Below are 57,671 nucleotides of genomic sequence, written 5' to 3'. Positions count from 1 at the left end.
TTATGCTTGGTGCTAGAAACCCTATCGCAATGACACCTTGTTTTCGAAATAAATGTAGAGGTTTCATACCTGTCCTCTATTACTGAAATAGGCTGTAATTCCTTCGACAATCGCGGTTGCTACTTTGCTTTGGAAATCGTTAGATTGGATACGTTGTTCATCTTCTTTATTTGAAATAAAACCTAACTCTAGTAAAAGGGATGGACTGGAGTTTTCGCGCAGTACATAGTAGTTACCCTGAGCTACTCCTCGATCTTTGGTATCCATACTTTGCTTGAATAACTGATCATGTACAATCGTTGCTAATTGTTGATCATCCGCCTGGTGGTAATAAGTCGTTATACCTGAAACATTACTGCTTTTAAATCCATCATAATGAATACTGATAAATAGATCGGCCGAATGACTTTCCGCAATATCCACTCGCTCCTGTAGGGTTAGAAATTCATCACTATCTCGGGTCAAGACGACGTTCGCTCTCGTTTTCTCTTCTAACTCTCGCTGAATTTTAATGGCTGTTGTAAGTGCAGGATCTTTTTCGTAAATGCCCATTTGGCCTATTGCACCTACATCTTTTCCACCATGACCTGCATCAATCACAATCGTTTTCCCTGCTGGTATGCGACTTTCTTGCTTCATAGACTCGCTATGTTCAGAAGTCATAGTTACATTATTCTTAGGGGTATTCGTCTGTACAATAAATGCAAATGATGCCGAAATTAAAAATAAGGATGCAGATATAGTAAGGATCTTTTTACCTTTCATAAAACCATTCTCCTCTAGTTATGAAATATCTAGCTGGAAGTACGTATCATTCCATATCGTTATTCTAGTAGAGGCTAATCAAGATAATGAGTGGATGAAATAAAGATTAGATAAATATGCCGTAGATAAAAAAACCACTTACATGTCGGTTTGATGATCTCCGTCATGAAAGTGGCTATGATAAACTTACAAATTTTTATTCAAATAGAAGAAAAACATAACGCTATCTTCTGTGTTCGCGGCGCCGTATGGAACACCATGCAACTCCAGAATATTTTTGGATATCGCAAGTCCTAGACCCGTTCCACCTTGTGCACGATTTCGTGCACTATCTCCTCGATAGAAGCGTTCCCATATTTTACTTAATTGTTCCGAGGATATATGAGCTCCTTTATTTTCTACACATACCTGAACTCGTTCTTGTTCTTCCATAACTGAAATGATAATTTGTTCTTGTTCTGGTGTATATTGAATCGCATTAGCAAGAAAATTAGTAATGACTTGCTCGATTCGGTGCTGATTGGCTATAACTTCTACAGCAGCAAGCTCAGTATGCAAATGAAGGTTTTTCTTGCTGAACTGGGGAGACAAATTTTCACATATCTCTTCAATGAGCTTATCGATGTAGAATGCATCCATCTTCATCGTATACGTACCAGACTCAAACTTAGCTAGCTCCAGCATATCCACAATCAGGAGATCCATCTTATCGACTTCTTTCTCCATAGCTTCAAAATAATGATCTTTCTTATGCGAAGCAACGCCATCCTTCAGAATCGAAATGCAGCTTTTCATAACACTTAGCGGTGTTTTTAGTTCATGGGATACCCCTGAAATAAATTCTTTCCTTGTACTTTCTAGTTGCTTTTCTTTCTCAATGTCCTTCTGTAGCTGTTCGATATAGGAATGTAAGGTTTCTGACAGAGAATTGATACTACGAGACAAGTCACCGATCTCATCATTGGATTTAATCGAGATGGTTTCCGAAAAATCTAAGCTGGCTATCTGTTTGGTCGTCCGATTAATTTGTAGTAATGGTCTGGCGATCTTTCTCGAGTAATACAATGCTGCAAGAATCACAAGTAACATCACAAGAGCAATCATGTATACATAGTAATCTTTAAGCATTTGAACGGCTTCATCAACAGGTTGTAGAGAAGCCATCGAGAAGATATAGTTGGTTGCTCCCTCTGAATCTTTGATCGGCTCAATGAAAAGTTTATACTTCACCTCATGTTGAGTAAAGTCGAGGATCGTTGATTGTTCATATGTGTTATTATCCTCATCAAATAATAAGCTGGCTTGAAACTCTTGTATTCTCTCCATAAACAAGCTATTCGTATAAATGAAACTGGAGGATTCATTCCCATTCGGCAGTTGAACCTTGGTTATTGTCCCAAAAAGATCAACACCAGGGAATTCTGTTTTAGTCTGTGAATTTTTAATTTTTAGAGTGAGTTCATCCATCTTTTTGTTTATTTTCTCATTCACCCATGTTATACCACTTTTATCTAATTTAACTTCATAAGGAATTAAAGCTGAATCCTTCTTAACCTCACCTATATGAACGCGCATCTTGGATGTCAGCAAGGATTCCAGCTGGTTTGTCTCTGTGTTCAAAACCTCATCAATGTTCATCATATTATAAAGAGGAATCGTAATGGTTTTACCAGAGAACTCACTAATATATTCATTTTTAGAGTCATCTAATTTTACTTCCAAATAAAAATCATTCACATTTTTTAAGTTTCCATGGCTATCTAAAGTAGTAATCCATGTGTTGTTTTCTCGATAAAAGTCCTGCTCCATCTTCTGGATGGCTAATACATTCCCATCGTTGTTTAAGTAATCATTCTTAAATGCTTGGATATTGGTCTGAATATCGTTTACTTTCCTATTGGCGTAGTATTGTTTAAAAAATATGGTTTGTCCAATATATACTGTAGCTAAGATGAACATACATAACATCGTCGTCAAAGTAAACAGTTTAAATACAATACTGGTTCTCATTGGTTGTCCTCGAATTTATAACCCACTCTTACGATAGTTGTAATGAGTTTGGACTTATCCCCTAGCTTATGTCTTAAATTACGGATATGCGTATTCACGGTACGATCATCGCCATCGTATTCATATCCCCAAATTTTCGTAATGAGCTGTTCTCTCGTAATGACAATGCCTTTATTTTGTATTAAATAAGCCAAGATTTGAAACTCTGTATACGTCAGGTTGATTTTCTCACCATTTACAGATAGAGTTCGGGAGGGGAAATGAATACAAACCCCATTTATAGTTAAAGAATCGTTATCATTTTTCTTATGAGACAACAAAGCATCAGATTGTAGATTTTCACGATACCTGCTATCGATCAGTCGTTTAGCTCTAGCTAATAGCACAGGTGGACTATATGGTTTGGTCACATAATCATCCGCACCTAGCTCAAACCCAAGCAATGTATCATCTTCGTCCATTCTCGCAGTCAACATAATGATAGGAACGTTAGATGCCTTCCGAATTCGTCTACAGACAGACCACCCATCTAATTCTGGCAGCATAATATCGAGAATAATTAAATGAATTTCATGTTCTTGAAATAAGGATAAGGCCACTTTCCCGTCTGCTGCTTCTATAACAAGATAACCTGCACTAAGAAGATAATCTTTAATAATTTCACGCAAAATATCTTCGTCTTCAACGATTAAAATTGTTTTTTTCATATAAATTCTCCTAGGTTAGGTCAAAACCTCGACTTTGTGCAAATGTAACATAGCCAGATAAAGATTATGTAAAGAATGTAAGTAAATAATCTCCGCCATTCTCTTCAATGATTATCAAAAGGAGCTACCCTTGCGGCAGCTCCCCACTATCGTACTCCATTAGCTTAACACTTTCTTGGTTGAAAGCCCTGATGTAAATACCTATTCCAATCTCTACTTCATCTGTGTTGATCTATAAGAATGGGATTACCATCAGGATCTTCAATTGTAAAACTTGCAGGGCCTTCACTTGTTTCATCTGCTTCAGACAGTATTTTAATACCTTTTGCTTTAAACTGTTTTTGAATATCTCGAATGTCCGTAAACGAATTAAGATTTTCGGCATTTTCATTCCATCCTGGATTAAAGGTCAGAATATTCTTTTCAAACATTCCTTGGAATAGACCAATTATACAACTTTCATTCTTCATAATGAGCCAATTTTGGGTAATATCGCCTCCAAAGACTTGAAATCCTAGATTTTCGTAAAATAATTTTGATTTGTAAATGTCTTTTACACTTAAACTTACAGAGAATGCGCCCAGTTTCATATTTCCTCCAATAAAAAATTATTTGGTTTATTGCATAAAGTATACAACATTACTTTGATGAACACATGTTTCACCCAGTATTGTAACCACGGAAGCAATTATTATTATACAAACAATGACACTCAAAAGTTATTGCACTATCGTTACCCGGATACAGTGGGCATACTTCCTGAGATAGAAATTTTCAAATTACTACTGTCAGTTTTGATAGAACCCGATCCATTTCATCAAAGTGTTCTTTGTCGCTTGAAGCATAAATCAAATCAAAACTATCGTCATTTTTCAACACAGTTATTATGCTGTCATCGTAATACCCATAAAATTCGATGCCAATCCAATGCCGAAAGGAAACACCTTTATTTTTAAAATTTTCACGAATAAAATCCAAGTCGGTTTGTTCTATGGAATAGAACGATTCACAGCCGTATTCAAGAGCGAATACGGTTTGCAAATAGGCCATTGCATAAAAAAATTCGATCAATGTTCCAAATTCCTTTTTCCATTCCTTTTCATCATAACTCATATAGACAGGGGGATTAGACCTGGATAAATCATCCTTATGGATTCCCCAAACACAGACACGCTGATTCTCGCAATAAAAAATTAAATATTCGCTATGTTTGAAGTATTGAAATTGCTGGGGATTGTTTAAATTATCTTGCGTATGATTCAGCCGCTCGTCTTTACCGATTTCCAAATAATAATCTAAAAGCACCTGGGGCAATTCACCAAAAATATTTTTAATGGTTTGTATCTCGTCATGACTAAACCCGTTTCGTTTCGTAATTTGAAACAGCTTTTTAATCATTGTAAAATCACTCATCCGCATCACACCTAATCTTTTAAAAATTTCCATCTATCATTTCTTACTTACGTTCACTATGCTGACTTATAACTTATCAAATTCCACTCCGTATTTATTGAAGATGGCCTTGTATTTATTTTCGAATATGGTCCATCGTTTTTCTGTTCCGTACTTTTCCTGCATAGCCTTCAAATAATGTTTAGCCGCTGCTACATCATTGGATTGTAATAGCAAATGAAAACTCTCTTCGCCCAGATGTAAAAATGGTCCTGAAGTGTAATAATCAACAAGGGATCTGGCACTGGTCTTAGTATCATAGAAATGAATAACCTCTTCTAATCCACTTAGCAGTGTTTTTATTAAATCATCCATATTCGTATCAGGAGTGATTGAAAATCGATCTGGAACAGACTGAGCAATTTCCCCAATTCTTGCTCTGAAGTGACACTCCGCTTCGATTTTTGGAAATTGAACATGTAGATGAGGTTTTCTGTTATCTTATTGAAATTCAAACTCTTCTTTGCGAAGCCAAGCTTGGAAAGGACCGGCTTTACGTCTTGCTTAATCATATCGTTAAAGTGCTGCTGCAACATGATCCCTCCTAGAAGATTACTACAGATTTTTTGTTTCAAACACATATTATTCTTTGTCAAAAAAATTATCTGGCAAATTTAATTCTTTCAAACAATCTATAAATTTTTCCCTGAAATTATCTTTGCTTTTATATTCCGGCCATGCAGCCTTATAATAACGCAATAACTTATCATGAGGGATAACGCCCCAATATAAAATGGTGTTTTTCACAACCTCCTTGTCGCCACCCATAAACATCTGTTCAATGATTTCCCAACTTTCCGATTTGTCATTGCAATTACGTGTGGCATAGATTGCGGCATTTTGTATATTTGAGTCGGTTTGACACAAAAAGGGCGCAAAGTTTTGGAGAGTAATCATGCCGGAAGATTCCAAAACATACCCCACATGACGTAACGTTTCCGGGTCGTGAACCCTGTCAAGACTTTGCAATATCAATTTTATAAATTCCGTTAAATCATAAGATTTACCGTACCAGTTCAGAATCATTAAAGCTTGTAAAAAATCCTCATTTCTTTCAGAATGCAACAGCTCCAGAAGATAGTCTCTTCCCGCGTCAACAGAGGTTTTGCAGATTAGCTGAATGGCTGTTGTGCGATCATTTTGTCTTTGCTCAGCAACGTCTTTTAAAAAATCAATGGTTGGCTGCGAGATTTTCTTAAACTTGAACATTCCATCAAGCGCTTTTGAATTGATTTCTTCGTTTGGGGCGTTTTGATAAACCTGTATCAAGGTATTTTCATCGCCCGGCATTCTACTGCCAAACCATGCGATATCATAATCCAGAATAATTTCGTCCAGCCAGCGCTCATACCAGTCCAGAAAGTTGTCTTCATAGACAAAGAAAAAGGGATGATCAGGATGAAAATCTGAAGTGTAAACGATTTTTCCCCTGTGATTCCCTTCAAGTACGAGATACATATCGAATTCGCAGCCTTGTGTGCCAATGCACAACATGCCGCCCATAACCATATCACGGGCGGCGTCGTATTCCGGGTCGGAGATGTCTTCATCACTGATCAGTGGCTCGATCAGATGGTTCCATTTTTCTTTTGTCATTCTCGGGTGAAGAACACACTTTGAAGTGAGTGCATTTCTTTCGGAAAAGGAAGTTGCCTTTTCAAGCGAATAAATCCCGTAATACGGCCCGGCACCTCCATTTCCGACTTTCATTAAAAACTGCGTATACGGCTCAGGGAGTGTGAACTGATTTTTTACTTGCCAGTCCGCAAGCTCTTTTGCTGTAAGCTTTTCATAAACCCTGTATTTGTGTGAGGAAGCTCCAAACACCAAAAAAGCCATATCTTTGCGCATGGCCTTTTCGAGTTTGTTTTTTATTCGATCAAGTTGCGTTTCTTTCTTCCAAAACAACATATTGAATCCCCCCTGTTGGTTATAGCTGGGCTTCCTTCGTTAGCTTATCCAGCAATTTCAGCAGATGTGGAAATCGGTATTCTCCGTACATACTCTGTATGTGCTCGGCAGCGACTGCTAGCTCCATGCCGACAGAAGTTATATACAAAGGCTTGGAGCTGTTACCTCGGTAAAGCTTTTTGACAAAGGCTTCGTTGTCGTGAAAGGCATTTTTTGTAACTCCGATCACTGGAATTTTCCCTGAAAAATTTGTGTAAACATAATGTCCGAGCCCGGGCTTTTTATCATTGTTTAAGTAAACATAGCCATCCACAACAATGGTTTGTATTTGGTTTATATCAGTAAGTTTCAACAGTTCCTGTATGCATGGGAGCTCTCGTTTATAGAAAAAACCTGGTTCGTATTCGTGAGGGTTTTCCGTATAAGACACGATTACTTCGAGTGGTTTAGAATCTTCCCAACATTGAAAAATAACCCCCACTGATTTCGCTTTATTTTCCTCATAATACACATCGACAGCGATAATCATTGATAGCGATTCCTTCCTTTAAGCTCATTTAAAGATAAAGATTATAGCCAATACATCACATTTCCGTGCCATTTCACCGCCGACAACGGGGAACAGGATTTCATCCTGCCCCCGCCGTCGTCCGCTTCATTTTACGGCAAAACCGGCTCCGCTGTCTATGCGTCTGCCGTCAGCTTTAGCAGTGGCTCCGCCCCCGCGCCCCCGGCCTCCTCCAAAGAACAGGATAGGGAAACGTCCGGATTATTCAGTGTGATTGTCTGGTTTCACAAGTCCACCTTTTCAACGTCATTGACGGTCTTGGAGGTGACATTCTAGTGGGCGGTCATAGGCCGGATACCAGACCTTGTCAAATTACCGCTTACAGCGAACGCCGGAGATGGACACAAGCACGGTTCCTGTATTGTCGGCCGATATGCTGTCCGGGACGTTGTAATAAAAAACGCATTCCTGTCCGCGGACAAGAACTTGATCCCATAAAATGAAAAAGCCGCATTATATGCGACTTTTAATGAGATATTGTTATTGTCATTCGACACTAATAGTATTTGATCGTTGCATTCCGGAATCCAATGTTATTGCATAATCCCCCATTAAATCAATTGTGATTGCATTAACTTATCAAATCAAAGTCCGCCGATGCGTGAATATTATCGTTCCTCGCTAACTTAAAACTTAGATCGAACTGAATAAAATGTCTCCTTGTCATGCTAAGCAATTACGAATCCCATACATGTTTAAAGTGGATTTAATGCATTACATCAAGTATTTTCCCGTGATCGACTGCTCCGAATGGATGATCTGCTGAGGTGTGCCCTCAAACACCAACTGGCCGCCCCTGCTGCCTCCGTCCGGTCCCATATCGATGATCCAATCCGCTTGGCTGATCACATCGAGGTTATGCTCAATGACGATCACCGTATTGCCGGCTTCCACGAGGCGGTTCATGATCTCCAGAAGGTGACCGATATCTGACATATGTAGGCCAGTCGTAGGCTCGTCCATCACGTATATGCTGCCCTTCTTATGCAGCTCGCTTGCTAGCTTGATGCGCTGGCATTCCCCGCCCGAGAGCGTGCTGAGCGGCTGACCGAGTGTAATATAGTTCAGCCCCACATCACTCATCGCCTGGAGCTTGCGCACAACCTCTTTTAGCTGGAAAAAATCCAATGCCTGCTCCACAGTCATCTCCAGAACTTCTGCAATTGACTTGCCGTTTAGCTTGTACGCAAGCACCTCTTCCTTGAACCGTCTACCTCCGCATACTTCGCATGGCAGCTTCACGCTGTCGAGGAATGCAAGGTCTGTATACACAACACCCAGCCCTTGGCAGTTCTCGCAAGCCCCCTTGGAGTTGAAGCTGAATAAGCCTTGACCCACCTTGTTCGCGGAAGCAAACGCCTTGCGCACATCATCCATAATGCCCGTGTAGGTCGCGGGATTCGATCGTGTTGACACGCCTACTGCTGATTGATCGATGACGATCGCATCCGGATGCTGGCTGAGGAATTCTTCGTTAATCAGCGTACTCTTGCCCGATCCGGCGACACCCGTAACTACTGTCAGCACTCCAGTTGGAATATCTACACTCACGTTCCGGAGGTTGTGCAGTGTGGCATCCTTGATGGACAGCTTGCCTGATGGCTGCCTGCAATCGTGCTTCAGCATGAGCGGCCGCTTCATATGGGTGCCTGTCAGTGTACCTGCCTCCAGTAGGCCTTGGAAGTTTCCTTCATACACGATGGTTCCGCCGCGGCTGCCGGCGTGAGGTCCGACGTCGACGATATGATCCGCCAACTTGATCACATCGGGGTCATGCTCGACGACAATCACGGTATTGCCCTTGTCGCGCAGCTTCTGAAGCAATTCATTTAATCGATGTACATCACGGGGGTGCAAGCCAACGCTGGGCTCATCGAAGATGTAAGTGACATCCACCAGACTGCCACTCAGGTGCTTCACCATCTTGACGCGCTGCGACTCGCCGCCGGACAATGTATCCGTCTCACGGTTCAGCGTCAAGTAATCAAGTCCGATATCCACTAGATGCTGCAGCCGCTCTGTCAGTGATTTGACGATCGGCGCGGCTACTGGATCGTCAATCTCCCGAATAACGCGAATTAGCTGTCCGACCTCCATGGAGGACATCTCCGCAATGTTGAGTCCATTGATCTTGCAACTGAGCGTGGCCTGACTAAGCCTCGCGCCGCGGCAGCTGGAGCATGGACCTTCGGAAATGAATGGCATAACCGATTTTTGCGTTCGCTCGGACTTCGTCTTCACATCCTGCTTGATATATTTGTTGGTGAACTTCTCTAGTACGCCTTCCACTGTAATATTCATTGCCTTACCGCCAAAATCCACCTGGACCTTCTTAGCCTTGGCGTATAGCAATTGTTCCAATTCCTCATCTGTATAATCGCACAGTTTCTTGGCTGGATCGAAATCCCCCGACTGCATGATCATGTTCCATTCCCAATCGTTCACCGCATAGCCCGGAAGCATAATGGCCCCTTCATTCAACGACATTGAAAGGTCCAGAGCCTTACTCATATCGACGCCCAGCTTGCGGCCGATCCCATTGCACTCAGGACACATGCCGTTCGGATCGTTAAACGAGAACATATGCGCTTGCCCAGCATAGGGCTGACCCACTCGGGAGAAGAGAAGACGGAGAATGGGAGAGATATCGGTAATCGTGCCCATCGTGGAATGGGAACCGCCGCCCAGCCTCTTCTGGTCCACAATAACAGCCATGCTCAGGTTCTCAATTGCGTCCGTATCCGGCTGCGGAACGCGGGGCAAGAAATTGCGTACGAACATGCTGAAGTTCTCATTCAGCAATCGCGTTGATTCTGCGGCGATCGTATCAAAGACGATCGATGACTTGCCAGATCCGGATACACCGGTGAAAATCGTGATCTTCCGCTTGGGAATGCGCAAGGATACGTTATTAAGATTGTTTTCCCTCGCACCTGAAATGACGATATACTCCTGATTAGAATCGCTCATTCTTAACATCCTTCCGATCGTGTTAATTTCTACTTATATTCACATTTTACCATTCATTGTGCATAGAAAGTCGGGGACCCCGAACTTTCGATGCGATAGCTTTTTCTCAAATATTCAGGGTGAATACGCACTTAGTACGACTTGACCCAAAACGAAATGAACTGGTCAGATTGTCAGAAGTAGACATAAACCGGCTGCAAACTACATGCAGCCGGTTTATGTTGATTCGGGTCAAGCAGGGTTCAACTATCGTACCCATTAATTTAGCATTGAGAAGAAGATTTTTTGGTACCGAATGCGGTTATTGTGCCAACAGCTTTTCAAGCTCGCCGCACCATGCACTCCATCCATATCTAGCGCCTTCGAGTCCTTGAACATTTGAGAATCCAGTTTGTTCGAGATGAAGGTTAACCTTTCCATCCCCTAAATCCTGCAGCGTCCAGTTGACCGTGTGCTTCTCCTCTCCGACGGCCCAAGTATAGGTCAGCCGGTTTGGCGGGTCCACGATAAGCACTTCACCGTCAATAATTCCATCCCAGTATTCATTCGGCTGAGCGCGAAACTGAAAAAGGTGTCCTACGATGGGCTCAAAATCATTTTCCAAGACCCACTTGGCAAGCTTGTTTGAATCGGTTATGGCGGACCACAGCTTCACGATCGTTGTCGTGTACTGAAAATCCAAGGATAATGATAAACTCATTCTTCTACCTCCTCTAATAGTTGGTTCAAGCGCAACATATTCATACTCCAGAACTTGCTGTAGAAAGCCACCCAATCTTGAATTTCTCTGAGTGGAGAGGCGTTTAGCCTAAATCGCGTTTCTCTGCCGACTTTTCGGTCAAGTACCAGTCCGGCCTCTTTGAGGATTCTCAAATGTTTGGATACCGCTGTACGGCCCATTTGAAACTGTGCCGTTAACTCATGAAGCGGCACCTCTTGCGCTTCCGCCAACAGACCGATCAGTCGGCGCCTAGTTGGATCTGCAATCGCGTCAAACACATCCCGCAACTGATTGTTCTCACTCACATCACCGTCTCCAAAATATTATTTTCTGTAATAGATATCTATTGGTGGTGCAAAGGGAAAGCCGTTAATTTCGCTACCTCCTCATAATTGTTTCAAGTGAAACTTATTCATGTTCAAAACTTTCCAAATGACTAACTCCTAATTGGACACCATTTAGTGACACTTTTATTATAGGTCACCATTTGGTGTCGTGTCAACTACATAATATACCTATCGAGGAATACGAAAAATTTTGGCCAAATATTCGGAGGAAGCCGGTCTTGTGCAAAATCTGTCGCCTCACAAGCTGCGACATTTCCTGTTAACCTGGCTTAAAAAACAGGGTATCGATGACGCGCACATACAGCCTTATTCCGGCCACGAAAAAAGCATGTCGTTGGAAGTCTATTCAAAGCTTGCCATTACCGATGCCCAGCAGGAATATAACGAGGTTATCAATAAATTCCCCATTTAATAACATCTACTTTGTGGGTGGTGTCAGTTTCGCTGGTACTACCCTAATTGCTGGACATTTTAGATTGATGATAATACAAAAAAGAGCCACTCAGCGTTAGAGTGGCTCATTCAATCTGGTTGTTTCTCACAAACAACAAGCCCTAATGATATCCATCATTAATATCAGACCTGTTCAGGTACGTTAAAGTCGCTTCTGTATAATTGCTATCTTGTTGCAAAGGCTACTTTCATCATGTTAGTATATCAATTAATGGAATGCCCTGAAATATCCTTAAATCAACAATTTGAACAATCCATATTTCAAAGTACACTCGGAGGTGAAACGATTGCTAAAGGTTAACCGTGACGACGAACGCCCAATATGGCAACAATTGCTGGACCAAGCTATACATAATATCACAACCGGAAATTGGCCTCCGGGCGAATTGCTGCTGCCATCTCGCGAACTCGCTCTATTGGTTGGTGTCTCTCGCTCAACTATACAGATTGTTTATGAAGAGTTATTCAGTCGGGGTTACACCGTTACATCTCGGCGCGGCGGAACAAGGGTAAGTGATTGGACCTACATGACTAGTTTTACGAAGGATGTTAACCTTCAAGGCCCTGTCACCCCCGAGTTACCTTTATTAGACGATGCAGTCGGCCATTTGCATAGCTGGTTTAGAGGAAAAGATTACCGAAGTGTGGAAATCGATTTTAGTCCGCACGAGCCTTATTTGGATGAACATTTTCAAAAAAATTGGAGGCAATCGTTTCTACAAGCTTCCACAGAAACAAACCTGGCCAGTTGGGCTTACGGTAACGCCTACGGTTTCGTACCGCTGCGAGAACAGATTCAACGTTATTTGTCACTTGAGCGAGGCGTTCACGTGCATATCGATCAAATTATATTAACTTCGGGCGCACAGCATAGCATAGATTTGATCGCCCAAGCACTTTTAAGTGAAGGAGAAACGGTTTCTGTTGAGGATCCCGGATTCCCCGCTGCCTGGATGGCGATGAAGTATCGGCGGATGAATGTTGTTCCCGTCCCTGTTGACGAATACGGACTACGAGTAGAGCATATTCATCCTCAATCCAAACTTACCTTTGTTACGCCTTCGCACCAGTGCGCAGTTGGAGTGATCATGTCGGAACCCCGTAGGCAACAATTACTGCACATGGCCGCTCAACATCAATTTTGGATTGTTGAGGACGACTATGATAGCGAGTTTCGTTATCGCGGCAACCCGCTCCCAACTTTGTTCAGCCAGCAACCTCAGAATACATTGTATATGATGAGTTTTTCCAAAATGGTTGCTCCTGGTATTCGTATATCAGCGATCATTGGCCCAAAAGAGGCCATTCATCAGCTTGCCAAAGTCCACGAGTTAACTTATCGCCATCTTCCGATCATGGAGCAATTAACGCTTGCTCATTTTATCGAACACGGTCATTTCATGCGCCATATGAGAAGAGTCAGAAATGTATATCGGCGCAGGCACGAAGCCATGACGAAGGCCATCCTTGCGACCGGTCTAGGTGAACGCTTCAAACTAAGCGGCGTAGAAACGGGATTGCATATGCTTCTTGAAGCCGAAGACTCGTTTGACGAAGAAGCCGTGACGAACCAAGCGCTCGAAAAAGGAATCCGTGTTTATCCACTCAGCACTTATTGTTTGGAAAGCGATCGAAAAGGATGGGTACTGGGCTTTGCTAAAGTAGATGAGGCAGCAATTAAAGAAGGCATTTATCGTCTTGCGGAGATGCTTTTATAATACAAGCATCCCCGCCTATTTATCTTTATTGTCGGTCTCCCTATTGAATTAATAAACTTGTGCTGCTTTCCATTTGCTCAGCACATGACATAGGCTTTATCCATTTCATCATGGGTTACGTATAAGCTTGGCATGGCGCAACAGGCTCATCAAACTCAATTCCAATGAGTAGTCCTAACCCCCGAACAGCTCGAATGACGGGCTACTTATTTCTCCCCAGTTGGTTGAACGACACTCGCACTGTCTTGCTTTTTATCAAATTTACCATGCATCAATAGATGTGCCGCCAAGCCTGCGACAAGCCCCCAGAATGCACCCCCGACTCCAAGTAAGGTTACATTTGCTGCTGTTGCCAAAAACGTAATCAGTGCTGTTTCGCGGCCCTTCGGATCTGTTAATGCATTGGCGAGGCTTCCGCCAATTGTGCCGAGTAACGCTAGTCCCGCTAACGTGGCGATGAAGGTAGCAGGGAGGATCAGGAAAAGCGCAGCCAATGTCACACCAAATATGCCAACAGTAATGTAAAAGATGCCACAGGCAATGCCTGCAATATAACGTTTTTTCGAATCCTCGTGTGCGTCTTTTCCTGTACAAATCGCCGCTGTAATGGCTGCTACATTAAAGGGAGATGAGCCGAAGGGTGCTGTTAGGAGCGAGCCTAAACCCGTTACGGTCAAAATCGGATTCGCGCTTGTCTTAAATCCGTCATTTCGCAACACAAGCATTCCAGGCATATATTGTCCCGTCAATGTTATAATAAACAGCGGCAATGCAACGCCCAATAAAGCATGAAAAGAAAACTCCGGATAGACAAATACCGGTGAAGCGAACGCCAATTTCATATTGCTGAAATCTGTTTTCCCTGTGCTAATCAAATAAATAAGTCCGATTAACAAAATGCCGACGATCGCATACCGGGAGGTAAACCTTCTTAAAATGATATAGGCAGCAAACAGAACCACTACAAGTAATGGGTCAACTTTCGCGCCACCAAAGGCTGAGATGCCAAACTGCAATAAAATTCCAGCCAGAAGCCCAGAAGCAATGCCTGGGGGAATAAGCCGAACGAAACGCTCGAACATTCCTGATAACCCCAAAATAATAAATCCTAAAGCAGAGATGATATAGGCGCCAATCGCTTCCGGATAGGGGGTTACCGCTAGCGCGGAAACGAGAAACGCCACACCTGGCGTCGACCAAGCGGTAATGATCGGTTCACGGTACCGGTAGCTTAGCCATATACCGGTTACGCCCACACCAATGGATATCGACCATATCCATGAAGCGGTCGTTTCGGGACTCAAACCAGCTACTTTTGCTGCCTGAAACACGAGAATAAAGGTACCCCCATAGTTGACAATGACAGATATTAAAGCTGCGATGGTGGGTGATATCAAATCGCGGCCACGAAGTGATGATGATGTTGTGTTCATAAATACTCTCCTGCCTCTCCCCTAATCATCCTGACGGGCGTGTTCGTTCCAGTAATACTCGTCCGGTAAATGACGTTGACCAAATACGCTTGTCCCAACTCTTATGATGTTAGCTCCTTCCTCGATGGCCACCTTGAAATCTCCGGACATGCCTATCGAAAGAATATCCATTTCTACACGCGGAAATTTTTCCACCATAATTCGTGCTTGAATTTGTTTTAATAATCGGAAGCAATGCCGAGTCTCTTCGTTCGTGGCATCCAGTTTCCCAATCGTCATCAAGCCTTTAACGTTCAACGCTTCATACTGAGACAATTGTTCTACCAACGTCAATGCCGATTCTGGAGAAGCACCGAATTTGCTTTCTTCGTAGGAAATATTGATTTGCACCAAAATATCCATGGTCTTGTTCTCTTTGACGAGATGATGATGCAACGCCTGCCCCAATTTCAAACGGTCTACAGAATGAATGAGCGTAACATATTTGACAACGTCCTTCACTTTATTCGTTTGCAGATGGCCGATAAAATGCCATTCCACTTGGTTGTACTGCTGCATAAGTGGAAATTTGTCCCGAAGTTCTTGCGCTTTGTTTTCACCAAATAATACCTCGCCGGCTTGAATGGCAATTTGTAATTTCTCAAGCGGTACGGTTTTCGTCGCCAACAACAATTTCACATCTTCTATCTTGCGCCCTGAACCTTGGCAGGCTAATTTCATCTGCTGCTTTACGGTTTCGAGATTTTCTTCGACTAGATGGCCCATGTTCTCCCCTCTTTCTGCTCTTTATCCGCGTTTGTTAGTGAACACTTTAAGCGTATCGCATTTTGGACTGTGTTTAAACATTCAATAAGATTATATAAACCAACCCATATTCAAATTCAGCACGCTTATTTTTAGATCAATTGTTAATCAAAAGCGACCTCTCGAACACGTCTAACTTCTGGTATCGCATATAAGACTTCAATGACGTCTTTGGGTGCCTTCTTATCGATCTTTAAAATCATTACCGCTGAACCGCCAATTTCGTTGCGACCCACTTGCATCGTGGCGATATTAATGCCGCTATCCCCAAGCAATGTTCCAACACGACCAATGATTCCTGGCCTGTCCATCTGTGAAATTAGCAACACATGTCCTGCAGGAGGAATATCAACCGGATAGGGACCGATTCCAACAAGACGTTCCCCTACTCCAGGCAGCGCAGCCCCCGTCACCCATCTCTCCTCTATCGTCGTCTTAATACGAATCGTAATTTCACTGGACGAACTTTGGGGTAATAATGACTTTTGAGTTACAAGGTTAAGGTCACGTTGCTTCGCCAAATGAATGGCATTAACGATATTGACTTGTTCTGCCACGAGATGGTGAGAAAGTACGCCTTTGAGCACATATGGAATCAACGGTGATGTGTCCAGGTCAGCGAGTTCGCCTGCACACTCCACCGTAACTTCGAGTACTGCACCATCGGTCATTTGAGCAAGCGATTTTCCAAGTTGTTCGCACAATGTAAAGTAGGGTTGTAATCTGTTCAACAGATCGCTTGGAATGGCTGGTATATTAACTGCATTTCTAAACGGCTCATCTCGCAAAATATGGATGACTTGCTCGGAAACATCGATGGCTACATTCTCTTGTGCTTCCAAGGTCGATGCTCCCAAATGCGGCGTAACAATAATTTTGGGATGCTTAAAGAAAGGATGATCTGGTGCTGGCGGCTCGTTTTCAAACACATCAAAAGCAGCACCTACCAAAATCCCTTCGTCGAGCGCATCCATAAGGGCCACCTCATCAATAATCCCCCCACGGGCGCAGTTGATAATTCGCATTCCCCGTTTCATGACTTCGAATTGCGGCTTGGCAATCATATGATGCGTTATGCTTGTTAGTGGAGTATGAACGGTCATGAAATCAGCTGTTCGCACGATTTCATCTACTGTCATCATCTTGATACCCAGTTTTATCGCACGTTCTTCCGACATAAAGGGATCGTAGCCGATAACGTTCATACCAAACGCTGCCGCGCGTTTGACCACTTCAATCCCGATACGGCCAAGTCCCAGGACGCCGAGTGTCTTGTTTCGCAATTCAACGCCAAGGAATGATTTACGATCCCACACCCCGGCAACTGTTCTGACATAGGCTTGCGGGATATGCCGAGCCAATGCCATCATCATGGCAAAGGTATGCTCGCAAGTCGTTACTGTATTCCCGTCTGGTGCATTGATCACAACAATCCCTTGGCTCGTTGCAGCGTCCAAATCAATGTTGTCAACGCCGACTCCCGCGCGGCCGATAACTTTCAAAAGGACACCGGCATCCATAATACGTCGAGTCACTTTCGTCTGAGAACAGACGAGCAACGCATCATATTGATTGATGATCGAAATTAGCTCATCTTCGCTTAGCCCCGATATTTTTGTGATCTCCACATCCTCTGCGTTTGTCAGTAGCTGTAATCCAAAATCACTAATGGGATCTGACACCAAAATTTTAAACATCTTTCTTCCTCCTCTATGTTTAACTTGTACGATATTCAAGTTGTGGCTTTGTACGGCAGAGGATACCAAGTTTTAACAAAATTACATGTATCGAGAACACTATGCAAGTATAACAATGGATGGATTGCTTATGAATATCCATAAACGTCCTATTTTAGCAATCCAAAATAGCCTCCTGGGTGTCCTTCAAACTCAGGGTGTCGTTCGGAAGCATGAAAAAAGCAGGCCCTTAGAGAGCCTACTTAGCATTACGTATCATGTCTGGCATTACTTATCTTGTTACTATAGGTATGTAGCTTCGGCCAATGTTATTGCGCGTACAGCAAAAGCAGCTTTTATATCGTTAAAGGCTCTTGAAGCTCCCCCTTTTTTACTAGCCCTTTAGCTTCCCAACAAGCAATACATTTTTCATCCGTATCGCATTCAAGTGCCTTTTCACAGGTGTAGCAGTATTGAATCATATACTTTGTAATAATGGCATGTCTATTCTGATCTGTCATATCGATTACCTCCTAAGATGTTGTAATCTGCTATTGAAAAAACAAATCTATTTCACGACTTGCATTGTCGATAGAATCGGAACCATGAATAATGTTTTGAGCCACATCGAGACCATAGTCCCCGCGGATGGTGCCGGGTGGCGCCTCTGCAGGATTCGTCGGTCCTATTAAGGAGCGAACATTCTGTACTGCTGCCTTACCCTCAACGATTATCGCGAATACAGGACCTGATGTAATATAAGCTACAAGTTCATCAAAAAAGGGCTTGCTTTTAAGATGGCCGTAATGAGTTTGTGCGATAACTGTCGTAATGGATTTAAGCTCTGCTCTTATGACTCTTAGTCCTTTCTTCTCGAATCGGCTTACGATTTCACCGATTAATCCTCGTTCTACACCATCAGGCTTAATCATCACGAATGCTTTCTCGTTCATCTTATTCCTCCTCCTCTTCATATCTATCATTTTACAGAATAGCTGATGATTAGGTTGTGAGAGAAATCACATTATCTGATGAAAATTGGGAGGACGTGCAATGACTGCGCGTCCTCGTATTCCATATACCTTTACTCTTTCGGTTAAACAATAACTCTATCTGCAGAAACATCTGTACGTTGTTCTAACGGAAAAACAGCCGGTCGTTCTGACCGGCTGCCTTTAAAACTTTATTCAACTATTTTATGATGAAACAAATGTATGGACATAAACGACACTAATATGCGGGCATTAAATACGGTCCTAGCGTACCACCTTCGACAAAGATCAGTATTCATCCTTAATCCGACACTCCTGAAGCGGAATAACGCGCGTACGATACTTCTTTTTATATCCAATAAACACTCCGACAAACAGCGGAAGCCCAATATACGTCGCGACTAGTCCATACACATTGACATTCCCCTCTCGGAACATGGAATAACCTTGACCGACAATCACGATCAAACAGATGACAAACGCTACGATCGGCCCGAACGGAAACCATCTAGCTCGGTAAGGCAGCTCGTCCATACTGTGACCTTGAACGACGAACGCTTTGCGGAACCGGTAATGACTAATCGCAATTCCAAGCCAGATGAGGAATCCGCACATGCCGGAAGCGTTAAGCAGCCAAATATAGACAACCCCTTCCCCGAACAGTGAGGCAAGAAATGCAAGCGTCCCGACCAAAGAGGTTACGAGAAGCGAGGCAATTGGAATGCCGCGTTTATCAAGGCGTTTTAACCAACCAGGCGCCTTGCCCTCGTTGGCCAGCGCCCACAGCATACGGGTGGAGGCATATAGACCGGAACTGCCTGCGGACAATACGGAGGTCAGAATGATCGCGTTCATTACCGACGCCGCGAAGGCGAAGCCTGCTTTTTCAAATACAATCGTGAACGGGCTTACGGCTATATTCGTTATATCCGCATTAAGCAGCATCGGATCCTGATAGGAAATCAGCGTGCCGATGATGAAGATGGAGAGAATATAAAACAGTAAGATGCGCCAAAAAATTTGTTTGACCGCCTTCGGCACATTTTTCTCCGGATTCTCGCTTTCCCCTGCGGTAACGCCGATCAGCTCCGTTCCTTGAAACGAGAAGCCCGCAGTCATGAATACGCCCAGCATCGCCATAAAGCCGCCATGGAAGGGAGCATCGCCTATCGTCAGATTTTGAAATCCCGCTTCGTGATTCCCCATAATGCCTACAATCATCAGAAGCCCGACGCCGATAAAAATAAGGACCGTCACGACTTTAATGATGGAGAACCAATATTCCGACTCGCCGAATGCCCGGACCGACAAATAATTGATGAGCACAATAATACCGAGAAACAGGGCACTCCACAGCAATGAAGACGACTCGGGCAGCCAGTATTTGATGATGAGACTCGCAGCCGAGATTTCCGCGGCAATCGTAATCGCCCAGTTAAACCAATACGTCCAGCCAAGCGCGAAACCGAATGCCGGATCGACGAATCTTCCCGCGTAAGTGCTGAATGAGCCTGACACTGGCATATAAGCCGCCATTTCGCCAAGACTGGTCATAAGAAAATACACCATAAACCCAATCGCCGCATACGCAAGCAGCGCTCCGCCAGGCCCCGCCGTATGAATTGCGCCGCCGCTTGCGAGGAACAGCCCCGTTCCGATAGATCCGCCCAGCGAAATCATCGTCATATGGCGGGCCTTCAACCCGCGTACCAATTGCTTCTTTTCTTGTTTCTTCTGACTGTTCTCGTTGTCCATCTGTTTCTTTCCTCTCCAAACGATAAAATGCACCAACACCCATTACTAAACGCTGCTATTCCCCTAGTATACCCCATTTCCGAGTTTATCCAGAAATGTGTTACCCTTTTTGTATGGTTCACCGTACAGTCCTAAGCCGTCATGAGCCGCAGCACCAGAAAAGACAAAAGTCCTCTAGTAGGAGGACTTTATTGCAAACCTGCTATCCGTACCTTATTGCGTGATCAGAATAAAAGTGAACGAACACACGTCAGCCTGCTTCACAAACCTGATCAGAGCCATCGTTGATTTTACATCAATTCAGCTTAAAAAACAACGATTTCCAATTATACTCAGCGCTTATACTCGACTCTTACAAATAGTCCAGACTATTCATAATCATAAACAGCCCGACGATGCACAAGGTCTCCATAGTTGAAGATACGAAAACATTTATATCTCTCAAGTCTATTCGACTTTTTGATCTTCATATACTTAAACGATTCGATTCTTCAACTAAATTGTTCATAGTTTCAACCCGTTCTTGCACGCCTTGTTCGTCATATAAAAGTAGTTGAATAAACCCCCAAATATCTACCAATGGCAACCCAATAAACAAAATATTCAATTTTCGTTTAACGAATAATTTTTAGAGAGGAATTCTTAGAGTTTTGGAGTAATATCCCATTATCGGACGTAAGAACACGCGCAATCGGATCCGCTACTTTTAGCAGCAAGCGGCCTGAACCGTCCAATATTAAGACGCCATCGCTACCACCAAGCTGGCATATGAGCTGATTATTTAACACTTGAACACTGGCGACCGGCGATGTCCATATAAGAGGGTCTACCCCGTTCGAATTAACCTTGTACAGCTCATATTGGTTTTCTTTCTTCTTAGTTGTGTAAAATAGGTTGCCGTCGATACTGTCAAACCATGAAACAGCATGTTCGGACAGCTTCATTTCATTTGTCCCGTCTAGTGTAGATGAATATAACGCATTGTTCTCATCTTTTTTGATATAGTAAAGCTTGTTATTAGCAATCCGGAACAAGCTGACTGGCGAGCCCACGATCTTCTCTGTCTTATTCGTTTTCAGGTTGATTCTATAGATGAATTTCGGGGTAGTTGCGAGTAAATGACTTAACACGTAGACATCATCTCCGACGACAGTGGGAGCGGCATGATATGCCCAATTCACGTCAGGGTCACCCACACGCTTACGATTGGTACCTTCCTGGAGAAACAGGTTCCCATAATCATTATCAGAGCCATTATTGACGATTAGTGTTCCGTACGGCGTATCGCGGAAATCGAGATATCCATCATGTAACAGCTCCGCTTTCCCGTTATCACCTATTTTCAAGAAGTTGTCATGCCCCATAACCCCTTCACCTCGATGATAAGTAAACCACAGCGCATGGTCGCGAATTTGAAAGGTTACCACATCCGGCCCCCATTCCATTTCTTTGTCGAAGGTATAAGAGTATATCTCTTCCTTTGAAGACGGCTGCTTTTCAGAAGCCCGATAGATATGGTTTGTCGAGCCTTTTGTCTCAACGAAATAATAATACCCCTTAAAAAGGGCGACATCGTTATCAGTAGCATATGCGGGAAGGCCAACCGTTTGCAGCTGCGGGTTATGGGACGTAATGCTAAGTCCACTGGCAGCTTTCCACTTGTAATCCCATCCGAATTCGTCATGAGCAAAACGCCAGGTCAGTGGGAAATACGTAACGTTCCGGAAATTCAGTAACGGATATTGTTCTTTTGAATTGTTGATCACCTTACCATTGACCGTTATGGCCGAAGTGGAAATCTTCGCGGTGTATGTAGCCTTATTGCGACTCTCGGACTTGTAAGGCTCATACGAAGAGGTTACCTTGCTTTGCTTAATGTTTAAGCCAGCTGCCGACGACCAATTTGCCTCCAAACCAAGCATTCTGGTATCATTCCAGGTCATCGGAATATAGGTAATATCGCGATAAACCAGAAGTGGATATTCCCTGTACTGATTTTCTACCGTATGACCATTTAGAATCACCTCAAAATTTGGCAGAGTAACCTTTACGCTTGCATCTGCGGCCTTAATTTGTCCCGCTGGCACCAACAAGCCTACGCATAATGAAAATGCAATCACATATCCAGTCCATTTCTTTCTCATTGTTGCGTCATCTCCTCTCTATTTAACTTAAACGTCGGGTAGTGGTAAAAAGTTACAAACATTCTTTTATTTGATAATTATTGATCTAGGGTTAGTTTTACGTAATTTCTATTTATGGTTATAACCATAAATCCCTTCCTAATGAAGTTCCACTGACTTATCCATCTTGACAGTTACTTTAGTACGAACGGTGTTAAACACCCCACGACGGACTGAGTTAGTATTTGCAGATGTTACTGGAGCATAAGAGCCTGTGATAGAATATAGATATGCCATATTGAAATTAGCATTTATCATAAAAGAACCATTGGTGAAGTTTTTGTCGTCTTGGCACAATGTAATTTGTCAATTGATAGTAGCGTTTGTTTGAGAAATCTTATTGCTAACATAATAAATAAAGTCAACATACACCTTGCTAAAATCCTTAGAATCAAGAACTTGAAACTCTATGTATCCATCGCTTACCATCATTTACATAGTAATCGGCTTGTCGCATTTAACCTTTTGACGTTGTGGACACAACCCGATGTAAATTCACAATGTTGTCAGTGTTAGAGATTGAATACCTTGTACCTTTTTTTACAATTAAAGCATTCAAGAGTTTAGTTTTATTTTTATAGTATCTTGATTCACGTTCCTCCATCACATAATGAAATGTAAGTGCTGAGGCATAAAGACCCGAATCGACGTATCAACTTTCAGCTCAACTTTACCTCTTGGTTTAGTAAATATTTAGTCTACTTTCTTAAGATACAACAAAAGCCTGACCTCGTGAGGTCGGACTTTACATGGTGAAGGCGAGCTTACACTGCTGAAAACCCTGTCTGTAGGCTTCTACAATAAATAACGTTAAAACATAGCTGATAGCCTTCAGGAATATTTTCTTTTTGTAATATCTACTACAAAACTCAACTGCATATTCACGTTTCATTCGCAGATGTTGTCTATTTTGCATCAATGACAAAATAGACTGCTCACTTGTTACCATGTTTAAAAATATGATTATTCCTATAAATTCCAACAAGGTCACTGCCTTGTCAAGTGGGGTATGCGTCTCCTTCAAAACAGTTTGGTGCCGCCTGTGTAACGAGGATATTATTCATGAGTGTCTCTACCTTCCGTATCAGAAGCAGGAACAATACTTCCGTCAGGATATTCCCTGACAATCTGTTCGTCGGCTGTCCTAAACACAATCTAAGTGTTGTTTGCTTTTGCATCCAGCCTTGTACGATCGCCTGTAAGCTTTATCAACTTCTGCAATTCTTTGATTTGTTCCAAAAGTTTCACCGTTCCGGATCCCTTTAATTCGATTATTACACAAGCACAAACATGTAAAAGCTTATTCGAACTTATATTGGGCTTGACTAAAAAACTCATTTTACATGACCTTAAATTAACTGTCCCACCAAGCGTAACCTATCCGGACATCCAATCGAAGATTAGAGTGTGACAATAATGACCCAAATATGAAATAGTCTTCATAACATTATCCGTAAACTTATTCGCCAAAAATCAATTCACGTGCGGTATGACAATATGGTTCATGTCCAATTTCACTTACTAACTTGTCAAAAATCTCTTTTGATACAAGGAGTTGACTTCCTCTTAATACTGGAGTTCTTTCCTGTTCACCAGTCAAATGTTTATGCGTACACCAATTTTGATACTTAAGAACGCATTTCCCCTCTGAATCCGTTCCAATCAATCCTTTATTGGTACTTGTCATTGTTATTTCCAATAAACTAAGAACTTCAAAAGTAAGTGCTAAATAATCATATCGATAATATGTCAGAAATGGGTTATATCCTATACTCGCATCTGTAAAAACAATGGTCTTTTTACCCTTAAGACCCACTGGATTAAACATATATTTAGGATATATATGATCAAGTACAGTACCTCTATAGGAATCATGATATAAAGGCAGCCTTTTACTTTTACCGAAACCCACAGCAGAACATGTCTGGAAAATCTTGCAGTTATCACCAATACGCTTAGATCTCCATAAATCTTCCGTATACACATATTCTCTTTCAATATATGCTAACCTAACCCAGTCCTCTTCATCTACACTAGACACGCTATCCATAACATCCGTCGGGTGTGGGATTCCATTAGGCCTTGCTATTCCTGAATTACTAATTGCATTCAGCAGTAATACATCTTCCCTAATACTGTGATAAAAGTATTCTTCATCTTCAAGACTTCTCAATCTTGCAAAAACATTCCCAACTTCTTTTCCGCAATATAAATAATTTATTACCGCATTCCCAATGGCCTTTAGGTAATCACTATGGATCTGGATATTATCCATCAACAAGCTAGATACGTTGTCCATATATGTGTCAGATAAAATTCTCATATTGTTTTCACTATGAATTTCACTGAAGAATCCCAGAATATAATCATCAACCGATACGCCTCTATCTTCAAGCAACTTATATCTTGGGTCTATACTTTTGAAGTCTCGCAGAATAAAATCATTAAATCCTTGATCAGTAGTCTGAACCTTTGGTTTTACTGTTTCCTCCATCTCGCCACTCGACAAGAACTTTAATAGGAATCCATCATCTCCATATACATTGATGCAAATGTAATCTTCAAGATCCACTAATTGATATTCCTCTCTTTCCACATAAGAGTACATATCTTCAACTAACTGAATCAACATAGTAATACTCAAATTAATGTACTTAGAATGATTCGTCAAAACCCGCTTAAATGGTCTTATAAACATAATCCTCTCTGAATCTTGCGTAAGTAGTGTTTCCAGAGAAGCAAAAACTGACTTATGTATATCTGCTGTTCCATAACGCAATCTCGCTAATAATACATGATACAACAACTCTTCTATGCAGTATCCTTCAAATTCCCTTTCAATTTCCGCCCATTCAATCTCTACTCTGCAACTCAATCGTAAATCAATAACGTCGTAAACTAAGTCCCACAACGCTGGAACTTCTTCTCGCCAGTCATCAAGGTCTGAGAGCATTTTTATTATGTTGTCCGATAGTCCGTTAATGCCTTCAAAAGGCTTGTATATACTACCAAAATACTCAAAGTATGAATCAATAGTCAACTTTTCATCTAGATCATAAGCCTTCGTAAAAAACCCATAACTACTATATTTATGGTACCAACCGTCCTTTTGAGTAAGATAGATTCGTAGATTGAGATACGCCCTTACACTATCTATAATTTCTTCCATTTCCCCTAGACAAATTACTCTCTCTTGAATATTCGAATACTTTCTAGATGTAGGACTTTCAAAAGCAAAATCAACAAGTTGATTAATAACAAACTTAACCTCTTGCGACACTTCTTCCTTAGTTACCAGATATGTCTTAACAACACTGTTTACCTCTTCAGAATATCCGTATGATTTCATAAAGCCTAAGACTTCATATACGTTATTCCCAGCTATATCTTTATCACTAAACGTTTCTGAGATTTGGGCGTGATTATCTTCATCAGCAGAAGATGTCACTGGATACCCTTTCGATTCAATCAAATTACAATCAATACCATATTTTTCACATAAACATGTTACAGTTTCTATAAACTGTTCTTCGACTTCATATGCATCATCGTTGAAATTAAATTTGCTTATTAGATCAATAACGGAAATTCTTGCCAAAAGCACCTCTTCTTCATTGTCTATCAAGGCAATATTATTGAGGTAAGCCTGTATAAAATCACTGCTACTATTATTGGGCATAGACTTAAACAGTGCGTTCCCGATTCTTGAGTACTTTGGTGTTAGCCAATCAGTAAGTATCGTCTCTAGTGTATTCTCACATATCCAAGATCGTTTATAAACTTCCGAATCTACAATGAATTTCTTCAATGCCAGTTCCGGCTCATATTTACACAACAATTGTGACCACTCATTCTGATAATCACTTGTTTCTTTTCCATCAGTTTGCCTTACTACCGCAACGGACATTGCACCTAATCGCTTTATACACTTTCTTCCTTTTTCTGAATCTATGCCATAAATGTCTTCGACTGTATCCGTTAACCTACTAAGTGTTCTATCTCTACGTTGGCCATATGACATTATCATTCTTACAGCATTGCGAAATTCATGGATTCCCTGCTGTTCATTTCTATTCTTATACAGGAAAATGGATTTCTGCATATAATAATCGGCTAAATCCATATGTATTCTTCTTGTCTTCTGCTCTTCAGTCACCTCACCAAAATGCTTTAACACAAAGTCATAGTTTTCGTCATTCGATATCTCTGTAACCAGTTCAAATAACCTATCAGTCGTTAATGGACCCATCATTGCATTTTGAAAAGTTACCATTGTATCACTTGAAGATTCAACAATGATACTAAGGATTTTATCCCATTCAGTCTTGCATAAAATGACACTTCTCAATGGTTTCTGGATAGTATCATAAATTTCTTGTCTTAGACCATATAAGTCCATGGTGCGTATACCATGATTTGCTACCGCTGTTACCCTAGTTAGATTCGAATAAAGTTCTACTAATTCATCCCCCTTGATTTCGCTTTCTTTCTCAAGCACACAGGCTTGCAAAACAAAGATAATCCAATTGTGAAACCAACTTAAATCAGTGATTTCTTCAACCAGTGCATCTACATCACAAGAATATGCTTCATAAATCTTCGTAGCATTTGCAACTAAGTATTTAACTTTACTTTCTGTATCACCATAAATACTATCAGCTGTTTTGATTGTATTGAGAATATCTTTTACATATTCTTCATTTAACCGCCCTTGGTCAGTCCCCTCTATCAACCCACGCCATTGTTCCATTAATTCCATATCTGTAAGAAGTGAGATGAGTTCATCTAACCTGCCTCGGTGGGCATACTCATCCAGTACAATTATCATGTAATCTATATATTCACTATCAGTCGCATAACGAATCACAACATCTTGGTTCTTATCCATATCAATCGCTGCAGCGGTTAAATATTTCAGTTGTTCTTTTCGTTCATCCTCATTTTGGTTTTTGTGGGATTGATTCTTCTCTAGCATTCCATTTATGTATCTTTTCCACGGTGGAGTAACAAAGTTACGTGAGCAGGAGTAGCAAACCCTCAATCCTTCCTTCAAAGGCATATTCGCTTTTCCTTCGTAGATAAGCATTTCACTTAACCATTGGAATCCATGTATTTGTCCAATGCATGTTGAGTACTTTTCCTCGTATATCTCATATTCGAATTCTGCATTCGATACTATATTGGATAACTCTGAAAGCACCACCAATTTTGAAAATGTTTTTTTCTTGGTCGCTGCTTTCACAAAATAATCCGAATTTTTCTTAATTGCATTAATTCCATAACCCCTAAAGAAACTTTCACTAACAAACTCAACGTTAGCATATTCCAATAGACTATCATACCGGCCTGATTCATATAACAGCCGGAATAAATTGTTGAACGCCTTAATATTGCTATATACACCTGTGCTCTCTAGCCACACGATAAGGTCTTTATATATATTGTCATAAATTGAGAGCCCATTACAATCAAGCAATTCTAGTATATATCGTCGAAAACTTTCATGGTAAATTATGAATCCACCGTTTACAGCACTTTCCTTAAGTATGCTGCGTAGTATCTTTATCCTTTTTTCAACATAATTGCCTAAACCAGTTATAGCTTTCAGATCTCCAATACTCAAATAGAAAGATGCTCCAGATAATGCATATACTACTTTATGATCTTCATCAATCTGTTCTAACAAATAGTCGTAATAACCCTTTAAATCATCATTATAGTCTGGAATTGAAACAAGAGTATCCATCCAGGAATCTAGAACATTGGATTTTGAAAGTTCATTGACCAAATAAGTAACGTACAAAGGATTGCCATTGCTCTTATTAAACAAATAACTACTTAATGACACTTCACCTACTTCTTCATACTTACCAATACCTCTAATTTCAAGGTATCCACCAATTGTATTTGTATCCCAGTTTTCAATTTCGGTGAGCGTATAGTTTTGCTCACATAATTCTAATACTTCTGAAACCGGTTGTGATACAACGATAATTTTCACATTTGTAGGGACATTAATTCTCTTGATTATCTCTATGATATCAGTCTTATTTGCCCTGATGGTAGATTCATGAGATGACTTGATCCTCTCGATGTGATCAAGTCCGTCTATTATTAAGACAATCTCTTTATCCATATGATCAATTAGTGATTGAAGTTCATTTTCGTCAACACCAAACTTCGATGTCTTTATTTCCTTTAACTCTGGACAGACCAGCATAATATCTTTAATCAGATTTGCCATGAATATTTCAGAAGTGATTCTACTTGTATAAAATATATCATCCAAACTTGTATAGCAATAATGCCTAGCAAATAGAACCTTTTGTGAATTAAGGTACTCGATAAAATTAGTAACAAACCACGATTTCCCAGATCCTGGCTCACCAATTAATAAAGTCTTATTGTTCTTGCAGATGTTTGAGTAGAATTCTCCAAATGTATTTTCGTCATAGATATTACTGTTTGAATCAAGAGGAAATAGTTGCTCTATGTTTCCATAACCAACAACTAAACCTAATACACTAACTACTTGATCCGTTTTTAGCGTTCTCTGGTTAGCCCTTGCATTCTTAACTAGATTCATCAACTTCAAAAGAACACTTTCTGGAGAGATTTCATGGTTCGGATAAGTTCCTACGCCAAAATTATGAAGGCACTCGACAGTAATCCTTTCCATTTCGCCTTTATTTACTATATCTAAACTTGCTTTTGGTAGGCATAGCTCTACTTTCAAGTCTTGGAGAAATTTTTTGAAATTATCCCTCGATATATTTGTCACATTGTTTCTTAACCGTCTCCAAGAACTTACGGGACTTTCTTCATCCTCAAACCAAATTTTATCTATATTAATCATATATTGTTTCACTTTGGTAGATCTAAAATCACTGCTTGTTCCTATCTCTTCTAAAAAATCAAGATCATTGTTATAATCCCATGCAAGGAGTATTTTTATCGATACATCTCTTTCGGAATCCAATTTTTCCCACGACTTATATAGTACATCTAGTGCAAGATCATAGCCTATGGATGAGAAATCATCTTTTTCTACCGTTTTATTATCACTATACTTGATCTGTCGTTTGACTACCTCATTATTATTAATCACGGTAAGATCATCGAATTTATCATCATCGTATTCTTTGATGTCAACTTTAAACTCTGAAGAATTTCCTTTAAGGAGGTCATTAATTATAAAATATGAAGTTATTAAGTCTTGGTATTCATACCCCTTATGGGCATCTGATAATCCCATATGATCCCCTCCTATCAATTTCACCTGATATTCATATTTATGTCTTACTGGAGAATGATAAAATACATATTTCGCTCATTTGCCCCAAAACCTCTTCCAAACCACAATACGTCATCAGAATTATGCTCTCCACATGTGTAGCCTACTTAATATTGATATAAATATAGGCAGCTAATTACGCCCCCGCAGACAACGGATTTCCAAATTTAAAGCCTAAGTTCCTAGATTGTATAAAGAGGAAGCTCGAAATGCCGAATAAATACTACAAAGTTCCCTTGTTATAGTTTATTGGATTATAACGATGAATCTATGGACAAATTTGCTTTAAACCCTTGAAATTACGGTATTTTAAGATTGACATCGTTATACATTCCGGGAATCTAGGTTAAAATGGATAACAATTCTGCCATCCAACTCAATCTCTGGTGATCCTTTAACTGTTGTTTTAAATTTAAATATCCATATCAAAATATTAGCGTTTTCTCACGATGTTCCAATAGTCATTCCAGGATAATCCCTTAGAAAATCTAAAAATCCAATGTGAGCTTAGGCTCCTAAACACTGTTTGTCCAAGACTTAGGGGATCGTTGATTATATGTTGCTTTGAAGAAACTGTCGCCGTTAACTCCTTGTTTACCCCCATACCTTTTACCAACTTATCTGCATTAATATTAAGCACGAATTTTAGTTGAGCTTGTTGTGCAATAAAAAATAGTATCACTTGTAGATGTTATATCTATGTCGTTAATGATGGTTTTCGTCCAAGGCATCCGCGTTGTCGAACTCAAGCGGATGCCACAGCATGGAATATGTGCTGGCCGTCAATCTGTAGATGACCGTATGATATTAGCCGTCAAACTGCCCTATCAACCGTTCCTTTCGGATCTGCCCACATCGCCTGTCGTAATCATGTTCTGGTCGATTGCTGCTAAGGCAGCTTATACGTCAATGTTCATTCGTCATATAAATTGACAACAATGTGATATAAGTACACTTCCATATCATTTCTGTTATGTTTCGTCCGTGCCACTCTCAGATTGGCATATTTTTTTTCGTCAATCAATTTTGTTTCAATATTTTCGAACGGGTATTTATGATTATTGATATAATTAAAATATTTATTCCAGAACTCCGAAAAACTTTTGGATTTCGCATAGACAATAATAAAGTTGGTTTGAAGACCATTTAAATCATAGCCAAAAACCTTGTTCAAGTGCAAGGCCAAGTAGTCTGTCTTTAAAGAATTCATATTCAACGCTTCAATAATAGAAATTGGAGTTCCTCTTTTATTAACAATCATGATATCGACTTCTCCGGGCCTTTTACCGGTATTCGACTTTCCCCAAAGGGTTTGATCTCTGACAATATATCCGGTTTGACTCAATAATTGTACGACAAAAGTATTTCTATCATTTTCAGAAAGATTTCTGTGATTCCATACTCCTTGCAGTTTCAGACATGAATCCACAACATGCTCGAACAAGTTGTAAGATGGTCCCTGTACATCTACAGGACCTAACACCAATTGCCTTAACTCTTGAACCTTTATACCGTTCCAACTCTTCTCCAGATACTCCTCCGAGTGTGAATCCCATAATTCCTTGACCACCCGGTCCCCTTGAAATCTAACGCTAAGGTCGTGTAAATAGGCCAGCGAATCACTTTCATATTTACTAACTAATCTATACAGAATTTTTTCTTTTATTTTATCTAGATCGTGCTTAGCGGAGATGAATGCCATGTCTTCATTGAACTCAAAAATTTTCTCGTTATTACGTTCTTCTATATAATCCTCGATAAACTTCTGTTCATTGCTTTTGAGGCGCAAAAATAATTCGAAAATTTCTTGTTTCGAAAATGAATTCAAGAATTCGAAATAAAAATTTTCTCTATTCAAATACTTAACGAATTTCACCGTAAACCCTTTAATTGTATCGGATAAACTCAAAAAATATTCAAAAGCTTTTGTATTTCCGTTCACAAAATATGTATTTAACATGATTAGCTTCAACTCAATGTCGCTTTCACTTTCTCTTCCAAATATCTCCTCCGAAATCCGGATGGAATCCAGTTTTTCAACTTGATACAAGAATTCAAAAATGCCTTTCTTCTTATTTGACCCTAATTGGCTATTCAAAAAGTAACTCCATAACAGTTCAGCGATGTCTTCACTCCATACCTTTTTTAAAACTTTATGAAAATTACGATCATGTCTGTTAGAGTTTAGCTCGCCAACAACATTTGACTTAATCACTTCGATTACTTTGTTAGGAGCTTTCTTCATAAGAACTTCAATTAAAAATTCATTATAGGGTTCAAGTTGAATGATATCGCCGATCCAATTGACAAGAATCGCTTCACTAACATTCAGAAAGAATAAATTTTCTTCTTTCAATAGGATGTTTAGAAGAATATCGTGTTCGAGACCACAGCTGTGTGATAAATGTCTTATGTTTTCAGTACTGTACTTACAGAAGTAGCTTTTGGCAGCTTTCAAAATCAAATCTTTATTTTCCATTTTTTCCCAATGAATTTTTTTCAATATACTCCTTCTCTCAGATCCATATATAAATACCTTTAGAAAATCCTTATTGGAATTAATCTTGTGAAGTAACGTTTCAATTAATTGCCCCCATGCCTCAATTTCCCCAGCAATAATCAATTGGCATTGTTCGATAATAATATTTTCTTTAAAATCAGCCTTGCTTTCGCTCGGCAACGCTTCGCTACTTATACTACTGGAATCAGGTTTACCACTAGCTATTCTACGATTTAACTTTTTCATTTCATCTTCATTGAATATATTGGATAAGTCGTTATAATTGTTCTTAAACCACTCTCTAAAGCTTGCGCTATATTCGAATTCAATATCTCTGGTTAAAAGCAGACCAGTCAATTTAATCGCTTGGTCGAACCGAGTAGCGTTTATTTGCACCAGCATTAAGTTGATTACTCGTTTGAAGAATGGATGATCCGCCCCATTTACGTTCGAGTTGATCCATTTAAACAAATCCTCAAAAGACATCCTCTCTAGTATTGAATCTAATGAATGAAGAAGTCTATTGTTCGAAGCGTCTTTATAAATTTCCGAATAGTAGTCTCTGACAATATCCAGAATTTGCAAGCATTCTTTTTCTTCACCCAATGCATAAATTAAATTTAGGACAAACTCGCCACTGATTGCACGTACACCATATTCTTCTTCATATTTTTTGTTAGCAATCGTTTTGAATAATTTATCTATATCTCTCTTATCTGTAACGATTAAATAAGAATTGAAAATGTACTCCCCAATATTGAAAGAGCTAAGCGCATATTTCAATGATCTATCAATGTTCTCCCTATAACCGCACAACATTCCAATTTCCAGCAATACTGAAGTCATATCCTCAGAGATCAACAAAGATCTGCTATATGGATACCGATCTGTTTCATAGATCCTATCGATAACTTGGTTTGCTACTTCCTTGTTCCCGAAATTATCGTAGAAATGATCCAGCAAGTCCAGTTTTTCCGTTATTACATTCCTTAGCCCTTCAAATTCGCAAGTACGATAAATATGCTTATCCAAATATCTGATTTTCCTGAATTCGCCTTCGCCGCATAAAATAATATTCTGCAGTATAAAATCTTTCTTTATTTCAGTCGAATACTTGCTGAGGTCCGATAAAAACACAGTACTGAGGTCGTTTCTGATCATTTTATTCACAAGGACACCATAATAATTTATTCCGATTAGCCATGCTGCAACTTCCCTAAGCTTTGGAATGACTCTTTCGGTGGCGACTTTATGAAAAATCAGGTTTTCTATTTGTTTCTCTTCCAGATGCCGAACTAGAAAACATGCGCATAGATATTCGGCATAGGACATATGCGCCCATCTGTAGCCGTTCACACCAACCTTGATGAACAGATTCGAGTTCAGAACCCGAGTTATTTCGTTTCCAGTGTATTTTTCATTTTCCAAATCCTCATTCAAATACAAGCCATGTTTTTTCTTAATAAAATCCTCTTCAATCCATATCGTTTTCTTTTCGCTCAGCATAGTCATATAAGCTATCCATTGCGCAATTTCTATTTTTCTATCCGTATTTCTTTCCTGACGGGGATATCCTTTTCGATATTTATTTAACTCGCTGCATAGCTTGGTACAACCTACCTTGTATATCCTCTCACGGGATAAATCATGTTCATCGTACTCATCCTTACTGGTTTCGATCAGAAGATTCAGCATTATAGGTATTCTTGCAAAGGTTTGTAATCTATACTTCGTTATTTTATCCAACAGACGGCTTGCTTCTACGTCAGTCATATTCATACGCAGGACGGTCTCAACATTTTCTTGCGTCAACGGGCCCAGATAATAGGTTGAAATCTTGACTCCCTCCAATATATGGTTCAGTTGTTTTTCGATAAAATCGTCCCAATATGATGTTCTGCAGGTGAGCATTAATTTAAACCGGCTATTAAAAGACTTCTTAAGTTTTTTATTTATTACTTTTAATACTTTACGGAAATACTCATTCTCTTCTCCAAAAATCTCTTCGATACTGTCAATCAGAATTAACGTGGGCCTATCCTTATTAAATCGATTGTTCCTATAACTATCTTCATCCAAGAACTCCTCAACATCGTTATAGATCTCAAAGTTATAATATTGGATATCATAAGGATCTTCCTTGAGTTCCTGGTTAAGCCTCATCAATTCGCTGGACTTTCCAATCCCTGACTCTCCTAATAAAATCGTGCAAACATCCCCATTATTAAAAATTTCATCCAAAGTGTATAAGGGCTTATTCGTGTAGATAAATGAAAACCCCTCTGGATTAGCCAAATAACCGTTGGAAGTATATTCAAAACCATCCATGGAAAAACTCCAATATCTTTTCGAAGACACTCATTTCCCTCCATAATTGGAACCATAATGTAAATTTTTATAACTTAATCGATGTTATTGACATCAGCTTGTCCTGCTATAATCGAATAAAAAATAAGAGGCGTTAGCCGTCCCCTCTGTGATTCCCACCGATATATCTCCGATTTATTTTGCGAAACGTAGCTTATTCACCTGGATCTCTTCCGTTAGGCTGCCATGAATACAATAGTACCAAACCGGACAGACAGATCGTAATTCACTTGCCCGGCCGGCGACCAGGCCTGAAAGTGCCATCGGCCGCTGCGGTGTTCGGCACTCCAATAGAATTTGATGCGCTATTCCGTTCCATTCTCAGGCTTTCGTCGAAAGAAACAGAACGGAATCTCGAAATCGCAGATGCGCCTTATTCTGGTGCGTGAGAGCCACTGTTACGGAAAGTTGAGTGCCACGTCTCCAGAGGAGGAATCCACTGCATCAGTGACTCCCCCCTTTCTAGATCATGTGAGCAGCTGGAGGGCTTAGCTGGAGATACCTTTGTGCCCTTTAGTAATGACGTATACTTCTCATATCTGGGTAGGAAGCCTTCCTACATTTAATATAGTAGGAGTAATAAGGTGTGTACTTCTCTCCTGCTCAGTTATTAGTTTCTTCTCCATATCGTATCACCGCGGACTTCTACAGAGTAAGTAGAAGTAACTTATAGGGAGTTCATAATGCAATAGTTCAACATACATTTGGTTAATCCTTCAAATTTCTTCATAATTCTTTTATCTTATAATTTAGAGAATCAGTGAATCTGTCACTGCTCATTCTTTTATTTTCGCGCCATCAATATTACACATTCCACATGTGTGGAGTGTCTATACAATAAGAAACCAAACAGTTTAGTACCGTTTGGTCTCTGATATTGCTATAACATCGGGAAATCGCTATCGTAACTTTAACGTTACAAACGACAAGTACAGATTTAAAACTTGAGTTCAAGTCATCCTTACCTCTTCACCTTATAAAACTCATGATACAGCTTCATCAACGCCCGCTTCTCAATCCTGGACACATAGCTCCGACTAATTCCAAGCTCCTTTGCAATTTCCCTCTGCGTCCGTTCATCCCCGCCATGCTCCAGACCGAATCGGCCGATCACAACTTCCTTTTCTCTATCATCCAATATGTCGAGATTTTTATATATTTTCGATTTTTCAATCTTTAGCTGCACCCGGTCTACAATATCATCGGCCTCTGTGCCGAGGATATCGATCAACGTAATCTCATTGCCTTCCTTATCCGTGCCAATCGGATCATGAAGCGATACGTCTTTGCGTGTCTTCTTCAGAGACCGAAGGTGCATAAGTATTTCGTTCTCAATACAACGTGCTGCGAACGTCGCGAGTTTCGTCCCTTTTCCCGTTTGAAAGCTCTCGATCGCCTTAATCAATCCAATCGTACCGATAGAAATCAGGTCCTCGAGATCTTCACCTGTGTTGTCGAATTTTTTGACGTTGTGGACACGAAACGATGTAATTCTTTATGTTTCCTTTTCTTTAATTGTCCGACAAAGCATGTTGTTATGCCCTAAAGAACAAATTGATTATTAAGCTCGTTCTGTATCTTCGAATAGATTACCTGCTAAGGTTCACTCAAAACTTTCTGGACAATCGTTGCATCTATAAAACTGTAATAACGATCATCAATTAATAACCGATATAATGTTTTTAATTCATCTTTAGCTTGGTCTTACGAGAGCCTATTTAAAATTACAAGATTTCATCCAAAACTACTAATACATCTTTAATACTCCAATTATCCAATAAACGATAGAGTCCTTCAACATCTTCTTCAGAATGCATTGAAAGTTTATCAATCAAACTCGCACCACTTATAGATTCATCAATATGAATTATGGATTGAATCAAAGCCACCAGATGTTCTTGATTTATTGTCGGTTGTTCTTGTGTTAACTGTTCTTGAGAAACTTAATTACTACCTAAGGAATGTAACTTAGATAACTCCATTCGATGTTGACTTAGTGCATTGTGTTATGTTTCTTGAAACCTTTCCCTCATTGAATGTCTATATAGAGCTTAATTTTCAAGACTACAATCTTAAAAACCTCTTCTATTATTTCAATTTTTCTAAAGGCAGGCCAATCCGGTAAAACATCATCGAACAAGTCGATTGTCTAAACAACAATTTTGTGCCGCTTTGCAAAAAGTTATTCGCCCATCAATAGAATAATCACCAAGAATCCAACTTATCATACTTAAAATCGTAATACCTGATTGTATAGAAAAAACTCAAGCCTTCTTTAATCGCTCTCTAAGTGTATTCTTTCTGGCTTTCTTACAAGCGTCATTTAATACCTTAATTAATTCATCATAAAAAGGATGAAAGCTTACAGGTATAGTTGCAATTGAAGTAACGTAGTTAATGTACTCAAACTGGTGAGCAGTTTCATAAACATATTCTTTATTAGTTGGAGCTATTAGCTTCTCGTACAAAAAATGTCCCACTTCTTCCTTACTCAAGGATTGAGATTTAATATATTTTTCTTCAAACTCCTTTCGAACTGTTTCCATCAGGATATTAAAGTGATGAGGAATTCTATCTGTCCATACTTTTTCTAGATTAAATGTTACTACATGTCGCTCAATACGATTATTTTCTATAGGGTCAACCGTAGATAAGGCTTTTATTTTTATTCTCCTATTCCCTGGATATCCTGAAAGCTCTGATATCATTTTATTTTCTGCTGAGCGAATATACGGCACATAAATGTCTGTCAAACATCCCGGTGAATTTATCTCATAGGTATTGGCAGGCCAGGCCGGAACACGATCACCTTTACCTTGTGTTTCTTTATTACCTATAGCAGAATTACATTTTGAGCATATTGGAACAAGATTAAAAGGTTGAATTACAAGGGCTGGAAATAAACTCTTGGGGAAATAATGATCTAACTGTGAGTCTCCAAATGAAAATAATCCAAGGCAAGCTGGACAAATCTTCTCGCGTCGAGAGTTTATTGTAAAATATTCTTTTTTAAATCTATCCCTGTTATTATGTAGAACTCCAGTTGCTTTATGGTCAAAGAAATCCTTGTATAACTTACCAAAAACCTTAGATAAGGTCTCCAATATTTTTTCTTTACCTTCTTTTGTTAACATAACCGGGAAACTCAAACCATTAAGATATCCTGCAAATTGGAATGTTCCACTTGAATGTCCCCTAGCATAATTTAGATCAGATTTGAGGAAGGAAACTACAGTTGGCATAATACTAGGAGGAATACCAGCAAACAAATCCTCGATACGATTATGCATAGCATCTTGATGCTGCATTAAACAACAATTCTTATATTTTTTATATCTAGGTTTGCTTAAAAATAATTTCCCACTAAATTGTCCGTCGTATATCTTTAATTTAAGACAGTACTCAATCAGATCTATAAAACATTCTCCAGCCAATTTCATTTCTTTATGAATCATAGTAGGTTTATTTAGATCGATAAGCATCTCAATTCTCCAATCTATTAAATAAGCCTCTAGAAGAATTTCGAATCTGTTGCAAATACTCCAACATACGATAACGTTGATAACCAGGACCAATTTTATCAACAACTTTTTCTAAAGCTTCTACTGAAGTAGGACGATCGTTATCAAGTTTATTATTGATATATTGCATAGAATACTCTCCAATTCGTTGGTCCATAAACAACTGCATACTTACTTCGCTGCGATCAGCAGCGAAAGTGGATGTAGAAAGGGGCATCGCCTCATAAGTCCCTCTTTTACTTGATAATGATAATTCATTTACTTCCATTGATGGTTCAATCATAAGAGTCTGATTAGGGAATGCATCAGTTAAAATTAGCGTGGAATGCGTTGCAATCCAATATTCTTGCCGATTATATCTCTCCTTTTCGCCCTCCTTCTTTTTTGTCGATGATTTTACAAATTCATGTAACTTACTAATAAATTGCATTGTCCAATTCTCATTAAGGAATACGTCTGGCTCGTCAAAAAGGAATAAAGTATTCTCATCATTTTCTTGTTGGGATAAGATAATTAATGCCATTCGACATAACCATAAATATTCACCATCACTCAGACTTGTTTGGTCTAATAAATGCTCTGTATCGTTGTGTTTAAAAAAAACATTTGCAGTGTACAAATAGTTTTCTTTCTTAGAGAACATTAGCATTGTTAGAAACTCTGTTGGGTTAAGTGACAATACTTGTTCAACTGAGAATGTGATTGTTCTTACAGCCTTTGGAACTATTCTATCTTTTTGAAAAATAATCTTGATTCTAGATTCGCCTTTCGAATGCTCGACTAACTCTAAAAACATCCTTTCATACCTCTTTTTATCCGTATATGAGTTTTGAAGTTTTCTAAAGTTCTCTTCATCTATCTCGAGTGAAATATAGTATGGTGTGATATTTTTAACCATTAAAAAGAGCTCATTTTTTTTATAATTATAATCATCGACTTCATAATTATTTGCTGGAGTTGACAACAACAGAGCTGCTAAAATTAATGTTGCATTGTTAGAATCAAAATTGAGGCTACTTGGCTCATAAAGTAACTTACCTCGTAATTGGCGCAGATAATTGAGATTACTACCATTTAGTTCTTTCTTATGCAACTCGTCATATATATCACTATTTATAGCATTTAGTGGCGAGTCAACTAGTACTCCCTCAAGTGAATTATTTGGCCCTGAAGCAAAACTCACAATTCTTCGTGGATGGAGGTCATCTCGCTCACTAAATCTTTCCTTAATTACTTGACCCTCTTTTACACTAGGAAAACTATCGTTTGAAATACGAATATGTACACGACCTTTAAAGCGATACTTACTGGTATCATTTGAAAGTAAGATGTATGTAGTTTTATCTCCTCTTGCAATGCTGTAAATTATTTCGTATTTAAATCCCGGTGATTCGTCGTTCATTGCTCTTGTAAAGATAAGACCTATAGCTTGCATAACAGTAGTTTTGCCTGATCCATTGTTTCCGACCAAAAATTTTAAAGATAATTTACTTATATCATTATCTCTTTCTCCAAAATTACCGCTAAAAAATTTGAATTGTTTGTAATTCTCTAAAGCTAAACTGTGAATTTCCATTTCCGCTCTCCCTCAGGAACTATTGTCCATGTATCTATAAAACTATAATTATTTTCATCTAATAACTCATCAATTCGTTCTAAATATCCTAATCGACTCAACAAATAAACGGTATCTAATGCATGTTGTATAGTTAATTTACTCTGATCTTCATTAGATAAACTTTGCCTAGCTTTATGAACTGCTAATGGTGCTTTCGAGCTACAAAAAACCTGATATAGGTTCCATTGTTCTAAGGAAAGTACTTCTTGCAATCTAATATCTCTGTTATTATTGTTTAAATTGTGTTGTTTAAGACGAAAAAAAACTTGTCCTTCTTCTGTTATAACAGCTTCAATACATTGATCTCGTATTAACATTTGAATTGCATCTGTTACTTCACTAACATTTCCCAAACTATCTAGATAGTTATACCACTCAATTATTTTATGAGATGAACGTGTTAAACTATCCTGAAGGTTATCATTTCCATAATTAGAGATTGAGGATAGGATAAGCTCGTTTATTCTAAGTGGCCTTCCTTCTTTTGTTTCTGAGCTAATTGGTGTTTCTGTTACTGTACGATTCTCATTATTGTAGTCATTCCAGAATGCAGAGACTTGAGAATTAGTGAAATCTGAGATACTATACCTTTTGATTTTATTAATATCTTGAATACCTTCAGTCGGTCTAATTTGAATCGTCATGAGTATATTTTTATTATTATATCTCATTGATTTTTTCGACTTGGGTAAACTAATTATTGCTGTGATCATAGCAAGATCTTTAATTTCATTTAACAACTCATAAACTTGGTTATTTAAAAACTCTTCAGGTAATACAGCAAATATCCATCCACCTTCATCACTGCAAACACTAAGCCCATAACGTAGATAATTAATAACCCCTTCATATGAAAGTTCACTATCCCACACTAAAGAACTATCTTTATTACTCGGAGGATATATAAATACAATATCGTGCATTTCTTTACTTCTAGGTGATATGTACTTAGTTGGTTTACCAAGTTCACTTATTTTATTTTTATTCAGTAGACTAAAGCTTTTAACTCCACTGAGTAGCAGTCGTAAAGTTGCTATTCGTGTCATAACAGGTGATAATGAGTAACCGGTGAGCCTAAATGTTGCTCTAGTCCAATGATTCTGAATCTGAGTATTCATAACTGTTAGAAATTGACCGGAACGATAATTTACATCATGGATGCTCTTTGGATAATCTAAATGATTCATTGCAAATGATGCCAGAAAATCGACTAAATCTTCTTGGATCCACAATTCTTCACCCTCGATCGACTCGTCAAATAGTTGATTAAGTAGGTGATCATAAATTACCAAACCATTATCATTACCACTACCCCATTGATACCAACTTTCCTCACTGCTACATATATCGCTAAGAATCTCAATAATTCTTGCACACTGCATTGGTGTGATTGTTAGTTTTTCCCCTCCTTTAGCTATTCTCTTAGGTAGGTAAGATCTATGTAGCTTCATAACAGGGAGAATTTTGTCTTGAATTATGTTATAAGCATACTCCTTCTCATGTAGTAGAGACTCCCAGGTATAATTAAGGCTACTCTTGTATGGATATCTAAGTCGACGTGGACTATCATCTGCAAGCAGCATAATTCCCCAAAAGAAGGTTATTTGGTCGGCCACAGATAAAACACTGTTAGTACTTGAATAAACAGTACTAATCAACTCATTTAATAGTTTTTCTATTCTATTCATAATTTTTTCCACTATCCTAACTTAATTAATTTAAAGGGCACAATGGGCCATTCTGACTTCCCTTATAAATCTTACTTTGTCATAGAGTTACGTCGAGTACAAATAAAAGGTAATGCTAACTAATTTTCAATCTTTTTCTGATGCTGCCGCAGCATAATTTTTAATGTGTTCTTCTGAAATAACTAGTTGTTTAATATCTACATACAGATCCTTAAGATGAAACTCAGATAAATCCAAGATTGGTTCAAACATAAAAGAGTTTAAATGAATATTTTCCGGGGTCATTAAATTAACTCTTTCAAGTAATTTTATAGCTTCTACTTCTCTAGCAAACTTATCTTTGAACCTTCCAAATAACTTTCCAGTTTGGTTGTTTTTAATTTTTGAGACGAAGGTGGGTTCATTAATTTTATTAATCATGTATATTTCCGCATTAATTCTTGTTGCTATAGATAAAACTATTTTATTTTCGAGGTTCAATCCTATTTCTGAATCATTAATACATATTTGATCAGCAACTTCAAAAATAACATCCTTTACATAAGACTCTCGATTATTTAAAGCTAATGAATCCAAATCTTTAAATAAATCTTTGTAACAATTCTCAATATCCTTTACTTTAAACGACCATGAATCCTCCTTTTTATGTAGCATCGAAGTAAGTTTGTTATTATTTGCCGTATCACCTATATGCTCTGCTATATTTCTTGCAAAAGTAATTGAAGCAATTAATTTAGCCTTGTTGTTCAAATCCTTCTTCCAGTTTGCAAAAGGGTTACTTATGTATTTATATCCTGGGTTTATTAAACTTATAGATTCAACGTTTTTGACAGCCATAAATGACTGTGTAAATCTATCCGTTTTTATTCTGTCTTGCACTGTACGGTAGAAATCAAAATTATGTGTAAGAATAACTAAACAGAAATTATCCGAATCAGAAATTTCTTTTAAATACTCTATGATTGCGTACTTATTTTTATAATCAAAAGAATCGGCAATATCATCAATCACTAATAATGTTTTAAGGCTCTGCTTCCTCCTGCACTCAATCTCAAATATAATGTTTAATAAATACAATGCTCTTGTTTCACCTTGACTTAGTATCGAAAGTAATATTTCCTCGCTTACAGATTCGAAATGTTCTTCTCGATCTTGAAATATATATTCGACACTGGGCGCTTCATCTTTTAACACACTATCAGCTTTATTACTCATTCTAAGTGTATAAGGAACATAAAATCTTCTGTTAAAGATGTCGATTACGTTTTCCCAATCCGTTCTTTCTTTATTTGCCTGTTCAATAATTCTCTTTAATTCTATTTGGCCTACCTTATATTCTTTAATTAAATTGAAATATAATTCCGAGTAGTTTTGAATATAAGAGATCCATACTTTTCTTTTAAGGTCTTGGATATCTTCTAGTTCGATAAGTAAGTCTTGATTTTCAAACAAGTAATCCCTGAATTCTCTTAACTGAGCGTTAGAAATTTTTTTATCGATGTCTTCAAATATTTTTTGGAGTGTAACATCAGATAGTATTTTATTTTTCTCGTCAGCTATCAACTTTGAAAATTCTGATGCTGATGTAACTTCTGTTCTTACACCTTTCATATTCAAATTAATTATGTGCTCTGCTTTAAAGAATCCATTATCTAATAAATTCTTCTGGACAGTATTTGCGTGATAATGATTAAACTCTTTTCGTAAAAAAGTTGAATTTTTTAATAGGTCATTGTATTTTTCTATGTATTGCTTAATTTGATACTTAAATTCTCCATTCGAAAGAAACTCGATTACCTTGTTATCAAAAACAATTTTATAGGAAACATCTGAATATTGATAAATTAAATTCTCGCCTGATACAAAAGCCTCAAGATCAAATAAGACCTCTACTATTTTTGATTCCTTGGTACCAAAAGTACTAACTAACTCATCTTCTACTTTGTTCAATTTTGTAATTTTCTTTAGCTCTTTTAAAAGTAAAACTTTAGCATAATCAATCTTCTCATGAATTTCTTCATACTTCTTTTTCAGCTCATCCTTAACTAGTAATGTCGAAACACGATTAGATTTAAAATTCTTCTCATATGGCCTTATTACAAAAATAGATTCTCTCTCAATTTCATCACCAGAAGATCTTGTTAATTCTCGCAATGGTATACGATTTTTATAAACCAAATCGCTTGAATCTTTGTTCTTACTGTAGTCATCAAAAACATTGGCAAATGAGGTTTTCATAACACCATTTGGAGCGTAAATTACATATGCTGAATTTGTTCCGGTAAAGTCAAATTCATGTTCTAACTTATTGATCCCATAACAATTCTCAATTACAACCTTGATTCTGTCCATACACATAACCTCCTCTATTCAAAACAATAATAATTCAAAATTCGACAACTAGGACCAGTTTCCTTCTTTTCTAATAGTTGGATGTGTTTTTTAACCCAAAAGTCCCGATTTTGAAATAAGAAGAGGCTGTTCACTTAGAAGACTAAGCAAACAGCCTATATTTCACCTCTTCGCCTTATAAAACTCATGATAAAGCTTCATCAACGCCCGCTTCTCTATCCGCGACACATAGCTCCGACTAATCCCAAGCTCCTTCGCAATCTCCCGCTGCGTCCGCTCATCCCCGCCATGCTCCAACCCGAAGCGACCAATAACAACTTCCTTCTCACGGTCATCCAATATATCAAGGTTCTTATAAATCTTTGACTTTTCTATCTTAAGCTGCACCTTATCTACGATATAATCAGCCTCGGTGCCCAGGATGTCGATTAACGTGATTTCGTTGCCTTCTTTATCCGTTCCAATCGGGTCATGTAAAGAAACGTCCTTCCGTGTCTTCTTCAATGACCGTAGATGCATAAGTATTTCGTTCTCAATACAACGAGCTGCGAACGTCGCTAGCTTCGTGCCTTTTCCCGTCTGAAAACTCTCGATCGCCTTAATCAATCCAATCGTACCGATAGAAATCAGGTCCTCGAGATCTTCACCTGTGTTACCGCTATAAATAAATGGCGGTCATATTTTTGTATATGAATCAACAAAGTAGGATAACGAACATAAAAAAGAGGGGTTCGATGCCCCCCCTCTTTACTCTTTCTTCCAACACACCTCAACTATTAGTCTTCCCTGACTAACATTTACAACACCCAAACGAGACAAACCATTAAGACATTTCCCAATGGGTCAGCCTCGTCCAATGATCAATCGATTCTTGAACTCACAGATTATGCTCCTATAACTCTGAAATCAATATTCGTTGGTGGTGGAAATAACGTTTTTGCTTGTTCAATTAGATCTTCTGATAATTCTACATTTTGCGCTGCTGCTAGTTTTTTGGCGTTATATTTATACCATAAGTCAACAATCTGCACTTCACCTTCGCGAATTACCGCAAACTCTGTCGTGAATAAGTTTTCCATAAATAAATCCTTATCCAATTCAAGAGCTACTCCCCCTAAAATAATCTGTATTCGATCACTTTGAGCGAATTGTTCTGGTAATGACTCATATAAATCCCATGCTCGATTAAACTCATTATTTTGTATCATTAGATTCAAATATTCTTCAACAAACGCTCGGTCAGGAAATCCGTTTGAAATATGGTAGGCTTGCTCCATATAAGCTAACGCTTTGGTTAAACTATCATTTCGTTTCGCTGCCTCGGCTAGATTTCTATAAACCCAAGCAGAAGGTTTAATTTGTAAGGAACGTCCCCATGCCTCCAAAGCTTCAGCTTCCAATCCTCTTTCGTAAAGCATAACTCCATAATGTAAATATGCCGTCCACGTTTGATTTCCCACCGCGGATAGACTTTCCTTCAGTAACTCCATCCATTCTTCCTGTACCATCCATGATGTTGGAATTTCATTTATATCATGATCGGGGAAATATCCGTTTTCCAAAAGAGCCATCCATGGCCATTGAGGTGCTTCTAAGTTTTCTTCTGTAAAAAAGCTAAACCCATTAGGTATACCTTTAAGCTCCTGTTTTTCTCTTCGTATTTGTTCTAACGTTCCCCACTGTGACCCAATATGTAGCATTTCTTCTGGTTGAATATGAGCGAGCGCTTGCAATTTTTCATTAACCCCATAAACTTCGGCTTCATCGATCTGATCATCGACTTGTTCTTCAATAAATAGTCGAGCATTATTCCAGTTTTCATCATAAGCCAAAAGAGTGTCTACTTTAGTAACTCCCATAACTTGTGTGAAGTCCCATGTCGTATGCGCAGGCATGTCCATTCCATTAAGTTGGGTAGGAGCCATTCCTCCTTGTAATTCGATATAGTCCCCTTGGTCTGGATTTGCTAGGAAATCACGCCAGCGTCTTCCTCCTGCATGATTACCCCAGCAAAACATTTTGCGATAACGTAGCAATGAAGTAGAACGTTCATAGAATAGCCGACCATCTTCATATACAATAGCTTCCCATGGCGATCTACATTGTTTGGGAGTTTGGAAAAAGTATTCATTCGCAAATGGAAATTGAATCGGGTAAGATACATCCGCTTCGGGTACTGATGGCAAGATAGGCATATGACCTAGACCATGCCCCTTTAGATTTGTGTCGATATAGATTACTTCGCTTGTTGTCGAGAATACTCTAGCCTTTTCCGTTTCTTCTACGGCAATATTCGTCCAATAATACATAGGAACCGGATCATTATTATCATTAACTATACGTACATAGATAAGTAATTCACTTGAACCTTGCGGCAGATGAAAATCAATATGCCAAAACACATTTTTGCAGCGCTCATATTCATATATTCTTAGAAATTCATTGCCTTCACCATCATGGAGTTTGGCTGCATGAACAGGCGAACAGGTCGAAAATGTATGACCAACCTGTCCAAAATTCCACTCTACCCCGCCGGAAAACCATGCATTTAGAATAGCTAAATTAGCAGGCTGAAATACTGGATTTTTATAAAGGATATCTCTACCTGATTTCTTATCGACAAGTGAATACAATCGTCCGCCGTACTCGGGTAAAAATACAGCTTTTAAGCATTCATTCTCTAAAATAATCGTTTTTAAAATCATTTCTTTCCGGTCCCTTGAATATCTATCCTGCATTTGATAGGGTAAATATCTTTCACCAGTCTCATAACCCAGTTTCAGCTTTTGTTCATCCGTGAAGTTATCACCTATAATGACTTCTCGATGATGATTTTTATTTCTAAACATGGGTAGGGGATTCACCCCTTCCAAGTGCGTACCTTCAATATTTAATGTTGACATGTAAATGCTCATATTCCCACTCACTTTCCATGATATTATCCCTTTACTGAACCTACAGTTATTCCTGCTACAATTTTATTAGATACAAAGATAAATAAAATAAAGGTTGGAAGGAACACGACCATACAAGCTGCAAAAATACCGGCATAGTTACCTGTATTGGTAAAGCCTTGGACGATGGACTGAAGCGCGAGTGCAACTGTACGAGTGCTCGGATTGTTAGCAAAAATGAGAGCCATAAAATACTCGTTCCAAATTCCCAAAACGTTAAAAATGGTTAGTGTAATCATCCCTGGCATAGCAACGGGTATTAATATGAAGATGAATGTTTTGACAGGACCACATCCATCCATAGCAGCAGATTCCTCAAACTCCTTTGGAATGGACGAGAAAAATCCCGAAAGTAAAAACACCGCAAATGGTACATTTGTGAAGATATAAATAAGTAGAAGTGAATAGATAGATCCAGTAAGCTTGAATTGAACAAAAAGTGAAAATAAAGGAATAGCAGTCAAAACACCTGGTATAGCAAGTGCAGACAAGAACATTAAATTTACAATCTGACGTCCTCTAAATTTCACTCGGCCTACTATATAAGCAGCAGGTGCTGCAACCACGAGAATACCGATACAGGATACAACCGTATAAAAAACACTGTTAAAAAAATATCGGCCCATATCCTGGTTTTTAAATAAATCTGTATAGTTGGAAAAATGAAATCCACTTGCAAGTAAATCATTTGTGAATATTTCTCTTGTAGTACTCAATGATGCCAGTACAGCCCAGCCAAACAGGATGATCGTAAATAACAACCACGTAAAAAGCATGATATAAGAAGGTATGAACCGAACCTCTTTTTTCAGAGCTTTATTAAGCATTTCCTCACATCCTAATTTAATATTCTAGACGATCTTTTTTGAAAAATTGGTTGATAATTGCAGAAGCGATAAGGATAGTTAGCGTAATTAATATGCCGACTGATGCACCCGATCCGACATTAAATGATTCTTCTACATAAACAGTAGTGCCACTGCCAAACACTTTTTGATACATATAATAAGCAGGTGTGACCGTACTCGGATCATCAAGACCAAATGTCGCAGACCAAACAAAGAAATTGCAGGCCGTTATGGTCCATAAAACCAAAGTTATTCTAAACACATCTTGTAAAAGTGGCAAAGTAATCTTAAAAAATTTATCGAAACTATTTGCACCATCGAGCAAAGCGGCTTCATAATAGTCACCAGGTATTCGATCCATTCCAGCACTAAGAATTAACATAAAATAACCTATCGAACCAAAACTGAAGGCTATAATCATAGAAATATATAAATGGTCACTATCTGTCCATTGAATATTGGCTAATGACGTCAAGCCCAATGAACGAAATATTGAAGTTAAAAAACCATAATCAGAAGAGCTATATATGTACTGCAGCCAGACCACCGATAAAACAACAGCTGAAACCGTATTCGGCAAAAAAATCAGCGATCTCCAGAAGTTTTTCCAACGGATACCTGAAGCTAGAATAACGGCATAGATAAACGCAAAGGTAAATATGATTACCCCACCTATAATCCAAATACCAAGAACATTCCACAGCGAACTAATAAAGTAAGGGCTGCGGAAAAGACCCGTATAATTTTCAATTCCGACAAAGTTCCATTCTGCAATTTTACTTGAAATAGAAGGAACATCATAAAAACTCATAATGACGGCTCGAAGTGTTGGATATAGAAAAATAGCAAGGTAGATGATGACGGCAGGTAATAGAAAAAGGGCGATTGTCGATTTATTAATCCTCATAACTTACCTCCAGTAAATATATGCTCATTTATTAAAATAAAATCTGGGTGCAACGTTCAAACCATCTGCTACACCCAGATCAAATGCTACTATTTTTTACTTTGTGCCGTAGAATTTTTTTGCTTCATCCGTCATTTTAACTACATACTGGTCTGCAGTAATCTTACCCGTCACCAATTCCATAAATACAGGGTAAACAGTACCGGTTGAAAAATCAGCCCCACTGCCTATACCGAAGCCCCAAGGCATATTCACCTTAGCGTTCTCAAATGCTACTGCTGCTTCTGCTAAAGGTGCTGGCCATTCTGAATTAATTGTTGCTGGAATAGCTAATGCTTGAGCAGCCATACCTTCTTGTGCTTTCTTACTTACCAAGTATTTAACAAGCTCAAATGCTACTGGAATGTTCTTACTATTCTTGTTCAACAGAAGTCCTTGTGCGCCAAATGACAGCCCTTGTTGACCGCCTTTATCATTGCCATTCGCGATTACCGGGAACTGGAAGGAACCCCATTTAAAATCAGGTCCAGAAGTGCCTAACACTTCATTTGGCAACCAAGTACCATTTAAGTACATGGCAGCCTTGCCTAGAGCAACATCTTGTTGACCTGCTGGATACTTATTACCTGCTATCTTGCTGGAGAAATAACCTTTATTCTTAAGATTCTCGATATCCTTAGCAAATTGAAGAACGATTGGTTCCTTCCACATTTCACCTGTAGTATCCTTAACAAGCGCATCAACCCAGTCACTACCCATTGCGCTGCTCAGATAACCACCAATCAATAGGTCACGGTATGCATCATCAAATGTGATGGCTTCAACTCCGGATTGTTTAAGCAATTCACAAGCCGCCAAGAATTCTTCCCAATTCTGAGGGACCGCTGTTATTCCTGCTTTTTCAAACAATTCTTTATTATAGAAGAACAATATTGCATAAGGTTGTTGCGGAATGGCATAATATCCTTCTTCTAACTCCGCTTTCGTTGAAAGGGATTTTGTCCAATCCATTAAAGCAGGCAATATGGAATCCTTTACTGACTTTCCATCCATACCAATTGCCGGTAGAGTAAGTAAGTCATCAAGTTTAAGCAAATGTTCCTTTAGATTCGCAAGAGCACTTGACGGATCCTGTTCGAAGATGTCAATATTCTCGCCACTCTCTAGAGCTGGTTTGATCAGCTTGGCAAGATCACGACCATTAAACTTTAATTCAACCTCTACTTTAGGATTAGCAGCCTTGAAATCTGCAACTGCTGTTTCAATAACTTTGGCTTGAGGTTCTGTATTACTCCACATGGACCAAAAAACGACTTTACCCGAAAGTTCAGTCACCGGATCCCCTTCATTTGCATCATCAGGTTTAACTGTTGTCTCCGGAGAAGGTGAGGCAGGAGCGCCATTGTTGTTTGATGTACCACACCCCGCTAGCACTGTAAGCGTAACCATCAAAAGCAATAATAAAATCCCAATTCTGTTTTTTGTCTTCTTCATGGATCTATTCCCCCTGAAAAATAGTAATCAAGTAATCAAACAAATTATTCTTTTCGCTTAACTTTGTTTAATCATCGCTTGACTCTGAACTTAGTATAATTATTTTATTTCATCGAAGGTATGCAAAATATTTCACAATAGATGTGAAATTTTTAGCTATTTCGACTTTATTCGGTATAATAATGATAACCTCTGCCACATTAAGATTCTTACCTAATTAGGCAAACAATGTACATAGGATCAACAAACCCAAGGTACGTTGTTTGCCTTTTTCATATTATATTTCGTAATTCAACAATGCCAAAATCTTCTTGTATTCACGCTCTTACTAGCATATTATCTCTATTACTTCCACTCCAAAGTAAAGCGGAATTTGGCATCTTCTTCAATCCACATTGGAAAGTTTGTTCCCCACACATTGTTATGAAGATTAAAATGCATACCATCATCCAGTGAGGCAAAGGTTTGATCAAATTGAAGCAATCTCGGCTCTCCTGGAGACACCAACGGAGCATCCCAAGTCGTCATCCGTACATGTCCATCGGTTCATTGATATTTCACCCCTTCGTTAACAGCATGCATATTGCGATTGCCATTTTTGACAACGAATAACGGAGATATCCATTCTCCCATTTTTCCTAGCTCCCAGTTGTTTGGATTATCCACAAGCAGATTCATGGATAGCCAAGCAGCTTCTGGTAATCTGAATGCTTTTTTGTCCTTCCACTGCAGCGTGATATCCAAATGATCACATGACTTGTCAAATGCATATTAGAAACTAAGATATACAAGCTCCAGTACAGAAGATCTCGTTGTCGCAAAACTCAGGTTTTCTTCTGAAATCGTGAAGTACACGGGAGCTCCACAAGAAGTTTGACTGAGTTATCACCAGTATGGGCGAAAACAAGTACATCCTCAAACCCTTCAATCTCCAGTGTTTTCCATAATCATCAACATAATTCACTATCACTTCAGACCCATCGGAGACTTGCCAGCGAAATAATGGAGGAACATTTGGCACTTTGGATGCTGGATTTACGCCCAAGTGCAAATATTGAATACCTAATTTAGCCAGATGAGGAACCATTGCAATTGTATGTCCAGGAACATCTGTCATTTTGGCTACTATCGTTTGTTTTCCAAATTGCTTATCTAACCTTTTGGAAAGCGATAATCCAAATTCAAGCAAAGTAGGATCTATGAGCTCCGTATGCGTAGTAAAAGGCAATCCATGACACGCAATTCGTCCTTCCTGAATAGCTTGTTCCATCCACAGACGATCAGATGAGGCCGCCTTTTTCAAGTATTCACAAATGATCCAAGAGCCTGTTGTCCATATAAAATCGCAGCAACCATCAGGTCGCACAGCCTGTTCAGATAGATCCAACGCCTTAGGTATGAATTGATTCATATACTTATCAACAACTTTTACTGCCAAATCTGTAAATCCAATATCTAAATGTGTTTTAAAAACCACATGTACGGTCTTGATTGCTATATTTTTCATAGGCCATCCACTACTATAAAGTAATGTATTTTTTGTTATAACAACACACCGCCTTTATAAGCCGGTGGTCTATAATAGGTATTCTCAAATAAGCCAACTTTACTTACCCCTTTATTCCACCCATACTTATTCCTTCTGTTAACTTTTTTTGTAGTAAGGAATAAATAATAATTGTAGGAAGCATAACGATCACTAGGCCAGCAAACATAGCACCCCAGTCTGTTGCATACTTTGCTACCTGCAACAAATTCTCAATTCCAACAGGTAATGTCTTTTTATCTGGTGTTGAAATTAGTGTGAACGCTAAAATATATTCGTTCCAGAAGCCCATAAATGCGAATAAGCTGACAGTTACAATACCTGGTTTAATCAGAGGTATCATAACATAGAACAGCGTTTGAAATTCATTACAACCATCAATCTTAGCTGCTTCTTCATAATCGCGTGGAAGTGTTTTAAGAAACCCAATTAATAAATAAATACAGAACGCAAACTGTGTTGTAGAATAAAGTACAGTTAAGGCTATACGATTGTCTATCATATTAAAACTATTCATCTGGATAAATAAAGGTACAATCGTATTGGTACCACCAATAAATAAGCCAATCATAAAAATGAGTTGCAAAATCCTTGAATATAACGTATTAAATCTTGCGATAACATACGCAGTCGGAATAACGAAGAGCAACAGCAGTGCCAATGCCGCTATTGTGATCATGATCGAATTGAAAAACAGGTCTCCCATCTGAGCCTTCTCAAATGCATTGGTATAATTCGCAAAATGCAGCGAGCTTGGGAGCGACCAAGGATTAAATAAAAAGTCTTTACTCGTCTTCATTGAAGTATAGAAAGTCCAAATAATTGGAAAACCTACAATAAACGTGAAAATCAATAATACCAATCGTAATAGCTGTGTCATCATTGTATCTTTTATCGGCCTGCTTTTCTCTTTTGTTGTTTTCATAATTGCTCCCTCTCTCCCCTAATACTCGATGGCATCTCTTTTGGTCAACTTATTGCTTAATAGGGCGAGGCTAAAGGAGAATATAAATATAATGACTGCAACAGCCATTGCATAGCCAACGTTAGATTGTTCAAATGCCTGCCTGTACATGTAGCTCAGCAATACTTCTGACTTTCCATTCGGACCGCCTGCGGTCATAACCTTGACAAAAACAAAGCTCATATTGATCGTTGCACCGATAAAAAATACAATCGTAATACGAATAATTTCCCATAGTAGCGGAAGTGTAATCGAGAAAAATTGGCGTCCTTTCCCAGCCCCTTCTACTGTAGCCGCTTCATAAAGCTCAGCAGGAATGCCATCAATACCTGCCATATACATAACCATGTAATAACCAACACCTTGCCATACCATAACACCCGCAATTGCCCCTAATACTGTTCCAGACTCACCAAGCCATGCATGCTTTAGTTCACCCAAATGCATCATCTCTAGAAATGAGTTTAGTATACCGATGGAAGGATCATAAATATATACAAACAAGATCGAAATAACGACTAAAGATAAAATATTTGGAAAGAAGAAAATGGTACGGTAAAAGTTCTTTTCCTTTATCTTTGCTTGTGTCAAGATTACTGCAAAAAACATAGATAAACTCATTGTAATTACCGTTACCACTACGATAAAGAATAAGCTATTGGTCAGTGCAGTCCAAAAAGTGCCGTCATGAAATAATCGTTCAAAGTTGTTAAATCCTACGAATGTCGATTTAGGAGAAAGTCCACTTGACTTGTAAAAGGACATCTTAAACACATTCCAGGTCGGAACGACAATAAAAAAAACAAAAAGAATAATAGTAGGAATTGTACATACGGCCATAAATAGATTTCTTTGTGTTTTTTTCATCTTCTCTACCTAATCTCCTATATTTTCAAATAGTGAAAGGCTATAACATTGATGTCCATTTATTAATAGCTCCAATATTATAGCCTTTCGACTTTATTGAACGTTACAACATTATTTGATCACAATTTCTCTTAACTTATCTGATACTTTTTCCACACTTGCCATCCACTCATTAGCTGTCATTTTACCTGTTACAACTTCACCAAGTGGATCAAACAAAGCTTTACCAAGTGAGATTTCCGTTTCCTCTGTAAACAAGTACTGTCCCATAGCAGGAAGAACATCATCAGAGAATATTTTATAGGATTCGTAAGAAGACGCTGGAATATATTGTTTAGCTACTTCTACTCCATTTTTTACTGCAACGATTGCGGCTGCCTTTTCTGCATTTAACGTAACTGCTTTATCCGTATATTGATATTTCAAAAACTCTTTTGCCAACTCTGGATTTTTAGCGTTTGCAGGAATATACATTTGTTGAACATTTGTTTTTACATAACGAGTTTGTCCTTTCTCGAATGCAGGTGGTGGCATAAAGCCAAACTCAAAGTCTGCAGGGACAACATCCTTCATTTCACCTTCAAGCCATGTTCCACAAGGGAGAAATAGCACATTACCTTTTAGAAACTCAGTTTGAGCTTGTGTATGGTTCAAGCCAACTGTACCTTCCATTAGATAGCCTTGTTTTCCGATCGTTTCAAATACAGTGGCCATCTTCTTCGCAGCATCGCTTTCGAATGCTCCATCTTCATAGTTGAAGACCGCATTCATAGCTTCTATTCCACCTGCAGTAGCAAGCATTGGTATAACAATTGCATCATTATAGGAAGGATAAATTCCTTGATACGTATATAATGCAATGCCTTTTTCTTTAGCCTTGTCACCTAGTGCATAGAACTCATCCCAAGTAGTTGGAACTTCCCAGCCATTATCATTCAGTAATTTCTTGTTATAGTACATACCAGTTACATCATAATATAATGGAGCCATATAGATTTCTCCGTCTCCATAAGGAGCTGCATCTAACGTTTCCGTCAAACCATTAATAACCTTATCTTTAAGTGTTACCTCTTCACCTGGAACCTTCTCGTTAAATACCTCTGTTAGATTAAGAAGAGCTTTATCCATTACTAGCGCTCTCGGTACACCAGATGAGTCACCAAAAGACAAATAAATAAAGTCAGGAGAGTTACCAGATAGAATTTGAGGTCGAATCATATCTCCAATTTTCGGATTGGCCGAAATATTGATCTTCGTATTCGGATAATCCGCCTCAAATGCTACCTTAACAGCTTCCCAATAATCCTTGCCATAACCTCCCTCGAATACTGCAATATTCAGTTCGCCTTCAAGTTTCTTGACTTCTGTGTCAGCAGTAGACGAAGTAACAGGATCAGTAGTACTAGGTGAATTAGCACCATTTCCTCCACAACCAGCAAATAAGCTCATACTTAAGACCAAACTACATAACATAATGAAGCTTTTTTTCATAACTATTTCCTCCTAATGACCCTCTTATGATTTGGTATTTGTTAACGCTTACAGGTATATCTTAATGGATTACCATAGTGTAACAACATGATTATTTTTTGAGGTGTATGTATTATTTTTTGAGAAGCTCAATTCCCTACTGCATTTTCATAGTATTAATTTAATCCAAAAACTGCCCGAAGCGTTAGCTTTAGGCAGTTTTTGTTCATTGTATTAATTTAATCCAAAAACTGCCCGAAGCGTTAGCTTTAGGCAGTTTTTGTTCATTATTTTCCGTAATTAAGCAACGCCAAGATCATCGTTACCGCTTCTGCTCTCGTTGCATTCTCATTCGGTGCGAATAGGTTCTTCCCTCGACCTTTAATGATACCTGCTTCATTAGCAGCAGCTACATAAGGTTTTGCCCACGCAGCAATCGTGTCGGCATCGACAAACGTTGTCTTCGCATTCGTATCAACCTTAAGTCCCAATGCACGAACGATCATGACCGCCATTTCAGTGCGAGTAATATTTTGATCCGGTTGGAAAGTATGATCGCCATACCCTTGTAAAATCCCTGCCGCTGTCGTACGAGCAATGAAAGGTCTAGCCCATGCTGGAATCTGCTCAAGATCGGCAAAGGTTAATTCTACACCTTCTCCTTCCAACTTCAGCGTACGACTCAACATGGCCGCAAATTCGCTACGTGTCGTTTGCGCATTCGGTCGGAACGAATCGTCGGTATAGCCTGTAATGAATCCAAGCTTAATCGCATCTTGGATCGATGCGTTCGCCCAGTGACTAGAAATATCTTTGAATACGATAGAATGACCGTTAGACGGCCCTCCACCATTGCCGCTTTTCACAACAGCATTCACGTTGGCACGGCTTGTAATTTCCGTCGACTCTAATTTTGAATTGACGAGCTTCAAGCTTGAAAGTGCGATTTCAGCTGATCCCGAAGAAATGGCACTAAAGGTCAATGTTGCGAGCGTCACACTTCCATTCTTACCCTCTGTTTTTCCGATTTGGGTATGTGCCAACTGAATCTTATTCCCTTTCACAATCGGCTCTACTGTAAATCCTTTTTTTCCGCTATCTGAACTTACAAACTTCAGTCGCTTCGAATCATAGGTTAAATTAATTTCATAGGCGTATAAATCTTTAACATTTTCCCCATTTACTTTGACTTGAAAGGTTTGGTCTATCTTTGGACTAGCATTGGCGATTGATAACGAAAAGGTAGTTGCCTTCTCAGCAAATGCCGCTTTCTGAGGCATGACGGACACGTATAGTAACAAAGCTAAGATGCATAAAAGTAGTTTACGGACCATTGATTCATTCATCCTTTCGATAAAAAGATAAGGGAGAAGGTAGTACACCTCCCCCCCCATTTGTAGTTAGCCCATGATCAATCTTGCAATAGCTGCAACGTCATCGATGTCTATCTTACCATCACCGTTCATATCCGCTTTTTCATACATAGCCCAGTCCTCATCAGCAGAAGTCTTTCCATAACTCGCTGCGATTAGACCAAGATCACCAATGCTAAATTTACCATCTTCATTGAGGTCACCAGGAGCCGCTACATTCACGGAAGTTCTAAATGCATGCAACGCTGCCTCTAGTTGAGCGATCGCTTGATCCACTTGATCTTGAGTAGCCCCGCCTTGACTAGCTACTGCCTTAGCACGATCAATTGCCGCTTTTAATGTCTCTTTCGAACCAACAGGATACTGACCGATTCCTGCTCCTTCTACCGCTGCATCATGCGATGCTTGCGCACTTGTAATAAGTGCTTGTAATGCCGCTTTATTCACAACAATAATTTGAATCGTGTACGCGGAACCATTGCCCACCGTCGTTTCGATTCCGTTTGAACCTGCAACGGCTACGTCGGTTAAGAAGATGGAGCTCGTTACGTTTTGGCTAGCTTCTTTGGCTTTGAAGTTCAGTTTCAATACTGGAGCCGTTTGCTTTATTGCACTTCCAGGCCCAGCACTCGCCAACAGAATTCGAATCTCACCTTCTCCTTCTTTCTGGCCGACGATTGAAAATCCACTTTGCAAAGCATCGACGGAAACGAATTCGACTTGGGTAGGATCATAATGAATCGTTTGATCCAGCGCATACACGAATTCTGCAACATTGCTCAACGTGTAGGTTACATCAAAGGATTGACCTCCAATGACGCTAGCGTCTCCTGTAGCGATTAGGCTGTACCTAACTTCGACAAATTTCATCGCAGCAATTGCTTCACTTAACGCAGCTACCGCTTCATCTACTTGTTCTTGCGTAGCATTTACGTCCGCTTCAATTGATTTTGCTGCTACAAGAGCTTCTTGCAGAGCAGCCCATGTATCTTCTGTGTAATCTTCTTCGTTCGTGTACATTAATTCTGCATTGGCAATAAGATCGATTAATGCATCTTTATCAGCCATATTCTGGCCTTCATCTATCAATCCTGTAATTGCCTCTGCCAATGCTTTAGCAGCGCTGTTAACTTGTAACTGTGAAACAGTTACACTTGCCGAATCATCTTGCGCTACTTGAAGTGCAGTTTGCATTTCACTCCATGAATCGATAGTGTAATCGCTAGCATTTAAAGCATTAGCATGTAAGATTAAATAATTTAAATAAGTCTTATCAACGGATGATTGTGCATTTCTCTCTATCGTTGCTGAATTAAGTGCTACGTTGTAAATTTTCAATTCGTCAATCATACCTCTGAAAGGATGTAAGGCTGAAGATCCATTAGTATTACCGCCAATTCTCCAAGGTCTGTCTATGCCAGTTGTATCAAGACCAGACATCGT

At 39.1% G+C, this 57,671-nt stretch carries 42 protein-coding genes and 2 pseudogenes (2 of these 44 only partly in view); 3 read left to right on the top strand and 41 right to left on the bottom strand.

Going from position 1 to position 57,671, the window contains the following annotated elements; all coding sequences use genetic code 11:
* The 13 genes from AC0YN7_RS05180 to AC0YN7_RS05120 form a co-directional block, all read right to left on the bottom strand.
* Positions 1-67, bottom strand: partial view of a carbohydrate ABC transporter permease gene (locus AC0YN7_RS05180; RefSeq protein ID WP_475808879.1) — the beginning only. The gene continues 806 nt to the left of window position 1, outside the view; only the first 67 of its 873 coding nucleotides appear in the window; its start codon is at positions 65-67; its stop codon lies beyond the left edge, outside the window.
* The gene (locus AC0YN7_RS05175) at positions 64-765 is read right to left on the bottom strand and encodes an N-acetylmuramoyl-L-alanine amidase family protein (RefSeq protein WP_475808878.1); all 702 of its coding nucleotides are present in this window, start codon (positions 763-765) and stop codon (positions 64-66) included. Before AC0YN7_RS05175 ends, AC0YN7_RS05180 begins: the two co-directional genes overlap by 4 nt.
* A gap of 186 nt (positions 766-951) precedes the next feature.
* Entirely contained in the window at positions 952-2,775 is a 1,824-nt protein-coding gene (locus AC0YN7_RS05170) for a sensor histidine kinase (protein WP_475808877.1), read from the bottom strand.
* Positions 2,772-3,482 carry a response regulator transcription factor gene (locus AC0YN7_RS05165; RefSeq protein ID WP_475808876.1) on the bottom strand — a complete coding sequence of 237 codons (711 nt, stop codon included), beginning with the start codon at positions 3,480-3,482 and terminating at the stop codon, positions 2,772-2,774. The genes AC0YN7_RS05170 and AC0YN7_RS05165 overlap by 4 nt, the downstream gene beginning before the upstream one ends.
* Positions 3,483-3,700: 218 nt before the next feature.
* Positions 3,701-4,072, bottom strand: coding sequence for a VOC family protein (locus tag AC0YN7_RS05160; RefSeq protein ID WP_475808875.1), 372 nt, complete (start codon positions 4,070-4,072; stop codon positions 3,701-3,703).
* Between the two features lie 184 nt (positions 4,073-4,256).
* Positions 4,257-4,928, bottom strand: coding sequence for a hypothetical protein (locus AC0YN7_RS05155; RefSeq protein WP_475808874.1), 672 nt, complete (start codon positions 4,926-4,928; stop codon positions 4,257-4,259).
* Between the two features lie 33 nt (positions 4,929-4,961).
* Positions 4,962-5,249: a hypothetical protein gene (locus AC0YN7_RS05150; RefSeq protein ID WP_475808873.1), complete on the bottom strand. Its 288-nt coding sequence runs from the start codon at positions 5,247-5,249 to the stop codon at positions 4,962-4,964.
* Positions 5,237-5,470: a DUF4304 domain-containing protein gene (locus tag AC0YN7_RS05145; protein ID WP_475808872.1), complete on the bottom strand. Its 234-nt coding sequence runs from the start codon at positions 5,468-5,470 to the stop codon at positions 5,237-5,239. Before AC0YN7_RS05145 ends, AC0YN7_RS05150 begins: the two co-directional genes overlap by 13 nt.
* A gap of 46 nt (positions 5,471-5,516) precedes the next feature.
* The gene (locus AC0YN7_RS05140; protein ID WP_475808871.1) at positions 5,517-6,845 is read right to left on the bottom strand and encodes an SMI1/KNR4 family protein; all 1,329 of its coding nucleotides are present in this window, start codon (positions 6,843-6,845) and stop codon (positions 5,517-5,519) included.
* A gap of 19 nt (positions 6,846-6,864) precedes the next feature.
* Positions 6,865-7,374: an endonuclease V gene (locus tag AC0YN7_RS05135; RefSeq protein WP_475808870.1), complete on the bottom strand. Its 510-nt coding sequence runs from the start codon at positions 7,372-7,374 to the stop codon at positions 6,865-6,867.
* A 753-nt stretch (positions 7,375-8,127) separates the two neighbouring features.
* Positions 8,128-10,383 carry an ATP-binding cassette domain-containing protein gene (locus tag AC0YN7_RS05130; RefSeq protein WP_475808869.1) on the bottom strand — a complete coding sequence of 752 codons (2,256 nt, stop codon included), beginning with the start codon at positions 10,381-10,383 and terminating at the stop codon, positions 8,128-8,130.
* 301 nt (positions 10,384-10,684) lie between these two features.
* Positions 10,685-11,083 carry an SRPBCC family protein gene (locus tag AC0YN7_RS05125; RefSeq protein ID WP_475808868.1) on the bottom strand — a complete coding sequence of 133 codons (399 nt, stop codon included), beginning with the start codon at positions 11,081-11,083 and terminating at the stop codon, positions 10,685-10,687.
* Positions 11,080-11,409: an ArsR/SmtB family transcription factor gene (locus tag AC0YN7_RS05120; RefSeq protein ID WP_475808867.1), complete on the bottom strand. Its 330-nt coding sequence runs from the start codon at positions 11,407-11,409 to the stop codon at positions 11,080-11,082. The genes AC0YN7_RS05125 and AC0YN7_RS05120 overlap by 4 nt, the downstream gene beginning before the upstream one ends.
* A gap of 220 nt (positions 11,410-11,629) precedes the next feature.
* Between AC0YN7_RS05120 and AC0YN7_RS05115 the strand changes: the two genes are divergently transcribed.
* Positions 11,630-11,863, top strand: coding sequence for a tyrosine-type recombinase/integrase (locus AC0YN7_RS05115; RefSeq protein WP_475809115.1), 234 nt, complete (start codon positions 11,630-11,632; stop codon positions 11,861-11,863).
* A gap of 328 nt (positions 11,864-12,191) precedes the next feature.
* Positions 12,192-13,622, top strand: a complete 1,431-nt coding sequence (gene pdxR, locus AC0YN7_RS05110; protein WP_475808866.1) for a MocR-like pyridoxine biosynthesis transcription factor PdxR — start codon at positions 12,192-12,194, stop codon at positions 13,620-13,622.
* A 206-nt stretch (positions 13,623-13,828) separates the two neighbouring features.
* Here pdxR and AC0YN7_RS05105 read toward each other — a convergent pair whose 3' ends face one another.
* The 9 genes and pseudogenes from AC0YN7_RS05105 to AC0YN7_RS05065 form a co-directional block, all read right to left on the bottom strand.
* Positions 13,829-15,055: a benzoate/H(+) symporter BenE family transporter gene (locus tag AC0YN7_RS05105; protein ID WP_475808865.1), complete on the bottom strand. Its 1,227-nt coding sequence runs from the start codon at positions 15,053-15,055 to the stop codon at positions 13,829-13,831.
* A gap of 21 nt (positions 15,056-15,076) precedes the next feature.
* Complete coding sequence (locus AC0YN7_RS05100; RefSeq protein WP_475808864.1) at positions 15,077-15,820, bottom strand: YggS family pyridoxal phosphate-dependent enzyme; 744 nt, start codon at positions 15,818-15,820, stop codon at positions 15,077-15,079.
* Between the two features lie 143 nt (positions 15,821-15,963).
* Entirely contained in the window at positions 15,964-17,556 is a 1,593-nt protein-coding gene (gene serA / locus AC0YN7_RS05095; RefSeq protein ID WP_475808863.1) for a phosphoglycerate dehydrogenase, read from the bottom strand.
* Between the two features lie 335 nt (positions 17,557-17,891).
* Positions 17,892-18,056, bottom strand: a complete 165-nt coding sequence (locus AC0YN7_RS05090; protein WP_475808862.1) for a hypothetical protein — start codon at positions 18,054-18,056, stop codon at positions 17,892-17,894.
* Between the two features lie 30 nt (positions 18,057-18,086).
* Positions 18,087-18,488, bottom strand: coding sequence for a nucleoside-diphosphate kinase (ndk, locus tag AC0YN7_RS05085; protein WP_475808861.1), 402 nt, complete (start codon positions 18,486-18,488; stop codon positions 18,087-18,089).
* Between the two features lie 327 nt (positions 18,489-18,815).
* Positions 18,816-20,282 (bottom strand): amino acid permease, encoded by a 1,467-nt coding sequence (locus tag AC0YN7_RS05080; protein ID WP_475808860.1) that lies wholly within the window; start codon positions 20,280-20,282, stop codon positions 18,816-18,818.
* A 614-nt stretch (positions 20,283-20,896) separates the two neighbouring features.
* Positions 20,897-22,426 (bottom strand): DUF5050 domain-containing protein, encoded by a 1,530-nt coding sequence (locus tag AC0YN7_RS05075; RefSeq protein WP_475808859.1) that lies wholly within the window; start codon positions 22,424-22,426, stop codon positions 20,897-20,899.
* Positions 22,427-23,521: 1,095 nt separating this feature from the next.
* Positions 23,522-23,704, bottom strand: a pseudogene (locus AC0YN7_RS05070) (hypothetical protein).
* A gap of 220 nt (positions 23,705-23,924) precedes the next feature.
* On the bottom strand, positions 23,925-29,720 hold the full coding sequence (locus AC0YN7_RS05065) for a P-loop domain-containing protein (protein WP_475808858.1): 5,796 nt from the start codon (positions 29,718-29,720) through the stop codon (positions 23,925-23,927).
* A gap of 738 nt (positions 29,721-30,458) precedes the next feature.
* Here AC0YN7_RS05065 and AC0YN7_RS05060 point away from each other — a divergent pair.
* The gene (locus AC0YN7_RS05060) at positions 30,459-30,692 is read left to right on the top strand and encodes a hypothetical protein (protein ID WP_475808857.1); all 234 of its coding nucleotides are present in this window, start codon (positions 30,459-30,461) and stop codon (positions 30,690-30,692) included.
* On the opposite strand, the gene AC0YN7_RS05055 is transcribed toward AC0YN7_RS05060, so the two are convergent.
* The 19 genes and pseudogenes from AC0YN7_RS05055 to AC0YN7_RS04965 form a co-directional block, all read right to left on the bottom strand.
* Positions 30,673-34,587, bottom strand: a complete 3,915-nt coding sequence (locus AC0YN7_RS05055; RefSeq protein WP_475808856.1) for an NACHT domain-containing protein — start codon at positions 34,585-34,587, stop codon at positions 30,673-30,675. The genes AC0YN7_RS05060 and AC0YN7_RS05055 overlap by 20 nt on opposite strands.
* A 1,000-nt stretch (positions 34,588-35,587) precedes the next feature.
* A complete protein-coding gene (gene sigK / locus AC0YN7_RS05050) occupies positions 35,588-36,118 on the bottom strand; it encodes an RNA polymerase sporulation sigma factor SigK (RefSeq protein ID WP_475809114.1) in 531 nt (176 codons plus the stop codon).
* 772 nt (positions 36,119-36,890) lie between these two features.
* Entirely contained in the window at positions 36,891-38,108 is a 1,218-nt protein-coding gene (locus AC0YN7_RS05045; RefSeq protein WP_475808855.1) for an HNH endonuclease, read from the bottom strand.
* Position 38,109: 1 nt separating this feature from the next.
* Positions 38,110-39,723: an AAA family ATPase gene (locus AC0YN7_RS05040; RefSeq protein ID WP_475808854.1), complete on the bottom strand. Its 1,614-nt coding sequence runs from the start codon at positions 39,721-39,723 to the stop codon at positions 38,110-38,112.
* Positions 39,705-41,453: a hypothetical protein gene (locus AC0YN7_RS05035; protein WP_475808853.1), complete on the bottom strand. Its 1,749-nt coding sequence runs from the start codon at positions 41,451-41,453 to the stop codon at positions 39,705-39,707. The genes AC0YN7_RS05040 and AC0YN7_RS05035 overlap by 19 nt, the downstream gene beginning before the upstream one ends.
* Before the next feature lie 126 nt (positions 41,454-41,579).
* Positions 41,580-43,805, bottom strand: coding sequence for a hypothetical protein (locus AC0YN7_RS05030; RefSeq protein WP_475808852.1), 2,226 nt, complete (start codon positions 43,803-43,805; stop codon positions 41,580-41,582).
* Positions 43,806-43,967: 162 nt separating this feature from the next.
* Positions 43,968-44,459, bottom strand: a pseudogene (sigK, locus tag AC0YN7_RS05025) (RNA polymerase sporulation sigma factor SigK); the annotation flags it as partial.
* Positions 44,460-44,689: 230 nt separating this feature from the next.
* Complete coding sequence (locus AC0YN7_RS05020) at positions 44,690-46,708, bottom strand: DUF5107 domain-containing protein (RefSeq protein WP_475808851.1); 2,019 nt, start codon at positions 46,706-46,708, stop codon at positions 44,690-44,692.
* A gap of 35 nt (positions 46,709-46,743) precedes the next feature.
* Complete coding sequence (locus AC0YN7_RS05015) at positions 46,744-47,586, bottom strand: carbohydrate ABC transporter permease (protein WP_475808850.1); 843 nt, start codon at positions 47,584-47,586, stop codon at positions 46,744-46,746.
* Between the two features lie 16 nt (positions 47,587-47,602).
* Positions 47,603-48,514, bottom strand: a complete 912-nt coding sequence (locus tag AC0YN7_RS05010; RefSeq protein ID WP_475808849.1) for a carbohydrate ABC transporter permease — start codon at positions 48,512-48,514, stop codon at positions 47,603-47,605.
* A 96-nt stretch (positions 48,515-48,610) separates the two neighbouring features.
* Complete coding sequence (locus AC0YN7_RS05005; RefSeq protein ID WP_475808848.1) at positions 48,611-50,008, bottom strand: ABC transporter substrate-binding protein; 1,398 nt, start codon at positions 50,006-50,008, stop codon at positions 48,611-48,613.
* Between the two features lie 345 nt (positions 50,009-50,353).
* A complete protein-coding gene (locus AC0YN7_RS05000) occupies positions 50,354-50,491 on the bottom strand; it encodes a hypothetical protein (RefSeq protein ID WP_475808847.1) in 138 nt (45 codons plus the stop codon).
* Between the two features lie 63 nt (positions 50,492-50,554).
* Positions 50,555-50,752, bottom strand: a complete 198-nt coding sequence (locus tag AC0YN7_RS04995; RefSeq protein ID WP_475808846.1) for a hypothetical protein — start codon at positions 50,750-50,752, stop codon at positions 50,555-50,557.
* 34 nt (positions 50,753-50,786) lie between these two features.
* Positions 50,787-51,515 (bottom strand): hypothetical protein, encoded by a 729-nt coding sequence (locus AC0YN7_RS04990; RefSeq protein WP_475808845.1) that lies wholly within the window; start codon positions 51,513-51,515, stop codon positions 50,787-50,789.
* A 103-nt stretch (positions 51,516-51,618) separates the two neighbouring features.
* Positions 51,619-52,479 carry a carbohydrate ABC transporter permease gene (locus AC0YN7_RS04985; RefSeq protein WP_475808844.1) on the bottom strand — a complete coding sequence of 287 codons (861 nt, stop codon included), beginning with the start codon at positions 52,477-52,479 and terminating at the stop codon, positions 51,619-51,621.
* An 18-nt stretch (positions 52,480-52,497) separates the two neighbouring features.
* Positions 52,498-53,385: a carbohydrate ABC transporter permease gene (locus tag AC0YN7_RS04980; RefSeq protein ID WP_475808843.1), complete on the bottom strand. Its 888-nt coding sequence runs from the start codon at positions 53,383-53,385 to the stop codon at positions 52,498-52,500.
* A 111-nt stretch (positions 53,386-53,496) separates the two neighbouring features.
* Complete coding sequence (locus AC0YN7_RS04975) at positions 53,497-54,876, bottom strand: carbohydrate ABC transporter substrate-binding protein (protein ID WP_475808842.1); 1,380 nt, start codon at positions 54,874-54,876, stop codon at positions 53,497-53,499.
* 266 nt (positions 54,877-55,142) lie between these two features.
* Positions 55,143-56,189: an S-layer homology domain-containing protein gene (locus AC0YN7_RS04970; RefSeq protein ID WP_475808841.1), complete on the bottom strand. Its 1,047-nt coding sequence runs from the start codon at positions 56,187-56,189 to the stop codon at positions 55,143-55,145.
* A 66-nt stretch (positions 56,190-56,255) separates the two neighbouring features.
* Positions 56,256-57,671, bottom strand: the end of a protein-coding gene (locus tag AC0YN7_RS04965) for an endo-alpha-N-acetylgalactosaminidase family protein (RefSeq protein WP_475808840.1). It continues 5,508 nt past the right edge of the window; only the last 1,416 of its 6,924 coding nucleotides appear in the window; the start codon falls outside the window, past its right edge — the gene reads right to left on this strand; its stop codon occupies positions 56,256-56,258.

This window comes from Paenibacillus sp. J31R122 (assembly GCF_056269185.1).
Note: the sequence above shows the minus strand (reverse complement) of the source record. Positions and strands in the feature narration are given on the sequence as shown.

Bases quoted from the DNA above. Each gene is read 5' to 3' on its own strand.
- AC0YN7_RS05175 (WP_475808878.1), bottom strand. From the start codon at position 765: ATGAAAGGTAAAAAGATCCTTACTATATCTGCATCCTTATTTTTAATT.
- AC0YN7_RS05170 (WP_475808877.1), bottom strand. From the start codon at position 2,775: ATGAGAACCAGTATTGTATTTAAACTGTTTACTTTGACGACGATGTTA.
- AC0YN7_RS05165 (WP_475808876.1), bottom strand. From the start codon at position 3,482: ATGAAAAAAACAATTTTAATCGTTGAAGACGAAGATATTTTGCGTGAA.
- AC0YN7_RS05160 (WP_475808875.1), bottom strand. From the start codon at position 4,072: ATGAAACTGGGCGCATTCTCTGTAAGTTTAAGTGTAAAAGACATTTAC.
- AC0YN7_RS05155 (WP_475808874.1), bottom strand. From the start codon at position 4,928: ATGGAAATTTTTAAAAGATTAGGTGTGATGCGGATGAGTGATTTTACA.
- AC0YN7_RS05150 (WP_475808873.1), bottom strand. From the start codon at position 5,249: ATGGATGATTTAATAAAAACACTGCTAAGTGGATTAGAAGAGGTTATT.
- AC0YN7_RS05145 (WP_475808872.1), bottom strand. From the start codon at position 5,470: ATGTTGCAGCAGCACTTTAACGATATGATTAAGCAAGACGTAAAGCCG.
- AC0YN7_RS05140 (WP_475808871.1), bottom strand. From the start codon at position 6,845: ATGTTGTTTTGGAAGAAAGAAACGCAACTTGATCGAATAAAAAACAAA.
- AC0YN7_RS05135 (WP_475808870.1), bottom strand. From the start codon at position 7,374: ATGATTATCGCTGTCGATGTGTATTATGAGGAAAATAAAGCGAAATCA.
- AC0YN7_RS05130 (WP_475808869.1), bottom strand. From the start codon at position 10,383: ATGAGCGATTCTAATCAGGAGTATATCGTCATTTCAGGTGCGAGGGAA.
- AC0YN7_RS05125 (WP_475808868.1), bottom strand. From the start codon at position 11,083: ATGAGTTTATCATTATCCTTGGATTTTCAGTACACGACAACGATCGTG.
- AC0YN7_RS05105 (WP_475808865.1), bottom strand. From the start codon at position 15,055: ATGAACACAACATCATCATCACTTCGTGGCCGCGATTTGATATCACCC.
- AC0YN7_RS05100 (WP_475808864.1), bottom strand. From the start codon at position 15,820: ATGGGCCATCTAGTCGAAGAAAATCTCGAAACCGTAAAGCAGCAGATG.
- serA (WP_475808863.1), bottom strand. From the start codon at position 17,556: ATGTTTAAAATTTTGGTGTCAGATCCCATTAGTGATTTTGGATTACAG.
- AC0YN7_RS05090 (WP_475808862.1), bottom strand. From the start codon at position 18,056: ATGACAGATCAGAATAGACATGCCATTATTACAAAGTATATGATTCAA.
- ndk (WP_475808861.1), bottom strand. From the start codon at position 18,488: ATGAACGAGAAAGCATTCGTGATGATTAAGCCTGATGGTGTAGAACGA.
- AC0YN7_RS05080 (WP_475808860.1), bottom strand. From the start codon at position 20,282: ATGGACAACGAGAACAGTCAGAAGAAACAAGAAAAGAAGCAATTGGTA.
- AC0YN7_RS05075 (WP_475808859.1), bottom strand. From the start codon at position 22,426: ATGAGAAAGAAATGGACTGGATATGTGATTGCATTTTCATTATGCGTA.
- AC0YN7_RS05065 (WP_475808858.1), bottom strand. From the start codon at position 29,720: ATGGGATTATCAGATGCCCATAAGGGGTATGAATACCAAGACTTAATA.
- AC0YN7_RS05060 (WP_475808857.1), top strand. From the start codon at position 30,459: ATGTCGTTAATGATGGTTTTCGTCCAAGGCATCCGCGTTGTCGAACTC.
- AC0YN7_RS05055 (WP_475808856.1), bottom strand. From the start codon at position 34,587: ATGGATGGTTTTGAATATACTTCCAACGGTTATTTGGCTAATCCAGAG.
- AC0YN7_RS05045 (WP_475808855.1), bottom strand. From the start codon at position 38,108: ATGCTTATCGATCTAAATAAACCTACTATGATTCATAAAGAAATGAAA.
- AC0YN7_RS05040 (WP_475808854.1), bottom strand. From the start codon at position 39,723: ATGGAAATTCACAGTTTAGCTTTAGAGAATTACAAACAATTCAAATTT.
- AC0YN7_RS05035 (WP_475808853.1), bottom strand. From the start codon at position 41,453: ATGAATAGAATAGAAAAACTATTAAATGAGTTGATTAGTACTGTTTAT.
- AC0YN7_RS05030 (WP_475808852.1), bottom strand. From the start codon at position 43,805: ATGGACAGAATCAAGGTTGTAATTGAGAATTGTTATGGGATCAATAAG.
- AC0YN7_RS05020 (WP_475808851.1), bottom strand. From the start codon at position 46,708: ATGTCAACATTAAATATTGAAGGTACGCACTTGGAAGGGGTGAATCCC.
- AC0YN7_RS05015 (WP_475808850.1), bottom strand. From the start codon at position 47,586: ATGCTTAATAAAGCTCTGAAAAAAGAGGTTCGGTTCATACCTTCTTAT.
- AC0YN7_RS05010 (WP_475808849.1), bottom strand. From the start codon at position 48,514: ATGAGGATTAATAAATCGACAATCGCCCTTTTTCTATTACCTGCCGTC.
- AC0YN7_RS05005 (WP_475808848.1), bottom strand. From the start codon at position 50,008: ATGAAGAAGACAAAAAACAGAATTGGGATTTTATTATTGCTTTTGATG.
- AC0YN7_RS04990 (WP_475808845.1), bottom strand. From the start codon at position 51,515: ATGAAAAATATAGCAATCAAGACCGTACATGTGGTTTTTAAAACACAT.
- AC0YN7_RS04985 (WP_475808844.1), bottom strand. From the start codon at position 52,479: ATGAAAACAACAAAAGAGAAAAGCAGGCCGATAAAAGATACAATGATG.
- AC0YN7_RS04980 (WP_475808843.1), bottom strand. From the start codon at position 53,385: ATGAAAAAAACACAAAGAAATCTATTTATGGCCGTATGTACAATTCCT.
- AC0YN7_RS04975 (WP_475808842.1), bottom strand. From the start codon at position 54,876: ATGAAAAAAAGCTTCATTATGTTATGTAGTTTGGTCTTAAGTATGAGC.
- AC0YN7_RS04970 (WP_475808841.1), bottom strand. From the start codon at position 56,189: ATGGTCCGTAAACTACTTTTATGCATCTTAGCTTTGTTACTATACGTG.